Here is a 53,836-nt window from a genome sequence, read left to right on the forward strand (position 1 = left end):
TTCCAGCAACGGCGTGCACGCCTCGCTGCAAACGTTTAACTGCGATAATATACACCGTACTAATTTGTATGTGTTGTATACACTAAGCTTGCTATCATTTTCCATCTAGCTGACACAGCCAGCGGTCATCCGCTGGCCAGTAACGTCACACGGCCGCTCTCGCCCTTGTTAGTAAAGTAGATAGCGGGCGGGGAGCCGGGTGGGAGATGCGCAGGTGTAAGCGGGAGAGGCGGAGAATCCTTTCCGTAGCCCTTATCCTGCGGGATGCAAGCCGCTATCGGCGCGCATTCCGCAGGGTTAGGGATACGTGAAATAGTCGGAGCCTCGTACGCATCGGAGCATCTGCCACCCGGCTCCCCGCCCGCAGCCTAATTTACTAAACCCCCATTTAAACGCTCAGTGCCTGCAGGAAGTCGATTCCAAGTGCACCACCCACGGAGCTGAGCAGTATGAGAAGCAGGAAGATTGGTGCAACCCATTTTATCATGACGGTGAACAGCTTTTCTGCCTTGAACTTGCCGTCTGTTACCCGTACTTCGTCGGAAATGGACTTTGTCTTGATAAAGAAACCGACAAAGATACATGTGAAGAATGCTACAATCGGCATGAGTACGCTGTTGCTGAAAAAGTCCATAATGTCGAGCACGGACATGCCCATCCAGCTTATGAAGCTGAGCGGCCCGAAACCGAGTGATGACGGTGTGCCCAGGATGAGTGCCAGCACTGCCACAAAGATGCAGGCTCCCTTTCTGCTCCAGTTGAACTTATCCCGGAAGATGGACACGATAGTCTCCATGAGCGAGATTGCAGAAGTGAGAGCGGCAAAAAATACGAGCAGGAAGAAGATCGTCCCGATTGCTCCGCCGAGCTTCATGCTGGCGAACACTTTAGGAAGTGTGATGAACATGAGTCCGGGTCCCGCGCTTAGAGCGCTCTGGTCTCCTCCGGAGAAGGCAAAAACGGCAGGAATAATCATAAGGCCCGCCAGAAAAGCGATTCCGGTGTCAAATAATTCTATCTGTCGGACAGAGCTTTCCAGATGATTGTCTTTCTTCATATAAGAGCCATATGTTACCATGATACCCATAGCAAGCGACATGGAGTAGAAGAGCTGCCCCATGGCGGCAAGAATTGTTTTGGCCGATACGTCGGACATATGCGGCTTGATATAGTATACAAGACCTTCCATGGCACCTTCCCGTGTCAGCCCATATACAGATATGACCAGTGTCAGCACGACAAGTATAGGCATCATGATCTTGCTGACTTTTTCGATACCTTTCTCTACGCCGTATAAGACGATGAGCGCTGTGACGGCGAGGAAGAGGAAGAACCAGCCGAGCGGTTCGAAGGTACCGCCGATAAATGTGGAAAAGTAGTCGTCCGCAGCAGAAGCAGAAGCGCCCCCGCTTATAAACACGGTAAAGTATTTGACAACCCATCCACCAATGACGGAATAATAAGGGAAGATGATGATTGGTACGACAGATGCCAGCACGCCGAGGAATCCGAACCGCTTGTCCAGCATTTTAAACGCGCCGATGGCGCTTAAGCCGGTTTTCCTTCCGATGGCTATTTCGGCAATCATAAGAGAAAAGCCGAATGTGACCGCAAGTATCAGATAAATCAGTAAAAAAGTGCCTCCGCCATACTTTGCCGCGAGATACGGAAACCGCCATATGTTCCCAAGTCCTACGGCAGAACCAGAAGCAGCCAGCACAAATCCGAGTTTGCTGGAAAAATTACTTCTCTTTTGTTGCATAAAAACCTCCTCATGTCTCTCAACATTACATAATAAAATTCTATAGTAAAATAGATTATGCTCTATTATTACATGAATAGACACTGTTTTCAAGAAGAAATATGAAAAGAGTTGACATCCTCGTATAATTGTGTTAGATTATACCTTGCATGAAGCAAAAAACAAAGCAGAGTATCCACTCTCACCATAGCACAATAGGGTGACTATCGGTTTGATATTGAATATGAATGAGCCATATGGACATATATGGTCGTCGTATGCAGTTATAGTAGTGGATGGTCTGTGGACTGTTCACTTATTTTAATGTTTATTTTATGATGGAGGTGCACTACTATTAGCGATTTAATGATTAACGGGCAAATCAGAGACAAGGAAGTACGCGTGATTGGCGAAGACGGAGAGCAGCTGGGCGTCATGTCATCCAGGGATGCGATGAAGCTGGCAGCGGAGGCAGAACTTGACCTCGTAAAGATTGCGCCAAAAGCTCAGCCGCCGGTTTGTAAGATTATCGACTACGGCAAATACAAATATGAACTGGCAAGGAAAGAAAAAGAAGCGAAGAAGAAGCAGAAGACCGTTGAATTGAAGGAAGTGCGACTTTCTCCAAACATTGATACGAACGACCTCAATACCAAAGTCAACAATGCCAAGAAATTTATCGGCAAGGGCAACAAGGTTAAGGTTACCCTGCGTTTCAGAGGAAGGGAAATGGCACATGTCCAGCAGAGCAGACATATACTCGATGATTTTGCGAAGCTGCTTGAAGATGTGGCAACGATAGAAAAACCGGCCAAGATGGAAGGCAGGAGTATGAGCATGGTTTTAACTGAAAGACGTTAAAAATACAAATTTAAACTTTAAGGAGGAATATTATCATGCCAAAAATTAAAACAAATAGAGCAGCTGCAAAGCGCTTCAAAAAAACAGGTACAGGAAAGTTAGTAAGAAACAAAGCTTATAAGAGCCATATCTTAACTAAGAAATCTGCAAAGAGAAAGAGAAATCTTAGAAAACCGACTGTTACAGATGCAACCAACGTTAAGAATATGAAGAAAATATTACCATATCTGTAAGATAGGGAACGTAGTGAAGGAGGAAATAAGAGATGGCAAGAATTAAAGGCGGAATGAACGCTAAGAAGAAACACAATAGAGTATTGAAACTGGCAAAGGGATACAGAGGAGCACGTTCAAAGCAGTACAGGGTTGCAAAGCAGTCTGTCATGAGAGCCCTTACATCTTCGTACGCGGGAAGAAAACAGCGCAAGCGCCAGATGCGTCAGCTCTGGATTGCACGTATCAATGCGGCAGCCAGAATGAACGGATTATCCTACAGCAAATTTATGCACGGCCTGAAGCTGGCTGATGTAGACATGAACAGGAAGATGCTGGCAGAAATGGCAGTGAATGATGCGGCTGGCTTTGCAACGCTCGCAGAGCTTGCTAAGAGCAAGGTGGCATAATAGATAACCATACAGGAGATGCCGGTGCAGGAATGCTGTTTTTCAGCTTACCACCTGGCAGGGACGACATACAAGACGGCATAGCCCACATAGGACATGCCGTCTTTTCTTATCATATAGGACCTCCGTCCTGATATTTTACACGGAAGGGGATTAAATGTTCAGAATCGGTGAATTTTCCAAACTTACACAGGTGTCGGTCAGGATGCTGCGGTATTATGATGAAACAGGACTGCTAAAGCCGGAGAGGACGGATCCCTCTACCGGGTACCGCATGTATTCGGCCGCCCAGATACCAGTACTTAACAGAATCGTATATCTGCGGGACAGCGGGTTTGGCGTTGCAGAAATTCTGACAGCCATAGAAAGCGGAAGCGACGCGTTCATTATGGAACAGCTCGATAAAAAGTACGGTGAGATTACGGGCAGAATCGCAGAGGAGCATGTGAAGCTCGAGAAGATTGCCCTGGCGAGAAAGGAACTTATGCTTGGCGGCGATATGCACTACAACGTGTCAATCAAATCCATCCCCTCGTGCGAGGTGCTCTCCCTACGAAAGATTATACCGACCTACTATGCGGAAGGCGGGCTATGGGAAGAGCTGGCTTCCTTTGCCGCGCGGAACAAAGCTGCCGTTTCGGGGCAGACGTTTTCCATCTATCACGATAAAGAATATAAGGAAAATAATGTGGATGTGGAAATCTGTGCATATGTAGACAAGCCCGTGGAAAGCAGCGGCGCATATGTATACAGGACAGTGGAAGCGGTACCTTTCATGGCCTGCACGATGGTGTACGGGCCATTTTCCAACATCGCGGGTGCTTATCTTAACCTGGCGCGATGGCTGCAGGAGAACAGCAGATTCAAGATGACGGGGCAAAGCCGCCAGATTGTGCACCGTGGCCCGTGGAATGAAGAATTGGAAGAGAATTATCTCACAGAGATACAGATTCCGACAGAAATTTCCAGCTAATATAGTGCTTGACTCTCACACAGTGTCAGGGTACAGAATAATCGTACAGCAAATAAATATATATGGAGGGAACGATTATGACAGTATTTGAAGTGCACCCTGTCGGGATGATCAGAAACAATGAAGAAGGAACGTTTATTGAGATTCAAAAGGAGTACGTCCAGGCGCTTACATCGCTGGAGGGATTCAGCCATGTGAATGTCATCTGGTGGTTCAGCGACTTTGACGATGATGAGGCGAGATCTGTACTTGCTGCGGAACAGCCGTATAAAAATGCTCCTGATAAGATGGGGGTCTTTGCGACAAGGTCGCCGATACGTCCCAATCCTGTGGCTCTGACCGCATCTGAGGTCATAGATATTGACTATGAAAACGGTATGGTCCAGATTGCGTACACAGATGCGAATGACGGCAGTCCGGTGCTTGACATAAAGCCATACACGCCGAGCCTTGACAGGGTGGAAAACCCGGGCGTTCCGGGCTGGTGCGGCCATTGGCCGAGAAGCATAGAAGCATCGGCCGATTTTGCATGGGAAGAGGAGTTTAATTTTTAAGATTTGCTGATGTGGGAATCAGCCCGAGGACAGGAAGCAGAGGGAGGCCATGTGGTACCTCCTCCTGCTTCCTTTTTTATTCGTGCCATCTGGAAGTTGAAGGAAGGATATGATATCATAGAAAAGACGATGGATACAGGTTGTGAAAAGGAGGGGCTGTTATGAGGATACTTGTTGTTGTGGATATGCAGAACGATTTTGTAGACGGTGCACTTGGCACGAAGGAGGCCGTGGGTATCGTCCCGGCGGTGGCGGATAGAATCGAGAGATTTGAAGGCCGGGTACTCTATACGCAGGATACGCATGAGAACGATTACATGAAGACGCAGGAAGGAATGAAGCTGCCGGTGCCCCACTGCATCAGAGGGACGCAAGGATGGGAACTCTGCCCGCAGATAAAGGCGCTTTGCAATGTTGTCCCGATTGACAAGCCTGCTTTTGGAAGTGTGGAACTGGGCCGGATGCTCAAGGATATTGACAGCAGGGAGAAGGTAGAGTCCGTCACTTTTGTCGGATTGTGTACAGACATCTGTGTCATTTCAAATGCAATGATAGCCAAAGCATTTCTACCGGAGACGGAGGTCATCGTAGATGCGGCGTGCTGTGCGGGCGTTACGCCGGAGAGCCATCGCCAGGCACTGGAGGCGATGAAGGTATGCCAGATTAAGGTGATGAATGAATAAGGGGGATAGGGGGAGCAGATTATGAAAAGGGTTATCAGCGTTTTGCTGGATATCGTTCTGGTGCTGGCGTCCGTATCCATACTGGCCGGATTGTCTTTGAAGGATATCTGTGCAGAGGCAGCGACAGATGCGCTTGTCAAGAAAGCCGTCACTTCTACGATAGGGGATGGCGTCCGTGTCATGTTTCCAGATGCCACGGAAGGACAGATAGAAGACGCTGCCGATAAGATAAGCCAGGATGAGAACCTCCGGGCGCTGGTCGGGGATTATATGGATGCTATGGCATATGCGGCGGCGAACGGTACGTCGTTTTCGTCTCCGGACGTGTCATCGTATATGGAGAAAGCGGTAGACGACAATGTAGAGGCAGTGGCAGAATCATTTGGCATAGAACTTGACGGCCTGCAAAGGGCCGTCCTGAAAAGCGCCGCCGGGTCGGCCGGCAGCCGGCTGGAGACAGAGCTTGGCGTGGCTGCGGATGAAGCGCTGTCCCATATGACAGGACAGCAGAAGCAGGCGGCTAAGCTATACGAGGTTATGACATCTGAGGCGGCCAGGACGGCGGCGGCAGCTATCATCTGCCTCTCTGCATTAGGAATCGTACTGCTCCGGTTCTCGAAGGGCCGCTTTCTTTTCCATCTGGGGCTTTGCGGCATCGTGGTGGGAGGAGCGGCCGGCTATGTCTTGCCGGCGGTGCTTTCGGCTGCAGCAGGAGAACTGGGCAGGGCGATGGCAGGGAGCGGGATAACCGTGTCTGCGGACATGCTGACAGGTCATGGGAAATGGATACTGGCGGCTGGTGCGGCACTATCGGTCCTATACGGAATCCTCAGGCTGTCTCGCATTGGAGAAAAGAAGAGGTACTAAAAATGATCATAAGGATGGCAGAAGAAAAAGATGCACTTTTGCTGCTTCAGATATATTTAGGAACGGTCATACGTACAGAAGATATAGACAGAGAAATTCTGGAAGTGATATGGAGGAGGCAGAGATGGACAGACTGATAGCCGTCGGGCTTGGAGGGGCTCTTGGAGCCATGTGCCGGTATGCACTCAGCCTTATACCGTGGAAAGGAGGGTTCCCTCTCCTTACGCTTGCCACGAACCTTGCAGGAGCTCTGCTTATCGGAGTGGTGACAGGAATTGCAGAGGGCAGGGGTGGGATAAAGCCGAATGCCCTGCTGTTCCTGAAGACAGGTGTGTGTGGAGGATTTACTACATTTTCCACATTTTCGCTGGAAGCCCTTGCCCTTATGGAACGGGGAAACCGCCTGTATGCAGCACTGTATGTGATGCTCAGCGTCGCCGGCTGTGTGCTTGGGGTGTGGCTTGGGCGCAGGGCCGGCAGCAGGATATGATTCCCGATTATGACAATATGAGCCGGGAGGATAGATAGAATAAGTACAGGAGGAAATCAGATGGAAGAGACGAACGTAACCTTCCGGGTTGCCGGAAGAGAAGATGCAGGACTTATACTGGAATTTATAAAGAAGCTGGCAGATTATGAACATATGACGGAGGAGGTAGTGGCTACAGAAGAGCTGCTCACGGAATGGATATTTGACAAGGGGAAGGCGGAAGTCCTCTTTGCAGTGGCAGAGGGGCAGGAAGTCGGCTTCGCCTTGTTTTTCCACAACTTCTCTACGTTTCTCGGAAGGGCAGGCATATATCTGGAAGACTTGTATGTACTGGAAGAAAAGCGAGGCAGGGGGTACGGCAGGGCGCTGCTTGCACAGCTGGCTAGAATTGCTACAGAGCGGGGATGCGGAAGGCTGGAATGGTCCTGCCTGGACTGGAATGAGCCTAGCATAGAATTCTATCTGTCGATTGGAGCGGAACAGCTGGACGGGTGGAGCGGCTACAGGCTAACCGGAGATACGCTCCGGCGGGCAGCAGAGCTTTAATCTGCGTTATCTGGTTATTATTTACCCCCGCCTTTCCAGGTGTTCAGCGTATCGAGCATGCTTTCGTGGCGTACCGCGGTCACATCAAAGTGCAGGAGCTGGAACGTATACTGGAGGATGAAGCCGATTCCGAACACGGCGATGACGGTGCCGATTCCTATCTTTGCACCGAGCAGCCATCCGGCCAGAAGCACGGAGCCTTCTATGATACCGCGGATCAGGCCGATCGGCTTTTTCGGAAAGCGTTTACCGAGGGCGACCATCAGAGCGTCCCTTGGGCCGCAGCCGAGGCCGGTTCCGACGTACAGGAAGGTGGCAAGACACAGGACGATTTCACCGGCCAGCAGCATTGCGATGCCGCTGGCATAGTGTTCCATTTTGGGAACAAGGCGCGCCCATTGAATCAGGTCGATAAATTTGCCGATGAGAAGGGCATTCAATATGGTCCCGAAGCCAAGCTGTTCGTGCATTGCATAATCGACGATGAGGATGAGGATTCCGGTGACGATTACGATATCGCCGAAGGACAGGCCTGTGGCAAGGGAAAGTCCCATGCTGAAAGCATCCCATGGCGCCAGGCCGATGTCTGCCTGGACGATGAAGCAGGTACCAAGTGCAAAGAGAAATAATCCCGCCAGCAGGCGGATGAAACGTTTGACATATGAAAGGGCCATAGCATTCTCCTTTGTATGATATATATTCATTATAGAAAGAAATGTGCTGTGGTGCAACTGAAGAAATAGAAAGAGGAGACATATGGAGTATAGGAAGGCGACGGCAGAGGACATCGATCTGATAAGCGAGATCAGACGCGTCCAGCTCATCCATGAGCAGGCGCACGAAGAGATAGAAATCAAAAAAAACTTGAAAACATTTTTTGAAAAGGTATTTGAGGAAAACAGGATGATTCAGATATTGGCAGAAGAGGACGGCGTAACGGCCGCGACCGGAGCAGTCCTCTTCTATGACTATCCGCCCGGTTTTTCCAATCCCTCCGGTAAAGTGGCCTATATTGCTAATATGTTTACGGACCCGGATTACCGCAGGCGTGGACTGGCATTTGAGATTATGGATATGCTCGTGGAGGAGGCAAGGAAGGGCGGAGCAGAAGAAGTGCGGCTTCTGGCCTCGGAGCCCGGCAGGCCGGTATATGAAAAGTACGGTTTTATTAAGGAAGAAGGATGGTATATACTTAAGGAAAGGACAGCCGGCAGCCGCGCTATGCGGGATAGATGAGCTGCCGGTCCGTTATGTCCTCCAGTACCTCATCCACATATCTGGCGGCGAGATATTTTGCCATCGGAAGATTCATATCCAGGTAGTTTCCGCAGTCTTCTGCAGAGGCGCCCGGGACAGCGCCTTCAAAACCGGCGATGAAAGAGAACAGCTCCTTCATGAGCGGTACAATGTCACGGGATTCATAGTCTCCCGATAGAAGGAGATAGAAGCCGGTGCGGCAGCCCATCGGTCCAAAGTAGATTGTACGGCTTCCGAATTCTGCGTGGTTGCGCAGGAAGGTGGCCGCGAGGTGCTCAATCGTATGCATTTCGGCCGTGTTCATGACGGGTTCATAGTTGGGCCTTGTCATGCGCAGGTCAAAGGTCGTAATCGTCTGTCCGCCCGGGCGGTCCTTTCTCGATACATATACTCCGGGAACCAGTCTCGTATGGTCTATTGTAAAGCTTGTAATCTTATCCATATCAATTCTCCTTTTTGGGTTCACTTGCACCGGTCTGCAGAGGCGCTTGGCTCAGAATCCGGCACTATGCGTATTATAGCACTTTTCTTCGTTTTTTTCTATGAAAAACGGCAGGAGATGTGCTATACTATCAAAGTAGCCCCGGCAGGCCGTATACGCGTATTCCTGCGGTCCGGGGAAGGCAGGAGGCAGCTAAGATGAAGATATATTTTGTAAGACATGGGGAAACAGACTGGAATAAGGCCAGACGTATCCAGGGACAGGTAGACATACCCCTGAATGAATTTGGCAGGCATCTGGCAGAGGAGACTTCAAAAGGTCTCGCGGATGTCCCCTTTGACATATGTTACACAAGTCCGCTTAAAAGGGCGGTAGAGACAGCACGGATCATACTTGGTGACAGGAAGGCTCCGGTCATTGAAGATGAACGTATCGAAGAGATGGCATTTGGTGAGTTTGAAGGCAAGTGCTGTTCTAAGAAGGGATGGGAACTGCCGGAAGAGTTCCAGCGCTTTTTCGATGACCCGGAGCATTATGTGGTACCGTCAGGGGGAGAAGGGTTTGCTGATGTGAAGAGGCGGACCGGACAGTTCCTGACAGAGCTGTTCCAAAACGACGGGCTTAAGGACAGTGTCGTTCTGGTGACGACACACGGCGCGGCGCTTGCGGGAATCTTGAACAATATAAAGGACAGACCGGTAGGCGATTACTGGGGCGTGGGCGTTCATAAGAACTGTGCGGTCACGGAAGTGGATGTGTACTGCGGCAGGGCACAAATCATATCTGAGAATGTGGTGTATTATGATGATGAAGTGGCACCATGGGAAGAATAGACAGGGAGGAATAGAGAGATGATCAATGACAAGAAAGTGTTATTCAGCGGCATGCAGGCAACGGGGAACCTGACGCTCGGCAATTACCTCGGGGCGCTGAAGAATTGGGTGACTCTGAGCGATGAATATGAGTGCTTCTACAGCGTGGTAGACATGCATTCCATTACCGTACGCCAGGATCCGGCCACGCTCAGGAAGCGTGCAAGGGCGCTGCTTACGCTTTACATCGCGGCAGGGCTTGACCCGGAAAAGAACTGTATCTATTACCAGTCTCATGTATCGGGACATGCGGAGCTTACGTGGATTTTGAACTGCTTTACGTATATGGGAGAGCTGAACCGTATGACGCAGTTTAAAGACAAGTCGGCGAAGCATGCAGACAATATCAATGCAGGTCTATTTACCTATCCGGTACTGATGGCCGCGGATATCCTGCTTTATCAGGCGGATGTCGTGCCGGTAGGCATCGACCAGATGCAGCATCTGGAACTCACAAGGGATATCGCGGAACGGTTCAACAATATATATGGCGATGTATTTACCGTGCCGGAACCGTATATCGGAAAGGTGGGCGCGAAAATCATGAGTCTGCAGGACCCGGCTAAAAAGATGTCCAAATCCGATGAGAATCCTAACGCCAGCATCTATCTGATGGATGACCCGGATACGGTGATGAGAAAATGCAAGCGGGCGGTGACGGATTCAGAAGCCCAGATATTGTATCGGGAGGAACAGCCTGGAGTGAAGAACCTTATCGATATATACAGCGCATGTACCGGAAAATCGCCGGAAGAGGTGGTCGCCGAATTCGACGGCAAGGGGTACGGAGACTTCAAAATGGCAGTCGGGGAGGCAGCGGTGTCTGTCCTGAAACCGCTGCAGGATGAAGTGGCCAGGCTGGAAAAAGACAAATCTTATATCGATGGCGTGATAAAAGCGAATGCAGAAAAAGCACAGTACTATGCCGGCAAGACATTGAGGAAAGTACAGAAAAAAGTTGGATTTCCAGAAAAAATACGATAATTTTGAAAGGGGTCAGACCCCTGCCGCGGCAGGGGTCTGACCCCTTTGCAAATTCAAAGACTATTCAGATAATTTACAAGTGGCTGTAAGTATTCTTTCGAGGTATTGTCATAAGAATGTGATATCCTTTTGTACATCTCGCTGTCTTCTCCGTTTGCTTTTTTAATAATCTTACGGAAGGCAGCCATCATTATCTTGTCACCGATTCCCATTTTTTCATAACTTAGGCCTCCGGGCAGATAGAAGACTTTGTATTTTTCGTCGTCATTTTTAAAATTATTCTGGATGGCTGTATCAGTCTCAGCGGCACCGGGAGGTGCGGTTCCAGTTACCATGACAATCCGGTTCCTGCCATCCAGCTTCATTTTTTTAAATGCATTCAGTTTTTGAATCGTTCCTGCATGAAACCAGGAGGCAAAGATGATGGTGTCATATGTAGCAAGGTCCGTGGTTCTGCCCTTATCAAATGGCATCACGGTACAGCCGGCCATATCACCAAGCCATTCGGCGTATCTTTTCGTAAATCCTGTCTTTGAATTATAAAGTACGAGTGTTTTCATTCTGCTTCCTCCTGTTTGATATCAGCTATTATGGAATGGGTAAATATCTCCTTTGCCTGGGTCAGCAGCCTTTGTACGTCTCCGATATCCGTTTCGCTGCCAAGAACGGTGAGGATAAAAGATATCCCGGTATTGTAAATGAGCATATTCAGGTGAAGCTGACGGGCACTTTCTATAGATATACCTAGCTGCCGCGCGATAAATTCCGCTATGTGCGGATTGGTTTCTTTTCTGTATATATCTTCAAAAGAGTGGATGTCTTCTCTTTTGCGCAAAAAATACAGCCGGTACAGATGAGGTTCCGCCTTGGCAAACTGTGCATGGGCCATGCCCATGCTCTGGAACATGTCATTTTCCTCCAGCCTTTCGCTGATGTAGCGCTGGATATAGCCGCCTGTGTAATCGATGACATCCTGCTTCAGGCCGTTCATATTGCGGCAATAGCAATAGACAGGCTGCACGGAACAGTCAAGGTGTTGGGAAATCCCCTTAACCGTCACGTTCTCAAGACCGCCTTCTCTGGCCAGGTCAAAAGCAGCTTTGACAACCATGTCTTTCGTAAGTCTCTGTCTGGGCATATGTATACCACCTTTCGATTGTAAACGAGTTATATAAATAATTTATATAAAGTGATTATATAACATGTATATGTACTTTGCAAGCATATTCTTGAGGATAGGGTATAAATGAATTAAGAAAAAATTAAAGAAATATGTCAGACAATTTGAGGAATTTGCAAAGGGGTCAGACCCCTGCCGCGGCAGGGGTCTGACCCCTTTCGAAATTTAGTCGTCTTCTTCACTCTGTATGGAGTAGGTCTGTCTCTTTCTTGCCATCTCATCGCTTTCGAGGTATTCGTCGTACGTTGTTATCTTATCGATGAGCTTTCCGCCTGGTACGATTTCCATGATACGGTTTGCCGTTGTCTGGACTATCTGATGGTCACGTGAGCTGAACAGCAGGACGCCAGGGAATTTGACAAGCCCGTTGTTGAGCGCCGTGATGGACTCCATGTCCAGATGGTTGGTCGGCTCGTCCAGAAGGAGGACATTGGCACCGGATATCATCATCTTAGACAGCAGGCAGCGGACCTTTTCTCCTCCCGACAGGACCCTTACCCTTTTGACGCCGTCCTCTCCGGAGAAAAGCATACGCCCGAGAAAACCGCGTACGTAAGTGACGTCTTTTTCTTCGGAATACTGGGTCAGCCATTCGACGATAGTATAATCGTTGTCAAACTCGCTTCCGCTGTCCAGGGGAAAATAGGCCTGGGATGTCGTGACGCCCCATTTGTAAGTCCCTTCGTCCGGCTCCATCTCGCCGGTGAGGATTTGGAACAGTGTCGTCTTAGCCAGCTCGTTGCCGCCGACAAAAGCTACCTTGTCATCGTGGTTCAGGGTAAAGGACAGGTGATCCAGTATCTTTTCCCCGCCAATCGTCTTGCTCAGGCCTTCCACAGTCAGCACTTCATTGCCGATGTCACGGTTCGGACGGAAGTCGATGTACGGATACTTGCGGCTGGACGGCTGGATATCATCCAGCTCGATCTTCTCCAGTGCGCGTTTTCTTGAGGTGGCCTGCTTGGATTTGGAGGCATTGGCGCTGAACCGGGAAATAAATTCCTGCAGCTCTTTGATTTTCTCTTCCTTCTTCTTATTCGCTTCTTTCATCTGCCGGATGAGCAGCTGGCTGGACTCGTACCAGAAGTCGTAGTTGCCGGCGTAGAGCTTGATCTTGCCATAATCTATGTCCGCAATCTGTGTACATACTTTATTCAGGAAGTAACGGTCATGAGATACGACGATAACCGTATTGTCAAAATTGATTAGAAATTCCTCCAGCCATGCGATGGCATCCAGATCCAGATGGTTGGTCGGCTCGTCGAGCAGAAGGATGTCCGGGTTGCCGAATAATGCCTGGGCCAGGAGCACTTTTACCTTCTCAGGTCCGTTCAGGTCCTTCATCGCCTTATCATGCATCTCTGCGCCGATGCCGAGTCCGTTCAGCAAGGTTGCGGCGTCGGATTCCGCCTCCCAGCCGTTCATGGCTGCAAACTCTCCTTCCAGCTCGCTTGCCTTGATTCCATCTTCGTCCGTAAAGTCTTCCTTGGCATAGATGACTTCTTTTTCCTTCATGATTTCATACAGCCTGGCGTTCCCCATCATGACGGTATCCAGGACCATGTATTCATCGTATTGGAAATGGTCCTGCTGCAGAAAAGAAAGGCGCTCTCCGGGAGTGATGACGACCTCTCCTTTAGACGGTTCCAGCTGCCCGGACAGTATTCGCAGGAAAGTGGATTTTCCGGCTCCGTTGGCTCCGATGAGGCCATAGCAGTTGCCCTCTGTAAACTTAATGTTGACGTCTTCAAACAATGCCTTTTTGCCAACCCGGAGTGTTATGTTGCTCGTGCTTATCATACTATCTATCTCCTTATATTTTATCTGATTTCAATGTGCACCTTCTGCACCCCCAGGAAATCACATACATGAACGTGTCCACATGATTTCTGCCGGGGAAGGGCAGGTGCTGTTGAATAAGCTGCACAACGTCAGTATACACGGACGTTCCATTGCTTATATTATCAAATATGGAAGGAAATAGCAAGGCTTAAGCTATGGGTTGACATTTTAGGCAAAAACCTTGAAAATACAGATAGGAGGTGGAAGCCATCATGGACAAAACAAAAGCGGCGGGGCATGGCAAGGCGGAGAATGTCGGATTGAGCAGCGACGGGAAAAGAGTCATCATCATTGACCAGACCAGACTTCCGTCAAAGAAGGTCCTGCTGGAGCTTGGAACACCCGGGGAGATGTATGATGCCATACTCGGCCTGAAAGTGCGCGGCGCACCGGCCATAGGCATCTTTGCGGCCTGCAGCATGTACTGCCTGGCGCAGCAGATAGGGACAGAGAAGATGGAATCCTTTATTGAAGAGCTGGAAACTTATGGAGACTACCTCAATTCTTCCAGGCCGACAGCGGTAAATTTAAGCTGGGCCATTAGTAGGATGCTCCGTACTGCCAGATTACACGAACAGAAGGGACGCGGCAAAGTTCTGGCCGCGCTTGGCAGGGAGTGCCGGATCATACAGGAAGAAGACGTGGCAATGTGCAGGGCCATATCAGAATACGGCTTAACCCTTATCCAGGAAGGAGACGGCATCCTCACCCACTGCAATGCGGGGCCGCTTGCCACATCACGCTATGGGACGGCGCTCGGTCCGCTCATGCTGGGGGCAGAACGCGGCATGAAGTTCAAAGTATATGCAGATGAGACGAGGCCTCTGCTCCAGGGTGCAAGGCTTACGTCATATGAGCTGCTGCAGGCTGGTATCGACGTGACGCTGATCTGCGACAATATGGCTGCGGCCGTTATGAAAAACGGATGGGTACAGGCATGCTTTGTGGGGTGTGACCGCGTGGCCGCAAACGGAGATACGGCGAACAAGATAGGAACGAGCGGGGTCGCGGTCCTGGCGAACTATTACGGCATCCCCTTCTATGTGCTCGGCCCGTCATCCACAATAGATTTAGACTGCCATGCAGGCGATGAGATAGAAATCGAACTAAGAGAGGAAGATGAGATAAAAAAGAAATATTATAAGCAGCCAATGGCGCCGGACGGTGTGAAATGCTATAACCCGGCATTTGACGTGACGGATCACAGCCTCATAACCGGAATCGTAACAGAAAAAGGTATACTAAAAGCACCGTACGAGGAACAGATAAGAAAAATATTTAATCAGAAGGAGATAAGAAGATGAAGGAAAGACCGGACTATGAATTCTACAGGAAAAGCGCGGATTATATTAGGGAACGGATTGGAACGCCGCCGGCCGTCGGTGTCGTGCTCGGTACCTGTCTTGGTGAAATTGAAAATGAGATTAAGGACAAGACAGAGATCTTCTATAAAGATATCCCGGATTTCCTTGTCTCCACAGCACCGGGACATGCCGGAAAGCTCGTGTGCGGCAGGCTCGGAAACAGGCGGGTGCTGTGCATGGCGGGAAGGTTCCACCACTATGAAGGGTACAGCTTTGAAGAACTCAGGATACCTGTCTATGTATTCAAGCTTCTTGGCATCCGCACCCTGATTCTCACGAATGCGGCAGGCGCCGTCAACCTCAACTTTGAGACCGGTGATATCTGTGTCATCAAGGATCACATCAACCTGTGCGGAGTATCGCCGCAGCGAGGGGAAAATATCCCGGAATTCGGCGAACGGTTCTTCAGCATGAATGACGTATATACGCCTTCGCTGCGTCAGCTGGCGAAGGAGACGGCGGTCGAGCTTGGCTTCTCTCTCCAGGAGGGGACCTACTTTTTCGCACCCGGGCCACAGTTTGAGACGCCGGCGGAAATCCGTGCCATGCGGCTCCTTGGAGCGGATATGGTAGGCATGTCTACCGTTCCGGAGGCTATTACGGCAGCCCACTGCAGGATGGATATCCTATGTCTGTCCCTGGCGACAAATCTGAGTGCTGACAGGGTGCTTGACCACGATGTGACGGAAGATGTCAACCAGGTAGAAGACGTTGTGAGCGGACGGTTCCGTGCCCTGCTGACGGCCATAGTCAACAGGCTGGACGAGGGGGACATATCATGAATATAAGGCTTTACAATGCCAGAATCCTTTCCATGCAGGAAGGAACTGGCATAGAAGAAGGGGAAGTATGGGTAGTGGGAAGCCATATTGCCTATACAGGTCCCCGGAAAGATACGGGGACCGTGTGGGACAGAGAGATAGATGTGAAAGGCAATGTAGTGATGCCGGGCTTCAAGAATGCCCATACACATTCGGCCATGACGTTCCTGCGGTCGTACGCGGATGACCTGCCTCTTCTGGACTGGCTGGACAAACAGGTATTTCCTATGGAGGCAAAGCTCACCCCGGATGATATGTACCATCTGTCCAGGCTGGCGGTCATGGAATACTTGACGAGTGGTATCACGGCCAATTTTGACATGTATATGAATCCTGCCTGTATCGCCAGAGCGTCTGCCGACTGCGGATTCAGGACCGTGATCTGCGGTGCCATGAACAATTTCAGCCAGTCGCTCGTGGAGGAAGAACAGTGGTATAAGGAGCTGAATTCCTACCACGAGCTTATCAGCTTCTGCTTTGGCGCCCATGCGGAATATACGACGTCGATGGAACTGCTCCAGGGGCTTGCGGAACTGGCCCGCAAGTATAAGGCGCCGGTGTATCTGCACAATTCAGAGACTGAGGAGGAAGTGGGACAGTGTATCGGCAGATACGGCAAGACGCCGACTTCGCTGCTTGACAGCCTTGGTATCTATGATTACGGCGGAGGCGGCTACCACTGCGTGCACATGACAGAGGAAGATCTGGATATTTTCAGGAAAAGGGGTCTGTATGTGGTCACAAATCCTGGCTCCAACACAAAGCTTGCCAGCGGCATCGCCCCGATAGGCAGGATGATGGATAAGGGGATTCCGATCGCAATAGGGACAGACGGGCCGGCAAGCAATAACTGTCTCGACATGTTCCGGGAGATGTTCCTCGTAACAGGCCTTGCCAAACTCAGAGAACACGATGCGTCTGCAGTTGACGCGGCGGATGTGCTCAGGATGGCGACGGTAAACGGGGCGCATGCCATGGGGCTTAAAGACTGTGACGTGCTGGCAGAAGGAAAATGCGCGGACCTGATTATAATGGATCTGCACCAGCCTAACATGCAGCCCGTGAACAACATAGAGAAAAATATCGTATACAGCGGCAGCAAGCAGAATATAGTGCTTACGATGGTAAACGGGAATGTGCTGTATGAGAACGGAACTTTCCATATCGGGGTGGAACCGGAGGAGGTATATGCGAAGGCAAATGAAATCATCGGGCGTATGCGGTAACAGAAAGCGAGGAGTATAGATGAAGAAAGCGACAATCGTGCTGGAAGGCGGTGCCACAAGGGGCGTATTTACGTCAGGGGCACTGGATTATCTCATGGAGATGGATGTGTATCTGTCACATGTCATAGGCGTCTCCGCGGGAGCGTGCAACGGCGTGGATTACGTATCGAGGCAGCCCGGCAGGACGAGAGACTGTATGATTCACAAAGAAAAGGAATATGACTATTACTACGGATTTACAAAGTTCATAAAAGAAAAAAGCCTGCTTGATATGGACATGGTGTTTGACAAATATCCAAATGAAATATTCCCATTCGATTTTGACACGTACTTTGCCTCGGATATGGAGTGCGAAATCGTGACGACGAACTGTGTCACCGGGAAGGCAGAGTATATGAAAGAAGACAAAGACAGGGAGAGGCTCATGAAGCTGTGCAGGGCATCCAGCAGCATGCCCCTCGTCTCGCCGATTGTGAATATAGACGGCATACCGTATCTGGACGGCGGGCTGGCCGATTCCATACCGGTGAAGAGGGCCGTGGAACTTGGCAATGAGAAGATTGTACTCATGCTGACAAGGAATCCGGGCTACCGCAAGAAGATGACTTCAAAGGCGCTGGCCAATGTATACCGCCGTGCTTACCGGAAGTATCCGAATCTCGTCAGGACGACAATACGGCGGAACTTTGAATACAACAAGGCGATGCGCCTAGTCGAAGAGATGGAAGAGGAAGGGAAAATCTTCGTACTTCGCCCGCTCATACCAACAGTATCGAGGCTGGAAAAAACTACGACACGCTTATGGAATTCTATCAGCACGGCTATCAACTCATGAAAAAGGAAATTGGTAACCTGAAGGAATATCTCGACAGATGACAAGGAGGGAAAAAGATGTATTTATATGAACACAGCATTTCTACAAAAGGAGCACAGCAGATGTCCAAGGTAACGGACATGGTACGTGAAGATATCAGAAAAAGCGGGCTGAAACAGGGGATTGTGGTCGTGTATTCCCCTCATACGACTGCAGGATTCACTATCAATGAAAATGCCGACCCGGACGTCGTCCACGACATGCTCTGCGGCATGGAACGCGCGGTTCCGGCGGATGCTGACTATTATAAGCATGTGGAAGGCAATTCCCATGCACATATCAAGACGAGCTTCGTGGGTCCTTCCCAGACGCTGATTCTCCATGAAGGAGATCTCCTGCTTGGCATCTGGCAGGACTTGTACTTCTGTGAATTTGACGGACCGCGGAACCGGAGATTCTATGTAAAGATTATAGAGGGCTGATAGGATGGATAAAGATACGCTATTGCATTTTATGTCGGTTGCTGAAAAGCTTAAATGTACGGTCAGGCATTCCTGGACGTCCGGCGGGCGGCGGGAGAGCGTCGCGGAACACGTGTTCCGCCTCTGTGTCTTTGCGTGGCTTGTGCAGGATGAGTTTCCAGAGCTGGATATGGACAAGGTGATGGAAATGTGTCTTTTCCACGACCTGGGAGAAGCGGTTACCGGAGATATACCTTGTTTTGAGAAGAAGGAAGAGGACCGCACGGCGGAGGAAGGTGCCATACGACGTATGACAGAGATGCTGCCGGCTGACAGACGAAAGAGGCTGGACGGTCTCTTTGAGGAGCTGGAGGCGGGCAGAACGGGTGAGGCTAAGCTAGTCCATGCGCTTGACAAGATGGAAGCCCTCATACAGCATAACGAAGCCCCGATCAGCACGTGGCTGCCTCTTGAATATGACCTCCAGCTTACATATGGGCAGAAGGAGGCAGAAGCATTCCCCTATACGGAGCAGCTCAGGAAGACAGTGGAACAGGACAGCATCCATAAGATAGCACGAGAGGGGATGAAAAAGCACGTCGGGACAGAAGCATTTCATGTGAGCAGCGACAAGGAGAAGCTGGACTTTAGACGGGTCGTACAATTGATGCGCCAGTCGTACTGGGCCAGGACGCGTTCTGAGGAGATGATCAGGAAGGCTATGGAAGGTTCCGTCTGTTATGGCGTGTATGACAGAGAAGGATATATGGTCGGATATGCCCGTATTATTACCGATTTTGCCACTACATTCTATCTGATGGATGTAATTATCGACGAGGACTACCGGGGGAAAGGGCTCGGCACGCTCCTGATGGATGCTGTCATGGACGATGTAGGCAGCCTGCACGGGGTGCTGCACACAGATGACGCCGGGGGATTCTATGAGAGATACGGATTCAGACACGACGAAAGAAGGCAGGAAGTCTTGATGGAAAAAGAGAGGCAGAACGTGTAGAGCGAAAGCAGCCCGTGTCAAAGGGCAAGAAAACGTGCAGGAACGCATCTTCAAACTATCCTGCACGTGAAAAGCTAGCTGCAAAAAAAGGAGATGACATGTTTCAGCGTGTCAACCTCGCCTACATTGCCCGGGAAGATGATATAAGGGATGCCGGGATATCGGCTGTCGGGACCGGTCTCCCAGGCGGGGATGCCGGGAGCCACCTGGCCGAGCACCACGGCACGCCTGATATGCAGGGCTTTCGTGGCAATATCGCTGGAAGTGATACCGCCCTTGGCAATGAGGAAGGAGGGGGCCGTCCCTATCTGCACGGCAAATGACTGCAGTGCGTCTGAGATGGACACGGAACGCTTTAGGACGGTTTCCTTTGTGTCATTGTCAAATATAAGCTTTTTCCTCTTCGTATAGATGACCGCATGCCTGCCTTTCTGTATGCAGGCGGAAGCCAGGGCCAATATACGCTGCCGTTCCGTTTCAAGAGCCTCCAGGTCGGTAATAAGATCAGAGTCAAATTCCAGCAGTTCGATTCCGTCCAGCCCTTTCAGCATACTGAGCTGAGCTGTCGTCTTGTCGGTGTAGGATCCGATGAGGATGAGCCCTCCATAGCGGGAGTGGGAGCGGGAAAGCTCGCCGCGTCCGAGAAGCGGCCTGTCGGGTATGCCGGCTATGACTTTCACAAAAGAGGCGGCACTTCGGAACATAAACCGCTTTCCTTTCTTCATCGCGCGGTAGAGCGCGGTACAGAACACTTTCAGATCGCAGTAGTCCGATGCGTTCACGATGATTTTCTGAAAATCGGATGCTGAGAGCAGAAGAGATTCCACACCGTTCGTGTCCGCACTGCGGAGGAGGTTCATCGGAATGCATATGACACTGCCGGCAGGATACCGGCCCTCTGTCTTTTCCTCCACATACTGCCTCAAATCAGAAGAAGCATATCCAAAGGTAGAATCCCTGGCAAATTCTGTCTTGGCAGCAGGGATAAGCTCTTTCCCGGACAGGACATAATGGATATTGCCTACAGTAAAGCGCCCACCTTCTTTGAAGAACGGGCACAGTACCTCGCCATCAATGGCGTGGCCGGTGCATTCCTCGTATGTATTCTTCAGCACTTCCGTCTCAAGCGGATAGTGTCCGCGCAGCGTAGAGTCGCTCCGGCTTATGATGAGATAAGAAGTGCCCGTCTCCTTTGAGACGCGGTGGATCGTCCGGGCAGCCTCCTCGTGCAATGCGGCACTTTCTGCAGCGGACAGTGCTCTGGAGTTCGTCAGTATATAGAAGAGCGCCCCGGGTTCTTCAAAACCTTCTCTTATGCTGCTGTAATCCCATCGTGTGTAGACAGAGACGCCGTGGACCGTCTGCGTACCGGTCGGATCATCATCCAGCACGATAATCTTCCCCATAAAGGAATGTATCTCCTCTGCAAGGAGCCTGTCGACCGATGCTTCGTCGGGCCGTGGATACTCGTTCAGTAAATCTCTATTCATGGCGTTCATTCCTCTCTTTTCTTTTCCGTTCAGCTCACATATCCCGCTTCTGTACTTTGCAGTCGGCCAGATGTTCAAAATATTGTACAATCCCGCCGTGATCCTCCCCCATATGCCCTTTTACCTTCATGACCTGCATGATTTCAAAGAGCTGGGAAGTAAACGGTATCGGGGTACCGATCAGATGCGCTTCTTCAACTACGTTTTTAATATCCTTGTGATTGATGTAGATGGGGCCGCCCGGTTCAAAATTACGCTCCAGAATCATGGGCAGCTTGGCATCAAGCACTGCGCTTCCGGCAAGTCCGCCCCGGATGGCCTTATATACTTTCTCAGGATCGGCCCCCGCTTTTGCAGCAAAGACAAATGCTTCCGATACGGAAGCTATCGTCATATTTACGATAATCTGATTGGCAAGCTTGGCGATACTGCCCGTTCCTGTACCACCGACAAGAAGGGCATTGGAGCCCATCATCTCGAGATAAGGCAGGACTTTCTGAAATGTCACATCATCTCCTCCAGCCATAAATGACAAGGTACCGTCAATCGCTTTCGGCTCTCCCCCGCTTACAGGTGAATCCAGAAAAAAGCAGCCCCTTTCCTGAAGGAGGCGAAAGCAGTAGTGGGAATCCTCCGGCGCTACAGAACTCATGTCACAGACGACGGTTCCGGATGGGATGGCTGTGCAGACGCCCTCTTCAGCAAATAAGACTTCTTTTACTATTCCGCCGTTCGGAAGCATGAGAAATATGACATTACATGTACGCCCAATCCGCTCGGGGGTAGATTTGACAGCACCCTTTGAGACGAGATGGTCTGAGAGCGATTCCCTTACATCATATACGTGAAGTTCTACATGGTGCTTAAGCAAATTCAACGCCATTGGAGTCCCCATGATTCCTAGACCGATAAAACCGATTTTATCCATAATTTAATATTCCTTTCCGCTGCATCTGCAGCCTGCATCATAATATCATGATAACAAATACCGGTATACCGGTCAATGAAAAAATGTTAATTTCATAATTTTTACTATATATCATCCTCTATTATTGTGCATGTTTTAGGGAGAAGAAACTTGACCGGCCGACAGAAATTATTATATGCTTTATCTATAGAATGAATATTGAGGGGGAAACTACGATGAAGCTACTGAAGCCACTACAGATGCAGGCATATGAATACATGAAAGAGAAGATTCTGAACAATGAATTTACACCTGGGGAAATCTATTCCGAGACAAAGATTGCGGCCGAGATAGGTATCAGCAGGACACCGTTCAGGGATGCCGTACAGAGACTTGTGCAGGAAGGATATATCGATATCATACCAAGCAAAGGATTCATGCTGCATGAGATGGAAGTGAGAGATATCGTAGAGACGTTTCAAGTCCGTACTGCAATTGAAGGGTACTGTGCGATGCTTGCGGCGAGAGAGGCAGGTTCAGAAAAAGCCACGGAGCTGTTTGCAGAATTGGAAAGGCTCATGGGGAAGCTGGTCGAATCTGCAGAGGGCAATAATATGACCCGTTTTGTCGAATGTGATAACCAGTTCCACCTGATGCTCGTGGCCTATGCCGGTAACTCTGCATTCGATGAGATGTTCGGCATGTATATCCACCGTATCCGGAACATGGCAATCTCATCTCTTATGCATCCCGGCCGTGTAGCAGAGACGCTGAGAGAGCACGAAGATATCATAAGTTCTATGAGATCAGGCGACATCGAAGCTGTCAACAACGCAATCGCTGCACATATGGAGAGGCCGAAAGAGATTATGCTTGGAGAACGGGACTGAGTTGAAATGGGCAATATGCACAAAAGAAGTCGAAGAAGATATAAATAATACACAAAATAGACAAAAACGGTTGACAGAATGAAGAGGATTTAATATGATTATCTCATGAAATAACCGGTATACCGGAATACAGAATACAGGAGGAACAGATTATGGAATATTTTAAAACAGCCGTCGACGGGTTGGAAATTACTAGAGTAGGGCTCGGAACATGGGCGATGGGCGGTTCCGGATGGGGCGGCATCGTCGATGAGCCGGCGATAGAATGCGTAAGGGCGGCGATTGACATGGGGATAACACTTGTAGATACCGCCCCTGCCTATGGTGCCGGACATTCAGAAGAGCTGGTCGGAGAAGCACTTTCAAAGCCGGGCTACAGAGAGAAATGCGTGCTTGCCACAAAATGTGGTCTGAGCTGGGATGAGAATGGCAGCGTTTACAGAGATTCACGCCCTGAGACGCTCAGGAAAGAACTGGAGGCAAGCCTTAGGAGACTGAAGACAGACCATATCGATATCTATCAGGTACACTGGCCGGATGAAAAGACACCGATAGCAGAGACGGCACAGGTAATGGGCGAGTTCCTGAAAGAAGGTAAAATCCGTGCCATCGGCGTATCCAACTACACGAACGAGATGATCGATGAATGGAGAAGAACAGCACCGATACATACGATCCAGCCTTCCTTCAATATCCTGGAAGATAAACTGTTCGAAAACCAGCTTCCATACGCCAAGGAGAACAATATCACTGTGTTGGGGTACAGCGCACTCTGCCGCGGAATGCTTCACGGCAAATATACCGTTGACACGAAATTCAATGATGGAGATATGAGAGCGGAGGAAGATCCGAAATACCAGGGTCAGAACTTTGTGAACCATCTTGCAGCAATAGACGAGCTCAAGGAATATGCAGCCAGATTGGGCAAGACGGTAGCTCAGATCAGCGTGAGATGGGTACTGGAAAAAGGAGTCAGCTGCGCTCTGCTCGGAGCAAGGCGTCCTGGCCAGTTAGATTTTATTTCGGGCTGCGTAGGATGGAGCCTGACAAAAGAACAGTGCGATGAGATGGAAGCGATTGTCGCAAAACATGTTCCGGTACAAGTCGGAAAGGATTTCTTGGCACCGCCTTTGAGAGAAGATTAATGGAGAAGGGTAATGTGTATGAGAATCATTCCTGCACATTACCCTTTTCGTGGAGACGTCATAAAGACTGGAGGAGAGAGATGCTGAAGGCGATAGACCATATTACGGTAAACATGACAGATAAGGAGAAGAGCTTTTGGTTCTACGGCGGGCTGCTCGGCCTTACCAAGCTGAATGATATAGATATGGGAGACCATTTCCTGTACTATTTTGAGCTGCCGGGCGGCTGCCGCCTGGAACTCATAGAATACGAGTCTGAGAATCCTGTCAGACCGGGGAGCCACACCGACCGAGGCGTATACCGGCATTTTGCGCTGGAGACGGATGATATTGACGGCTTGAGAAGTATATTTGCCCGGCATGGCGTGAAGATTCTGGAAGGCCCAGAGCCGAGCGGCAGACTTGGAGTAAAATTCATGCTTGTAGAGGAACCGAACGGGGTAGAGATAGAATTCGTTGAAAAGTTATAGGATATATCGTGTGGAGGGAGACAGATGAAGAAGTTTATTAATAAAGCGGATAATGTAGTTGACGAAGCGATGGAAGGCTTTACGTCGTGCTACAGCAATCATTATGAGAAACATCCGGAAGTCAACGCGGTCGTCTCAAAGAGACCAAGGAAGGGTAAGGTGGCTCTTGTCATCGGAGGCGGCAGTGGACATGAGCCGATGTTCAGCGGATTTGTCGGGGAGGGGCTTGGCGACGCGGCGGCGTGCGGCAATGTGTTTGCATCCCCTGATCCGGGGACGATATATGAGACTGCCCTTGCGGTGGAAAGCGGACGTGGCGTCCTGTTCGTGTACGGGAACTATGCGGGAGACAATCTGAACTTTGATATGGCGGAAGAACTTCTGGCAGACGAGGAGATAGAAGCTGCCCATGTAAGGGTATGGGATGACTGTGCCTCGGCGCCGAAAGAGCGCATGACTGACAGGCGCGGCATTGCCGGAGACCTCTTCGTAATCAAAATTGCCGGGGCTGCGTGCGATAAAGGCATGGGGCTTGCGGAAGCCGTCAAGGTGACGGAGGCCGCCAGGGATAACCTGCGCAGTATAGGAGTAGCGACATCGCCGGGACAGATACCTGGGCTTGACAAGCCTACATTTGAAATCGGTGACGATGAGATGGAGTACGGCATGGGAATACATGGCGAACGTGGAATCGAACGCACGACGATGAAAGGGGCAGATGAGATCGTAGAATATCTGTACAAGAACATAAAAGAGGAGTTGGAACTTGCCGGCGGGGAGGAGGTATGTGTCCTCGTAAATGGCCTCGGCAGCACGACCGTGCTCGAGATGAGCATCGCATACAGGAGGCTGAAAGAGCTTTTGGATGAGGACGGCATCACAGTGCATGATGCAGATATCAACAGCTACTGCACCTGCCAGGAGATGGGAGGGTTCTCCATATCGCTCCTGAAGCTGGACGATACGTTGAAGGAACTGTATGACATGCCATGCTATTGTCCGTACTATGCAAAGAAAGGAAAGGAAATGTCATGGAAAGATTGAATGCACGACAGGCGAGAGAGATGCTTCTCCATGTTGCAGACAGCGTGATAGAGGCAAAACCGATGCTTACGGAAGTAGACAGTGCCATCGGGGACGGCGACCATGGAATCGGCATGGCGGGAGGTCTTAAAAAAGCGAAAGATAAACTCCTGAAAATGGAAGAGCCGTCCGATGTGTACGCAGTATTTGCGGCTTCAGGCAAGGCCATGCTCATGAGCATGGGCGGAGCGTCGGGGGTGATATTCGGGAGCATGTTCCTGGGCGGCGCGAAAGGTATGGAACCGGCTGCAGAGATTGATACAGGGCAGTTTGCCGACATGATGAAGAGAAGCCTCGCGGCGATAAAGGAGCGCGGGAAAGCAGAGGTGGGAGACAAGACGATGGTAGACGCATTGTCACCTGCCGTCGAGTCCCTGCTTGCACATACGGAAGAGGGATTTGCCCCCATGCTGGAAAAAGCGCAGGAAGCTGCACATAAAGGTATGGAAAGCACAAAGAAATTGGAAGCGAAGTTCGGGAGGGCTAAGACGCAGGGAACGACAATCGGCTTCCAGGACGCAGGGGCCACAAGCGTGTGGATCATCATGAAATCCATGTATGAATATGCTGCACGGCAAAAATAGGAAAAAGAAACTGCAGAATGCCTGTTCTAAGGACATTCTGCAGCAGCTGAATCAGTCGACCTCGATTTTATCGGAATCCTGGTAAGGTGCAAGCGTTGAAATCATCTTCACCGGTCCGCCGGAATTGTTGACGACGTAGTGAACTTCTTCCGGTTCGATATGTATCAGGTCACCGGCTTTAAGCGTATGGGTGGTGCCGTCCACGATGATGTCGACCTCGCCTTCCAGGATGAAGAAGTTCTCCTCCATAATATTGTGGTAATGTGCTTTGAAATCTTGTCCGGACTGGAACTGTACTACAGCAAAGTTGCTGCGCGGGCCTTTCATGAGATATTTCGGGCCGCTGTCGCCGAAACGGTATTCCTTTTCGTTTTCATTGATGATAAACATGATATAAATCTCCTTTCTTTGTTATATATTATAAACCTGGCGCTATCCACATATTTTTGGTCAGCTTCCTGTCGGCCAGCTCAAGCTGTGCACGGTATACTTCTTTCCAGGTTTTGTAAAGCTTGTCATATGTATCATGGTTTTTGGCGTCCGGGTAATACGTGCGCTCAATATGGCACAGCTCTTTTGCTGTCTCCCGGATGTCTTTGTAGATGCCGGCGCCTATGCCGGCCAGGATAGCCGCTCCAAGCGCGGTAGCCTCACGCACCTTTGGTACGTGTACCGGTATACCAATTACATCGGACAAAATCTGGCACCAGAGAGGACTCTTTGAAGCGCCGGAAGCAAACGTAATCTCCTCAGGCAGTCGACCGGTCACAGAAGCGACAAGTTCCATATTGCCCCGTGTAACCATGGCAGAGTTCTCCATAATAGCCCGGTAGAAGGTGTAGCGGTTGAATTTGTCGGCATCAAGAGCAAAGTTCGTAAATGTGGGGGCCGCGTGCTTCCAGTTGATGAAATTCATCACATCGGAGAAAGCGCAGAGCATCCCGTTGCTGCCGGCCGGTATTTTTTCGGCCTGGATATTCATGTAATAATATGGATCCTTCCCTGTCTCTTCCGCCTTCTGCTTTTCAGGCTGACAGAAGGCGTCCCGGTACCAGCGCATTACGAGTCCGGGATAGAAGGCGAGCGCCTCGTACTGCCAGATGCCTGGGACAGCGTGGCAGTTCATCCTCACGCGGCAGCCCGGATCGGTCTTGACCGTATCGGTGTTGTACTCGAACTGCCAGAAACTTCCCCCGAACACGGCAGCCTGCCCGGGTGCCACGACTCCGACACCGATACAGCCAAGCTGGGCGTCACCACCTCCGGCAACCACGGCAGAGGACTCGGACAGCCCGGTCTGCATGGCGGCGGAAGAGGAGACATATCCGACTACCGTACCGCTTTCCTGTACCGGCGGATAGATGTCATCCCTGATACGGCACTTTCTTGCGATATCTGTATCCCAGGCCCTCGTGGAGAGGTTGAAGATGCCGGTAGTACATCCGTTGCTTGGCTCGCATGCCAGTATACCGGTTAACTTATAGATAAGCCAATCGTTGAACATGCTCACATAAGCTGCCTTTTCATATAACTCAGGCATCTTGTTTTTTACCCAGAGTATACGGGGGATGGCGTCAAGCGCGAATGTCTGTCCGGATACGGAATAGCTGTCCCTTTCCAGCGTTTTGGACTGAGAGCGCAGTTCAGACACCTCGTCACCTGACCGTGCATCGACATTGGCGCATGCCCATATTTCGCGAAAATCAGCGTCGTAGAGCACGATTCCCTCGCGCATGCACGTAGTTGAGACTGCGGCGATATCCGAAGGGGATATGCCTGTGTCCCGCAGTACATTTTTGATACATTGTACCGTAAGGTTCCAGTTGTTGTTCCAGTCGAAATCCATAGACCCAGGATATCGTGGATCTTCGAGATGTTCCCATTCATGCTGGGACACACCGAGCTGATTGCCGGCCGTATCAAAAAGGACAGCGCGGACGCTCCCGGTACCGGCATCAAGTGCCATTAAATAGCTTGCCATAATAAAGGCCTCCTTCATATATTAGTAATTGTTTAACAGTTGCTTTGCAGTAATATCATCCGTGATGAGTATATCGAGGTAACTGCCGTTGAGAGCCGCGGCGATTGCAGGCAGCTTCTCCACACCGGTGGCGGCGCCTATCACATTGTTGAGCGTCTTCAGCTTTTCAAGAGGGGTACTTATGATACGCGCGTCAAAGTCTGAATTGACGAGCCGGCCCTGAGCGTCTATAAAATGAGTGATCAGGTCGCCTACCGCACCCTGCATCTTTAAAAGGAGATAGTCGTTGTTGGTCAGCCGGGAAGATTTTAGTATCGTTGCATCCGTGTTCATGCCTCCGATGCCTATCAGGGTGAGATTCGCAAGTTCTGTCATCTTGGATATCTCGGACAGGGAAGCTTCCTCCATCATAGATGCGGCAAGCTCCCGGGAGGACATAATAAGAGGAGCGGGATACAGGTACAGCTTGGCACCGTATATCCTGGAATGGGCATCGGGCAGATAGTTGGTGATGCCGCCGGTCAGCGATACGAGAGAGATCGTCGCGGAGACGCAGCGGGAAAGATGGCTGAGCGCGCGCATTACAGTCTCGCCGTAACCGAAGTTGATATAGCAGCTGTCCGTAATATGGTTCTGGATATACATTGCAGCAGCTTTCGCTACAGTCTCGGTCTGGTTATCCTTGTCAGACCCGGCGGGAACGATATAGCAGTCCTTCAGGCTGTACTTGCGGATCAGCTCCTGTTCCATAGAGAGGAACTCGTCGGTATCGGGCTTGATATGAATCTGTATGATTCCTTCCTGGCGCGCACGGTCTAGCAGCCGGAGCACCTTGATGCGGGAAATGTTGAGCTTTTCGGCGATAGACTGCTGTGTAAGCCCTTCCATATAGTAGTACCAGGATGCTTTATAGAGCAGGTTTTTTTCAAACTGCGTGTTGTTTTCTGAACTTATATCAGCCATAGTATCCTCCTTTTGTATGACGTGATGTACAAAAGTAAAATTATAGTGCAAATGTTTTGTAAACAAATTATAACAGCATATGGGCGCACTGTCAAATAAATTTCTGCACAGATTTTCGCCTCTTGATGGAGCGGTAGGGCAAAGTGCATAAAAAATAAGACAAAATTATAACTAAAATGTATAAAACAACAAATGCAGACAACAAAGATGTTGACAAACTGTGAACAGATATGTATGATGAAACTAAATCAGAACATCGGTATACCGGTGTGGAAACTGAGAAACAAGCATAAACAAAAGTTTATCCATTGAACAAAAGTATTACAACATAAATAACTGGAATGGAGGTGCATAAAATGCAGGCTGTTAAGAACAAACCTGACGGCGAAGCGCTGCTGAAGGTAAAAGATATACGCAAATCCTTTGGTTCTAACGAAGTGCTCAAAGGTATCAACTTGGAACTGCGCGAAGGGGAAGTGATAGCCCTGATTGGAGGCAACGGCGCCGGAAAAAGTACGCTTATGAAAATCATCATGGGCATATACCGGCAGGATGAGGGGGAGATATACATCGACGGAGAGATGATAGACATCTCAAAGTCTTCTACGGCACTTGCCAATGGAATTTATCTCGTGCCACAGGAGCCGATGCTCTTTCCGAACATGACCGTGGAAGAAAATGTCGCCATGGGATTTGACGAGAAGAAGAATGAGATACATAAACGTATGGTGGAGATGATTGAACATCTCGGCTGGGACCTGAAGCTGGAAAGGAAGGCCAATACGCTGTCCATAGCAGAGCAGCAGCTTGTGGAAATATTGAAGGGGCTGCTCAGGAATGCGAGGATACTGATACTGGATGAGCCGACGTCGTCACTCAGCTTCAACGAGGCAGAATCCCTGTTTAAACTGGTGGAGGAGCTGAAGCAGAAGAACATCGGCATCTTCTATATCACCCACAGGCTGACGGAGGTGTTTCAGATTGCGACCCATGTGGCTATCATGAGGGATGGCGTCGTGAGCCTGAGCGGTGAGGTGTCTGAATTTGAAAAGAGCCATCTTGTCAAAGCTCTGCTTCCGCCGGATTCGGAACTTAAGACGGCAGGAGAAAGGGTGGAGATAGATTATACGTCGGCGGAACCGGTGCTGCAGCTTAAGGACTTCAGCGGATACGGGTTCAGCAACCTGAATCTGGAAGTATATGCAGGGGAAATCCTTGGAGTAGCCGGGGTCGTCGGTGCGGGCAGGACGGAATTCGCAACAACGGTATTCGGTATGGATAAGGTGAAATCGGGCAAGGTGCTTCTGGACGGCGAGGATATAACCGGCTTCAGCACACGCAGAGTGCTGGACAAAGGTGTCAACTATGTGCCGGAAGACAGGTTCCTGAACGGAATCTTCAAGATAAGAGAAGTGGGGTGGAATATCTCGTCCGCCCAGATACGGAATATGAGCAGGCTGTTCCTCAACAGAAAAAAGGAGGCAGAGCTGGCCGATCAATATATCAGTGACTTCCGTATCAAGGTAACGGGACAGGACCAGATTATGGGCTCCCTCTCCGGCGGCAACCAGCAAAAAGGCGTTATCGCCAGAGCACTGTCGACGAGACCGAAAGTCGTCATACTGGATGAACCGACACGGGGGATTGACGCAGGTGCACGTGGGGATGTGTATTCCATCATAGGCAAGCTGAAAAAGCAGGGAGTGGCAATATTGCTCATATCCTCTGATCTGGAAGAAATTGTAGAACTGAGTGACAGGGCTGTTTCTATGTACCAAGGACATATCAATCATACATTTACGAGAGAAAAGATCGACCTTGATAATCTGACGGCCGCGTCATTCGGAGTGTACGAGGAAGGAGAGTAATTATGGAGAAGATAAAAAAAGCGCTGAAGGCCAGGGAACTGTCTTCGCTGCTCTGCCTCGTAGTGATGTTTCTGCTTGTCGGAGTCGTGAACCCAAGTTTCCTGAAACCACAGAATATACTGCTGTGCTTTAACGGTTCTATCGTATACGTGCTCATAGCCATAGGAATGGCATTTGTAATCCTGACGGGTGAGATTGACTGTTCCATCGGAGCACAGCTCGGACTGTCGGCCGCGGTGTGCGCGACCTATCTGCGGGAAGGAGCATCCTGGGGGATGGCGATAGCCCTCTGCGTCCTGGTCGGTCTCGTATGCGGAACGATCAACGGCATCGGAGTGACGGTCCTGAAGATTCCGTCCATCATCATGACCCTTGGCACGAACGGAATATACAGGGGACTGATATATCTGTATACAGGCGGCAAATGGGTGGAGAACCTCCCGTCTGGCTTCAAGCAGCTCGCCCAAAAGAATGTGGCGGGGAACTTGAGCTGGTTCTTCGTTATGGATCTGGTGATCATGGTGCTTATCTTCCTGTTTCTCGTCAAGACGAAGAGAGGGAAGCGGTTCGCTGCTGTAGGTGACAACGAGGCAGGAGCGAACCTGATAGGAATCCCTGTACTGGCAACAAAGATGAAAGCGTTTATGATATGCGGGCTGTTCGCCGCGTTCGGGGCAATCCTCTATGTAAGCCGCGTAGGTTTCGTAACCGCCATTTCCGGAAATGGATATGAGATGAAAGCAATCGCGGCATGCGTCATAGGAGGCATCAGCCTGACCGGAGGAGTAGGCACGGTTATCGGCGCGTCAATCGGCGGTATCATAATGGCGTCCATCAGCCGTCTGCTCGTATTTTTGAAAATTTCATCTGATTATGATAATACGATTACCGGTATCCTCTTGATCGTAATCGTAGTAGTGGATGCACTCGTACAGAGAAGGTCGGTGGAAAAGGCTAGAAGAGAAAGGCTGTCGGCAAGGGTAACTGCAGCTGAGGGAGGTGCTTTTAATGAATAAGATGAAAGGGTTAAAGAGCAAAGTCTTCAGCTGGGAGATGTTCCTGATTGTGATACTGCTCCTTGAGATTCTCGTATTCGGACAGCTCAATCCAAGATTTCTGCGTCTGAATGTACTGATGGGAAGTATCAATGACTTCATCTCTATATGCATCATTTCACTGTTTGTCACTTTTGTAATGGTGACGGGCGGTATAGATATACAGGCAGGATCCATCGTGGGTCTTACATCGATTACGATAGGGCTGCTCTGGCAGGACAAAGGTTTCAATGTATGGGCAGCGGTGCTTGTCAGCATACTGGTGGGGACGCTGTGCGGACTCTTAAGTGGATTTTTCGTGGCCTACACGGGGGTTCAGCCGATGGTAGTCACGCTGGGAGGGTCGTTCCTGTACTCGGGGCTTGCGCTCGCGGTCGTCAATATGTCATCGTCCGAGGCATACGAAGGCATCAGTGGCTTTCCGGAATCCTTCATGAAACTGTCATCGGGAAATATCGCAGGCATGCCCAACCAGCTGATCATATTTATCGCACTTGTCGTTATCGCGTATATATTGCTGCATAAGACGAAGTATGGGAGATATATCTTCCTCTGCGGTGTCAATTCAAGTGCATGCCGGTATTCAGGTATCCGGGTCAGACCTATCATCATGAGTACATACGGACTGTCCGGAATGAGCGCCGCACTGGCGGGCGTAGTGCTAACAAGTTATCTCGGTTCGGCCAAATCGGACCTGGGAAGCTCGCTGACGCTGCCAATCATCACGGCAGTCGTTCTCGGAGGAACGTCCAATCTCGGAGGAAAGGGAGGCGTCATTGGAACAGCTCTGGCAGCATGCGTCATCGGCATCTTAAAATTCGGGCTGAACATGTCAGGCATGGCGTCGCAGTATCTCGATATTCCGGTAGGGATCCTTCTTATCATAGTCCTTGCATTCCGCATGACGGGCAGCGGCAATACAAAGCTGCTGGCAAGGCTGAAAAAGAACAGGGGGAAATAAAGGCTGCCGGTTATAAAGTGATTATTATAAGTGTTTATAATAATAAAAAATTAAAGGAGGACTAAAGAATGAAAAAGAAACTCATCAGCGCATTATTATGCGCAGCCATGATTGCTACTATGGTAGTTGGTTGTGGAAAATCCGGTTCTGACTCAGACAGCGGGGATTCAGGCGACAAGAAGAAATCAGGGGATGATCTCCAGATTGTATTCGTTCCTAAGGTGACAGGAAACTCGTTCTTTGAATCAGCAAACGACGGAGCACAGGAATTTGCCAAAAAAGTCGGCGGATTTGAAATCAAGTATGACGGCAGCGCTACAGCTGCAGTCGCAGACCAGGTTACTATCATCAACAATGCAATCAACCAGGGCGCTGACGGTATCGCGGTATCATCTGTAGACGCCACCGGCCTTGATGAAGTTATGAAGAAGGCGATGGATGCAGGACTGGCCGTAGTAACATGGGATTCCGACGTTTCTGCCGATGCGAGGCAGATTATGGTATCCCAGGGCTCGCCGGATATCCTTGGAGAGTTCTTGCTGCAGCTTTCCGAGAATGCTCTGAAGGCATCCGGACTTGATCCTGCAAAAGACGCGGTCAAATACTGCTGGCATTACTCGCAGGCAACCGTAACAGACCAGAACTCATGGCATGATGCGGCGGAGCGGATGATTGCTGAAAAGTATCCGAACTGGGAAAACGTAGCTCCTGACAATTATTACAGCGAACAGGATGCAGAAAAAGCAATCTCTGTCGGTGAATCCGTACTGACAGCACATGAAGACATCAACCTCGTCATCTGCTGTGACTCTACGGCACTTCCGGGACAGGCGCAGGCAGCACAGAACCTTGGAAAGACGACGAAAGATGTCGCGATTACAGGCTTTGCCACACCGAACGCCATGAAAGACTTCTGCACGGCGGGCGTAGTAAACAACTGGGGACTGTGGGATACAGGATTACAGGGATCCATCGCAAACTACATGGCTTACTATCTTGCATCAGGCAACAAAGTAACAATCGGCGACAAAGTAGATATCCCGGAAATCGGCGAAGTCGAAATCGTGAACAACAGCGAGATCACGGGAGACGAAGCTGACAACGTGGACGGTTCAGGAGTCGTATTCCTTCCAGAACGTGCTGAATTCAATGCAGACAATATGGATGATTATGATTTCTAGCCGATCCCATACATATCAGTGACATTTCATAGACATGCAAGTCCTTTTGCCATGCGCAGGGGGGCTTGCGTGTATTACGTAAAATCAGAAGGAGACGAAATATTATGGCAGATGTTGATGGATTAAAGGTAGCAAAAAATTATCATGTGGATGAACCGTTCGCTAAGAACGGCGGCTTTCACGTAAAAGGCATGCAGGACGTGGACTGGGGGATGAAGAAGCGCTTGTCAAAGATCTTCCAGCCAGAGAGCGGACATACGGTGATGCTTGCATTCGACCATGGATATTTTATGGGTTCTACGGCAGGGCTGGAGAGGCTCGACCTCGTGATACCTCCGCTCATGCCGTACGTAGATGTACTGATGGGCACAAGAGGCGCTATGCGCACATGTATCCCCGCAGATAATAGCAAAGGCATCGCGCTCAGGGTGAGCTGCGGCTCTTCCATGGTGGATGATGACTTGAGCCATGAAGTGATCGGCGTGAGCATCGAGGACGCTGTCAGGATGGACGCGAGCTGTATGGCAGTGCAGACATTCATAGGCGCGGACGGAGAAAAGGAAAGCCTTGACAATCTGTGCAGGACAGTAGACGCAGGACTTAAATATAATATACCTACCATGGGTGTCGTGGCGGTAGGCAAGCAGATGGAACGTACGAGCAGATTCTTCAAGCTTGCCACGAGAATTCTGCCCGAGCTTGGCGCTCATATCGTAAAGACGTATTACTGTGAAGATTTTGAAGAGATCGTATCAGCGTGTCCGGTGCCGATTGTCGTCGCGGGAGGCAAGAAGCTGCCGGAGGTTGAGGCGCTGACACTCTGCTATAAGGCGATAGCGGAAGGAGCTTCAGGAATGGATATGGGAAGGAATATCTTCCAGAGCAGCCATCCTGCAGTGATGGCCCAGGCTGTGAACATGATTGTCCACAAAGGGGCCACCGACAAAGAGGCATATGAATTCTATCTTGACATGAGCAGCCAGGAAAAGCAGGGAGACAGCTTATGATCAAGTTCAATCATTTTAACTTCAACGTACTCAATCTGGAGAAAAGCCTTGCTTTTTACAAAGAAGCACTGGACCTGGTCCCTGTGAAAGAGAAAAGGGATCCGGACGGTACGTTTGTACTCGTATATCTTGGAGACGGAAGCAGCGGCTTCACGCTGGAACTTACATGGCTTGCCGGGCGTGAAGAACCGTATAACCTGGGAGAAGGAGAATTTCATCTGGCATTTACGGTCGGCGACTTTGATAAAATGTATGAAAAGCATAAAGCTATGGGAGCCGTCTGCTATGAGAATAAGGAGATGGGTGTCTACTTTATCGCAGACCCGGACGGATACTGGATAGAGATTGTACCGGAAGAGGAGATGTAGAGCCTTATGTTAAAAGGAATACCTAAAATAATATCCCCTGAACTTCTGAAAGTATTAAGTGAGATGGGGCACGGGGACAGGCTCGTGATTGCAGATGGCAACTTTCCTGCACGGTCTGTCGGAAAGGAAAGCATCGTAGTACGGTGCGACGGACATACGGTCCCAGAGATTCTGGATGCCATATTGAAGCTGTTCCCGCTTGATAATTCTACGGACAAGCCGGTCACGCTCATGGAGGTGCCGGACGGAGAAGATGTTAAGACGCCAATCTGGGATATCTATAAAGTCATCATAGGAAAACATGATGAGCGCGGAGATGCCGTGGTTAATACGATAGAAAAGCCTGCGTTTATTAAGATGGCAAAGGAATCATATGCCATCGTCGCAACCGGCGAAGGGGCACTGTTTGCCAACATTATGCTGCAGAAGGGCGTCGTCTGACAAATCTGGGCATGAATGGCATGGGACGGGGATCACAGGGGACAGATACAAGGCTTAAGCCTTGTATCTGATAACCGGGTGTTCCACGTCCCTTTTGGCTTATTTAATAGGAAACCTCCTGCAGATACAGCCCCTTTGGGTCGCAGGGGACGCTGGCCGGCTTGGCGCCTGCAAAGATTTCTTCAATATCTTCTTTCTTGCGTGTCCCAAAGCCGATTTCCAGAAGCGTGCCGACGACGAGTCGTGCCATGTTGTGGAGGAAATCATCAGCATGTATGAGAATCTGCATTTCTTCCGTATCGCCGTACACTTCTATTTCAAATATTTCCTTTACGGTAGTCTTGTTTTTCTTTGCCGTGGAAAAGTTCTTGAAGTCATGCTTGCCGATGAACAGAAGGGCAGCCTGCTGCATGAGCTTCTTGTCCGGAATCTTAAAACAGTGGTATGTATATTTGCGGTCGAATACGCTCGGCACATCGTCAATCGTCATACGGTACACATAAGTCTTGGATGTGGCGTTAAGCTGCGCGTGGAAACGGTCCGGCACATCCTCTACGTTGGTGATGGCAATATCCATGGGAAGATACCGGTTCAGATAGTGCTTGATATCTAATATATCCATATCCGAATCAGTCTTAAAGTTGGCTACCTGCGCATATGCATGTACGCCTACCTCTGTCCGGCAGCCGCAGTTCAGCTCGATGATATACTCGCCTGTCATCTTGCGCAGCACTTCTATGATCTTATTCGATACCGTGTTGTTGGACTCCTCCTTGCCTAGGCGGCTCCAGCCCTGGTACCGGCTCCCGTCATATTCTATCGTCAGTCTGATGTTCCTCATATTCCTTCCGCTCCTTTATCATCTCTATATATGTAGTCTTGTAACCTATGCTGTTCATTCATATGTGTTGTATGTAATTCAGTACATGAAAAATCAGTTTAAGTATACCAGATCTTATGATATAATGAAAGGGCTTGGCAAGAAATTGTAGAAAGTTGCAGAAGAAAGGGGAATGCACATGGTACGCTCCATGGCAAAAGAAGAGCTCATACGTCATGGCTGCCTCTGGGCAGGCAATGTACGGGAGGCATTTGAAACATTTGAATCTGTGGTCATATGTGCGGACGACAGAGAGAAGATGACAGCATTTTTCAACAGGGTTCTTTCGGCAAATGAAGATGTCATTTATGCAGACTTTTATTATCCGGTGCTTGAAGAGGAGCAGAGACAGAAGTTCCTTTCAGGGCTTGACGGCCGGCAAATGGCTGTTCTGCGGAGGATGGAGACCGAGAGCGGACAGATATACTATCGTGCGGACAGAGAGATTATGGAGTTTCTTCTGGAGATTACAGTCGCAGGCTGGCTGTTCTCCACTTTTTATCTTGTTCATAAAAAAGCCTTGATCTGGGGAAACTATAATATGGAATTTCCGGTATTCTGTGAAAGCAGGGAGGTACTTTCCTGGTATACAGAACTTGCCGAGGAATGCGGATTGGAGTGTCATGAATGAAAGCTGAGAGCAGAAAAGTATCAGAATCAGTGGTCGAGACCGTCCATATGGTCAGGCCGAACCATCTGAATGCGGCGGGCCGTCTGTTCGGCGGCATGCTCATGCAGTGGATAGATGAAGTGGCGGGGCTGGTAGGCAAACGCCATACAAGAATGAATGTTATCACCGCATCGGTGGATAACCTGCGCTTCCTCCGGGGGGCATATCAGAGGGACGTGATCATCATTATCGGCAAGGTGACTTACGTAGGCAAGACTTCCATGGAAGTAAAGGTAGACAGCTATGTGGAATCGCTGAGCGGAGAACGCACGCCGATCAACCATGCGTTCTTCACCATGGTCGCGCTGGACGGCGAAGACCATCCGACGCCGGTTCCAAGGCTCATCCTGGAAAGCGACGAGGAAAGGGAAGAGTGGGAGAAAGCCAAGAAAAGAAGAGAAATCAGGATGATGCGGAAAGAAGAGGGCTTCTGATGAAGACAGGAGCCTGGCAATATACGCCCGGAGGGAGGCGGCGGATTTCCGCCATCTATCCCCTCCGGGCGTCAGCTTTGCAGCAGCCTTATTTCTTGATATATCCCATGACCATCTTCAGCATCTGGTCAATCTGATCTCTTTCCTGTTTTGATTTTCCTTCTTTGAGTATTTCTAGTATCAGTGTAATCTCATCTGGGGAGAACTGGATTCCCTTCTTGTTCGCATTCGTGATGAGCGCCATAAGTACCGGGGCCAGGTTCTTGCCTGATTTTCCTTCCGTCTGCTTAGCCGCCGTCTTGATCAGTTCAAGCTTCAGCGGGTCAAGGTCCTTCATGGCCGGATTGTTCATCCATTCATTCATATCTTTCTTCTCCTTCTTTTTTGGGGTTTTCGTTACTGTTATTATATGCCTGTGCCATGTCCGATTCGAACATATTGCTGTATGTCTGGAACATTTCCTGCTGTTCGGGGTCCATCATGCCCATCATCATGTCCATGGGATTGAAGCCGCCGGACGCACCGGCGCCGCTGTCCGCCGCCTGGGTGCTTTGGACCATTTCCATCATATTCATCATCATTTCCATCTGATCCATCATTTCTTTTTCTTCCGGGGCCATGTAAGGCTTGAGATCCTCGAACATCCCGAGAGGGGCGAAGCCATTCCCGGAGTTCCTTTGTGTGCCCCGCTCCGGAAAGCCGTGGAAATAATCCATCGTATAGCGGAATTCCAGAAATTTGATATATATGGCGAGAAACCTCTGGTTAGAAGAAGGAGTGTATGGAAGCATCAGCTTTAGTGTATATAGATAAGGAGGAGTCACCATATTGTCAAACGGAGTCATGGGTTTTGGAGGTCTACGTTCCATAAGCACTCCTTTTTATAACGTTGTAAATATATATGTGACTAAGAGTAGAAATATGAAAACGGGGAAAACTAATCTATATATTTTCCATATAATAACAATGAGCAGATGAACAGGAGGGATATGGCAGATGAACAGGAAATTGATTATTGACGGAAATGCAATCTATGAGATAGACGAGGACTGCATGTTGAAAAACAGGGTAAACGATGAGAAAGATAAAAAAGATGAGGAACGCGCGGAAAACCGGGATGACAGCGGCAGCAGAAAGTAATCTGGCCTGCTGCATTTGCACCTTCCGGCGATACGTGCTATATTTAGCCATGTAACACGTAACAAAAGCAGATACCGGGAGAAGCATCCATGACACTCACACAATTGAAATATGCCATTACCGTGGCAAATGCACGTTCCATAAACGAGGCGGCCAGAAAGCTGTTCATAACGCAGCCGAGCCTGTCTTCGGCAGTCAGGGAACTGGAGGAGGAAATCGGCGTCGACATCTTCCGCCGGACGAACCGGGGGATATCTGTCACGCCGGAAGGGGAAGAATTTATAGGCTATGCAAGGCAGGTCGTGGAACAATACGAACTTGTAGAATCCAAATATATCGCGAAAGAAAAGACGAAGAAAAAATTCAGCGTTTCCATGCAGCATTATACGTTCGCGGTGCATGCATTCGTAGAGATGGTTAAGCAGTTCGGGATGGACGAGTATGAGTTTGCCGTCCATGAGACGAAGACGTACGATGTCATTGAAGACGTGAAGAATTTCAGAAGCGAGATAGGCATCCTCTATGTCAATGACTTCAACCGCAATGTGCTGACGAAGCTGTTCCATGAATATAACCTGGAATTCCACGAGATACTCGTATGCGGCATCTATGTATTCATGTGGAAAGGGCATCCCCTCGCCGGCCGGAAGGAGATTGCGCTGGAGGAGCTGGAAGCGTATCCGTGCCTTTCGTTTGAACAGGGGAATTATAATTCGTTTTACTTCGCGGAAGAAGTGTTGAGCACATATGAATATAAGCGGCTCATCAAAGCAAATGACAGGGCCACGCTCCTGAACCTGATGGTGGGGCTGAACGGGTATACGCTCTGCTCCGGCATCATATGTGAAGAACTGTATGGTTCCGATTACTGCACTGTAAAGCTTCGGTCGGATGAGAAGATGTCCATAGGCTACCTGTCCAGGAAAGGCGTGAACATCAGCCCTCTCGGGCAGAAATATCTGGAAGAAATCGCGAAGTTCAGAGATAAATCACTTGGATAACAATAGAGTAGAACTTATAAGGACGGCTGGTTATAGAATTTGACTATAACCAGCTGTATTTTTTATGAATTAACACTTTTTCCGGCACGGTGATATAGTATCCATATCAACAAATCCAGCAAAAAAAGGGTGATGAGATGTCAGAGATAATGATAGAAAACGTGTGTAAAACATACCGTTCCAAAGACGGCAGGGTGGATGCGCTTAAGGAGGTAAGCCTGACGATTGAAGACGGTGATATATACGGCATCATCGGAATGTCCGGTGCAGGAAAGAGTACGCTTGTAAGGTGCATGAACTTCCTTGAGCGCCCGACAGAAGGAAGGGTTCTCATAAGAGGGCGGTCTCTCGCAAGCCTGTCCGAAAAAGAGCTTCGCAGGCAGAGGGAACGCGTTGGAATGATATTCCAGCACTATAACCTGCTCATGCAGAAGACCGTCCTGGAAAATGTATGTTTTCCGCTTTACATACAGGGAAAGAAAAAGAAAGAGGCCAGGTTACGGGCGGCTGAACTGCTCGAGCTGGTAGGGCTCGAAGAGCGGCAGAAAGCGTATCCTTCCCAGCTGTCGGGCGGGCAGAAGCAGAGGGTGGCCATCGCAAGGGCGCTTGCATCTGACCCTGAAATCCTGCTGTGCGATGAGGCGACTAGCGCACTGGATCCGCAGACGACCTCCTCTATACTGGAACTTTTGAAGGACATCAACGAAAGGTTTGGGATTACTATCGTAGTCATTACGCATCAGATGGCCGTCGTGAGAGAGATATGCACCCATGTCGCTGTCATGCAAGGAGGACAGATAGAAGAAGAGGGGAAGGTGGAAGACATCTTCGCGCATCCCAGGTCAGCGGCTGCCAGAGAGCTTATCCGCAGTGACAGAGGCGGGGGCACGATGGAAAGACAGAGATGGCAGGAAAAAGAAATCTGCAACGGCAGGCGGATAAGGATCGTCTTTTCAGATCATTCAGCCTTTGAACCGGTCATTGCCAATATGATTCTGACCTTCCAGGAGCCGGTCAACATATTGAGGGCGGATACGAGGAACATAGGCGGTGCCGCAAAGGGCGAGATGATTCTGGAATTCGCTCCTGGCAGCAGTAATATAGAAGCAATGAAAACATATATGTCCCACCGGGGACTTGAGACTGAGGAGGTGACGGAAGATGTGGAGCAGTGACATTTTGCTTATGATAGCAAAAGGAGTAAGAGAGACCCTGTATATGACTGTGCTGTCAGCCGGTGCAGGCTATCTGTTCGGCCTTCCTATGGGAGTGCTGATGGCAGTGACAGACAGGGAAGGCTTGAGGCCGAACCGGATACTGTACAAGGTGCTGGATGTGGCTGCCAATGTCGTGAGAAGCATCCCCTTCCTGATCCTGTTGATTCTGCTCATCCCATTTACCCGCGTAGTCGTGGGACAGAGCTACGGCTCAGCCGCGACCGTAGTGCCGCTTGTCGTCGCGGCGGTTCCGTTCATCGCCAGGATGGTGGAATCTTCCCTGAAGGAAGTGGATGCGGGGGTAATTGAGGCTGCCAGGGCCATGGGGGCAGGGAATATGCAGATTGTCAGAAAAGTTATGCTCGTGGAGGCGAGGACTTCCCTTATTACAGGCGCGACCATCGCCGCAGGTACGATTCTGGGATATTCTGCAATGGCGGGGACGATCGGAGGGGGAGGACTGGGCGATATAGCCATACGGTACGGATACTACCGCTATCAGACGGATATCATGTTCGTAACCGTTGTCCTGCTCGTCCTATTAGTTCAATTGTTTCAAACGGCAGGCATGTCATTTGCTTCCCGTTTTGATAAAAGAAAGTAGAAATGGAGGAAATAATCATGAAAAAGATAGTATCAGTTCTATTGACAGGAGTATTGGCGGCAGGGGTGCTTGCGGGCTGCGGCAAATCAAGCGACACCAATGCAGAGGCAAAGGGTCCGCAAGACAGGGCAATCAAAGTGGCAGCCTCCGCGACACCCCATGCCGAGATTCTGGAAGAGGCGAAAGGGATTCTCAAGGAGAAGGGTTATGACCTCGAAGTGACCGTGTTTGACGATTATGTACAGCCGAACGAAGTCGTTGAGAGTGGTGAATTTGACGCCAATTACTTCCAGCACGCGCCGTATCTTGAAAGCTTTAATAAAGAGAAGGGGACGCATCTGACCGCGGCGGGAGAGATACACTATGAGCCGTTCGGCATCTATCCGGGTACGAAGCAAAGCCTGGATGATATTAAAGATGGTGACAGCATAGCGGTGCCGAATGATACGACGAATGAAGCAAGAGCGCTGCTGCTTCTGCAGGATAATGGAATTATTAAGCTCAAAGATGGCGCGGGGCTCGAAGCTACGGTAAACGACATCACCGATAACCCATATCACGTGAAGATCGTCGAACTGGAAGCGGCACAGATCGCCAGGGTCGTGGAAGAGACTGCTTACGTCGTGCTTAACGGAAATTATGCACTGGAGGCCGGGTATTCAGTGGCAAAAGACGCGCTGGCTTATGAGACGCCGGATTCGGAAGCCGCCAGAACGTATGTCAATATCATCGCTGTCAAGAAGGGGGATGAAGGGAAAGAAGGGATTAAAACGCTGGTAGAAGTGCTCAAGTCCGATGACATCACGAAATATATAGAAGAGACATATGACGGGGCGGTCATCCCGTATGAATAGAGACAAGCACCTGCTCAAAAAAGAGGGCTGCCACCAAGTGTGACAGCCCTTTCCATATTCAATTAAACGTCAGATTAGCATCCACATCCGCAGTCGTTTCCGCAGCCGTTGCCACAGCCATTGCCGCCGAAGCCGCCACAGCAGCAGAGTAACAGGATGATCCAGATACAGCTGTCATTGCCGCATCCGCCGCCACAGCCATTGCCATTGCCGCCGAAGCCGCCGCAGCAGCACAGTAACAGGATGATCCAGATACAGCTATTGCCGCCAAATCCGCAGCCACAGTCTCCACCACATCTTGATTCACAACCACATCCGCAGTTTGTTGCACTTAAATCGCTCATAATTGAAAGCCTCCATATATGTTATTTACACTACATAATATGCGAGGGGTGCAGATGTGTGAAACAAAAGGATATTTAATATTTGATGAGCTTTCTGACCGAATGCTGGAATCTGTGCGACCTGCCCTGAAGCTTCAGCTTCTCGACGGGCGTCGCACTCCTCTTCACATATTCGTCGTACAACGTAAGCAGGTAGGCAATCGTGATGTTCCGGTTCTTATACCATGTAAACAGAAGCCAGTTCATGATGTCAGGATGCCAGTATTTTTCCGGTATAGCCGCGTCCTTGAGGATAAGGATATGCTTGAGCGCCTGCATGGAAAGCTGAGCCAGCCGGCTCGTCTCTTCCTTCTGACGGAACAGTTCATTGCTCTCCATGATAATTTCGTACAAGGCCCCGGCAGCCTTCCAATATGTAACGAAAGAATCTTCTTGCGTCTGTTCCTGTCCCGAATCATCTGCTTTCAGGTCAAATGTCTGCATGTCCTGCCTGCGGCCGCTGATGTCCCTGTCATATTCCGCGCGTCTGCCCGCATCGGACAACACCCCATATGCTTCCAGTATTTCCTGCATCTTGTCTGTCGTATCAATCCCGTTCTTGATGTTGGCGTCCGGATGATACTGCTTGGCCAGCATATTCTTGGCAGCAGTGATCTCTTCTTGTGTCGCCTTCGTTGAAACCCCTAATATATCATAGTAATTCTGATTTTCCACAATATCCTCCCCTTAAGCCATATATGGATATAGAATCTATTATATCTTACGACAAAATATGGAAGAAATCAATTTTAATTTATATTTGAATGTCTACTAAATTAGTTCCATAAGCCCATCAGGATAAATTGAATATCTTAATAGAAAAGGGTTAAAACAATCATGAAACATGTAAAGGATATGACAGATTATTGGTGTAAAGACACCATTACAGGAAAGTATACAGGAAAGAATGTTGGAATAGCGGTTCTGGATACCGGTATTGTACCACATCCGGACCTTAAAGATAGAATCAAAGGATTTAAAGACTGCGTGGGCGGCCGTGGACGGATGTATGATGATAATGGGCACGGGACCCATGTGACAGGTATACTTGGAGGAGATGGGAGGATGTCGCGGGGCGTCCATGCAGGGATGGCGCCGGGGGCGGACCTTTACAGCATCAAGGTGCTGGATGCCAGGGGGCAGGGGACGGTGGACGGTATACTGAGGGGCATGCAGTGGCTCCTAAAAAATTGGAATGCATACGGTATCCGGATTGTGAACATGTCCGTCGGCGCCAATCTGGAACTGGAAGATGAGAAGGGGAAGGAGCTGGAGCAGGCGGCTGAGGCTCTGTGGGATGCAGGGCTGATTGTGATTGCGTCGGCGGGGAACTATGGTCCCGGGGAAGGCACCGTGTCCGTGCCTGGAACGAGCAAGAAGATCATTACCGTAGGCTCTTCGGATATCATAGTATCGACAGGAGGAACACATACCAGCTACTATTCCGGCTGTGGCCCGACACATGAATGCGTCGTAAAGCCAGATGTAGTCGCTCCGGGCGACCAGATTATATCGTGTAACAGCAGGTTCGGCATAAAAAGACAGGGGCCTTATACGATCAAGAGCGGCAGTTCGATGGCCACACCGGTCGTATCGGGGGCAATCGCGCTTCTGCTGTCAAAGTACGGCGATATGTCCAATGTTGAGGTGAAGCTTAAGCTGCGCGAGAGCTGTGAGAGAATGGAAAAGAATCAGGGATGGGGAAGGATCAGAGTTCCGGAACTGTTGGACAGCATGCGCCTGTCATAAATTATTGTACCGTATATGCTGTTTCTGCCAGGAGCCATATGCTATAATAAGCGTATCACTGGTGGAAACCATACAGGGAAGGCGTGTGACAACATGTATGAATATGTACAGAAAGAGAAAAAGACAGGCAGGACTCGCATCCAGAATATCTCTAATCCGGTCATCCAGCGTTTTTTGATAGACAAAAAGGAATATAAAGATGAAAACAGTCTCTTTGCTGCGGCAATCGCCTGGCTGAAGTCTGTCGGCGTGCAAAAGTCTGATACGAAAAAGCTCAGAGTGGTAGTCCATAATATTTTCAATGGAGAGGATCTGACTGATGAGACAGAGTTTCATAATCTGATTGCCAGGGGTATGGGGCGGGAAGACCTGATTCACGTTACAGAGGATACGGAAGAAGAGCCGACAGATGGAAGGATGACAGCAGAGGAAGAGGAGGAGACGGAAGAGGAGATTGAAGAAGAGACAGAAGGAGAGTCCGGTGAAGACATGCTGCAGTACGGGACTATACAGATTGGAAAAAAGAGATACCCTTCTAATATGGTATTCAAGAGATATTCCGGTCCGGTCGTGACGCTGTACCGTTCCATGAGTGCGGAAGAATACAAGGAATTGTGCGGCGGATGTGTGGAGACAGGGCAGCCTCTCTTTTCGTTCGCGCCAGGAAGAAAGGGAGGGGAAAAGTATTTTGCGCCGAATCTCGCCTATCTGCTCGGCGGCTCCAGAAAGGGGAACAGAAGCATGCACGGAAAAGGGAAACGAGAGATTCTGGTCAAAGTGCTGCTTCTGCCGTCTGTTTCCGGGGAGCTGGTCTACAATCCGCAATACAGCGGATACGCTCAGGGCTCAGAAGAGCCTTTTATGAAAAAGCTTGGTATAAAACAGGTAAGAAGCAAGAGCGGACATCATATCGTCCTCAAACTGGAATCTCCGGAAGGAGGCGGCGGTATCTCGTTCAGCTCTCTGAATGTGGGTTTTAAATCCCCCCAATCGCTGGATCAGCTCGCTCGTTATATCGTAAGCATCCATGTTGTTGATATGGAACAACGTATTTCGGCGAAACGGCGTCTGCTGTCAGAAACGGTCAGTAGGCTTCCAATACTGACTGAGAAGGTCGTTGATGAGAGGATGGATATGCAGAATGAGAAAAAACAGCCTTTGGAGGACATGGATGAGACGGAGGATGCGCAGGAAGAGGAAGAAGAGCTGCCTCTGATGGAGATGCATGGCAACATATTTACGATAGACGGCAGAAGCTATGATATAGGCAGCAACCAGGTTGAAAGCGGACAGTGCCTCTGGAGGCTATTGTCAGATGAGGCCGGGATATCTGAGGAGATACTTGAGGCAGCGGCAGAAGCGTGTGATATCGGGTATATGGACTATGTCGATACAGAGGAGCTGGGAGCACTTGTCATGGAAATCAATAGGCGGATTCCCGCAGGGATGCGTATTCAGATAGCGCTGGACGTCTTTTACTATGACGGTCGTTACGATATGAAAAAAAAGCAGAACATATGGCAGCGGCGTAAGAACGCTTCATATCGGAGGCGTCTTTGCACCGGACGGGCAGGGACATTACGTGATGAAATTATAGATGCCGAAGGTGTCAAGAAAAAACACTTGACACCTTCGGCATTTTGTTATATGATATCACAGGTGAACAACATGAATGAAATATTAGAACAGGCTTTGCTTTATGATTTTTACGGAGAACTTCTGACAGAACATCAGAAAGAGATATATGAACAATTCGTGCTGGAAGATCTGTCGCTCGGAGAGATTGCCGCGGAGGCGGGCATCAGCAGACAAGGAGTGCACGACCTCGTCAAGCGGTGCGGCAGAACGCTGAAAGGGTATGAGGACAAGCTGCACCTTGTCGGGAAGTTCGTCAGCATCAAAGAGAAAGTAAAGCGGATAGATGAATTGCTGGACGGATATGAGGAGCGAAAGCCGCGGGAACTTGTGGCCGACATCCGGAAGATATCCGATGAGATTATAGAGGAGCTGTAGCATGGCATTTGATAGTTTGACGGAAAAACTGCAGAACATATTCAAGAACTTAAGAAGCAAAGGGCGATTGACAGAAGACGATGTAAAAGAGGCGCTGAAAGAGATCAAACGGGCACTGCTGGCAGCAGACGTCAATTTCAAGGTAGTCAAAGGATTCATTAGGAATGTTCAGGAAAGGGCCGTGGGCCAGGATGTCATGAATGGCCTGAATCCGGGACAGATGGTGATTAAAATCGTCAACGAAGAGCTGGTAAAGCTGATGGGTTCAGAGACGACGGAGATCAGGCTCCAGCCGGGAAGTGCCGTCACGGTCATCATGATGGCCGGCCTTCAGGGCGCTGGTAAGACGACGACGACTGCAAAGCTGGCAGGAAAGTATAAGCTTAAAGGAAAGAAGCCGCTGCTCGCCGCCTGTGACGTGTACCGTCCCGCTGCTATCAAGCAGCTGCAGGTGAACGGGGAAAAGCAGGGGGTGGATGTATTCTCCATGGGAGACAGCCACAAGCCGGCGGACATCGCGAAAGCCGCCGTTCTGCATGCGCAGAAGAATGGCAATAATATCGTGATTCTCGATACTGCGGGCCGTCTGCATATTGATGAGGACATGATGGCGGAGCTTCAGGAAATCAAGGCAGCAGTTGACGTGCATCAGACGATTCTTGTCATTGATGCTATGACCGGTCAGGACGCGGTCAATGTGGCTGCTGATTTCAATGATAAGATAGGAATTGACGGCGTCATCGTCACCAAACTTGACGGTGACACACGCGGCGGTGCCGCTCTGTCTGTAAAGGCAGTTACCGGCAAGCCGATACTATATGCAGGCATGGGGGAGAAACTGTCCGATCTGGAACAGTTCTATCCCGACAGGATGGCGTCACGTATCCTTGGTATGGGAGACGTGCTCACCCTGATTGAGAAGGCGGAAGCCGAGATAGATGAAGCAAAAGCGATAGAGATGAGCAGAAAGCTCAAGAAAGCCCAGTTTGATTTTGAGGATTATCTGGAGAGTACGAAGCAGATGAAGAACATGGGCGGCCTGGGAAATATCATGAACATGATGCCGGGGCTCGGCGGCATGGGAAAGATGAAGGGGCTTGACGATGAACAGGCAGCCCAGGCAGAGAAGAATATGGCGCGTATGGAGGCCATGATATATTCCATGACCCTGGAAGAGCGCCGTAATCCGGATCTTCTGAATCCTTCAAGAAAGCATCGAATTGCAAGAGGCGCTGGTGTGGACATCAGCGAAGTAAACCGTATGGTGAAGCAGTTTAATGAGATGAAGAAGATGATGAAGATGATGGGAAAAGGTGGTAAGAAAGGTAAGTTCCGGCTTCCTTTTTAACCTATAAATCATATGAAAGAGAAATAAGTGGAGGTGAAACAGATGGCAGTAAAAATCAGATTAAAAAGAATGGGACAGAAGAAGGCTCCTTTCTATAGAATCGTTGTAGCAGATGCAAGATCTCCGAGAGATGGCAAGTTCATCGAGGAAATCGGCACCTACGATCCGAACCAGGACCCAAGCGTATTCAAAGTTGATGAAGAAGCGGCCAAGAAGTGGTTAGGCACTGGCGCACAGCCGACAGAAGCTGTAAACAAGATCTTCAAAGCAGCCGGAATCGAAAAATAGGCTGAAGTCTGGAGGCGTATAGCATGAAAGAATTAGTGGAAGTAATTGCGAAGGCACTGGTCGACGATCCTGACAGCGTAGTGGTTACGGAGCGGGAGGATAAGAAGACAACGATTCTGGAAGTACATGTCGCAGATTCCGATATGGGAAAAGTGATTGGAAAGCAGGGGCGTATCGCCAAAGCAATCCGTTCTGTCGTTAAGGCAGCCGCGGCAAAGGAAGATAAAAAAGTAATCGTAGATATCATGGATTAATTTTTTGGGGGCCGGCCTCCTGTTCACGCAGGGTACCGGCCCTTTTTGGCATTCGTGCGGACAGGGGAATGCCCTGATAAGGAGAACTCAGATGGAAAAGATGCTTAAGGTGGGAGTCATTACAACGACCCACGGAATCCGGGGAGAGGTAAAAGTATTTCCGACAACCGATGACCCGGGACGTTTTAAAATGTTGAAGCACGTGATACTGGATACGGGAAAGGGTACGATGCAGCTTGAGATTGAGCAGGTCAAATTCTTTAAACGGCTGGTCATCCTCAAATTCAAGGGTATTGATAATATAAATGACGTGGAACGATACAAAAGATGTGAACTCTTTGTAGAGAGAGAGAATGCAGTACCTCTTGAAGAAGGAGAATACTTCGTGGCAGATATGATCGGCATGGACGTCCAGACGGACGACGGCGTGCTGTTCGGCACGCTTAAGGATGTCATAGAGACCGGGGCCAACGATGTATACGCTATCGCCAGCCCGGTACATGGCGAGGTGCTTGTACCGGCCATACGCGAATGTGTCCTGGATATTGATATCGAACAGGGCATGATGACGATACATTTGATGGAGGGGCTCATATAATGCGGTTTTATATCATGACATTATTTCCCGACATGGTGATGAACGGGCTTGGCACAAGTATTACCGGGCGGGCGATGGAGAAGAACCTGCTCGGAGTAGAGGCTGTCAATATCAGAGACTATGCGTTCAACAAGCATAACAGCGTAGACGATTATCCGTACGGCGGAGGAGCCGGCATGCTGATGCAGGCGGAACCGGTATATCAGGCTTACAGCGCCGTTAGGGAAAAGGCAGGCAGAAGCCCAAGGGTCATATATCTCTCCCCCCAGGGTCGTACGTTTGATCAGGAGATGGCAGAAGAACTGGCCCGGGAAGAGGAACTTGTACTGCTCTGCGGGCATTACGAAGGGATTGATGAAAGGGTGCTGGAAGAAATTGTGACAGATTACGTGTCCATCGGAGATTATGTGCTGACAGGAGGAGAACTTCCGGCCATGGTCATCGTTGACGCCGTCTCACGTCTCGTGCCGGGGGTGCTTCATAACGACGTGTCCGCGGAGTTCGACAGCTTTCAGGACAATCTGCTTGAGTATCCGCAGTATTCACGTCCTGAAGTATGGCACGGGAAACAGGTTCCTCCGGTGCTGCTGTCGGGGCACCATGCCAATGTTGAAAAATGGAGAAGGGAACAGTCTGTCATTCGCACGGCCAGGAACAGGCCAGATCTGCTTGAAAAAGCGGTGCTGGATGAAAAAGAAAAGGACCTTGTCCGAGATTTGCTCGGGAGAGAGGCATATTAGCCGGAGTGGCGGGAACTTTTGGATTGACGCCTGACCCACAGGCGTATAGTATGGAAGAAGAGACAAATTCAAACAATAAAGGAGAAGGTTAGGATGGGAATATTTGATGGAAAGGTAGCAATCATAACAGGTGGGGGAAAAGCAAAGTCCATCGGCTACGGCATAGCTGTCGCTTATGCGAAAGAAGGCGCGAACCTGGCAATAACGGGAAGGAACGAAAAGAAGCTGCTGGACGCAAAAGAGGAGCTGGAACGCCTCTATGGTATCAAGGTACTGCCACTGCAGGCGGACGTGACACCGGATGAAGAATCCGAGGAAGTAGTAAAAGAAACGGTGAAGAAGGTTGCAGATACCTTCGGACGGATAGACGTGCTCATCAACAATGCACAGGCATCCGCATCAGGAATACCGCTGTCCATGCATATGAAAGACCATTTCGACCTTGGTATCTATTCCGGCCTTTATGCTGTCTTCTATTATATGAGGGCGTGCTATCCGTATCTCAAGGAGACGCAGGGGTCTGTCATCAACTTTGCTTCCGGTGCAGGGCTGTTCGGCAATGCGGGACAGAGTTCCTATGCGGCGGCGAAGGAAGGAATCCGCGGGATTTCCCGAGTCGCGGCGACGGAATGGGGCAAGGACAATATCAATGTCAATGTCGTGTGCCCATTGGCTATGACCGCTCAGCTTGAGAACTTCAAGGAAGCATATCCGGAGGCGTATGAAAAGAATCTGAAAGCTGTCCCGATGGGACGCTTCGGGGATCCGGAAAAGGATATCGGACGCGTGTGCGTACATCTTGGATCACCTGATTTCAAATATATGTCCGGCGAAACGCTTACGCTCGAAGGTGGTATGGGACAGCGCCCATAATATAAATAAATACTTGCAAAACGTTGCATAATATGATAAACTATAGCATGTTGTGAAGAAAAGAGATGGTCCTCTGATACTGATGTATTAAGAACGTCCAAGCAAACGAGGAGGTCACACATAATGAACGATATTATCAAAAACATTGAAGCGGAACAGCTGAAAGAAAACGCGCCGGTATTTAACGTAGGTGATACGGTAAAGGTTTACGGCAAGATCAAAGAGGGTAACCGCGAGAGAATCCAGGTATACGAAGGAACTGTCCTTAAGAAACAGGGCGGTGGAGCAAGGGCTACCTTTACTGTAAGAAAGAATTCTAACGGAATCGGCGTGGAGAAGACATGGCCGCTGCATTCACCGAATGTAGAGCGGGTAGAAGTCATAAGAAGAGGTAAAGTAAGAAGAGCTAAGCTGAACTACCTGAGAAACCGTGTCGGCAAGAAGGCAAAAGTAAAAGAGTTAGTAAAATAAGAACGTATACTTTTAGAACTTTAAATGTTCAATAAAGTGCGAAGAGAGGACAAGTACATAATGTATATTGTCCTCTTTCTGTTATAAGGGACAGGAGGTGGATGAGAGGCTCCGGCCTTTTATGCTGTATGAGAAGAAGAAGGAAAAGCCTCGGCTTTGCCAGGAAAAGAAGGAGAATTCGTATCAATTGGGAATATCTCCCTGTAATCGGGAAGTGGGTTTTTAAAATTGCGGTCGTCTGCCTTCTGGCCTTCGTGTACGTGTGGTATTTCGGACAGCGGGTCAGCACGATAGGCGACTCGATGAATCCGGTGCTTGAAAACGGCGATGTGGTGCTGATAAACCGGATTGTCTACAATGCCACAAGCCCGAAGCGGGGAGACATCATTGCATTCAAGCCAAAAGGCAATGATAACGCGCATTATTATATCAAGCGTATCGTAGGCCTTCCTGGCGAAACGATAGAGATAATCGAAAACAGTATCTATATTAACGGCAAGAAGATAGAGGAGGATTACGAGACGACAGACATTGATGACGTCGGGATAGCTTCCGAGAAGATTACGCTTGGCGGGGACGAGTATTTTGTGCTCGGGGACAACCGTGAAAACAGTGAAGACAGCCGTAACGCGGACGTCGGGAATGTGAAGAGGAATTATATATACGGGGAAGTCTGGTTCACGGTATCCCCGAGAAAGAATATCGGATTTGTAAGATAAGGAGAACAATTATGCATTTTCAATGGTATCCGGGTCATATGACGAAGGCGAAACGTATGATGCAGGAAAATATAAAGCTGATAGACCTGGTGATTGAACTGGTAGATGCCAGGATTCCGCTCAGCAGCAGGAATCCTGACATAGATGAGCTTGGAAAGCACAAAGCGAGGCTTATTCTGCTGAATAAGGCGGACCTGGCGGAAGAGAAATGGAATGACGCATGGGCGGAATATTTCAGGGGAGAAGGATTCTCCGTCGTGAAAGTCAATTCAAAAAAAGGCGGCGGAATGAAATCCATCCACGGCGTGATTCAGGAAGCCTGTAGAGAAAAGATAGAGCGGGACCGAAAGCGCGGCATATTGAACCGGCCCGTGCGTGCCATGGTAGTCGGAATCCCGAATGTAGGAAAATCTACATTCATCAACAGCCTGGCAGGGAAATCATGTACCAAGACGGGGAATAAGCCCGGGGTCACGAAGGGAAAGCAGTGGATACGCCTGAACAAACAGGTGGAACTGCTTGACACGCCGGGCATCCTCTGGCCGAAATTCGAGGATCAGCAGGTGGGGCTGAAACTGGCCTTTATCGGCTCTATGAAAGACGACATACTGCAGACGGAGGAACTGGGCGCTGAACTGATTCGCTTTATGCTGGACAACTATCCGGGAGTGCTGGAAAGCAAGTATACGATAGAGGAAGACGGCGACGTCTATGCCACTTTAAGCCGAATCGCGGAAAGCAGGCATTGCCTTGTACGTGGCAATGAACTGGATACGGAGAAGGCGGCGCTGCTCCTTATGGACGACTTCCGCAATGGCAAGCTGGGACGCCTGACACTGGAATATCCGCCGGAAGTATGATAGAATGCAGAGGTAAGCATGGAGAAAGGGGCACACGATATATGTCGAGACGCAGAAAAAGAGATATGGGGGGAAGTGTACTGAGGGAGCTGGGAGGCTGGCTTCTCTACATACTGATTATTGTAGGTCTCACGTACCTGATCATTACCTTCGTGGGACAGCGTACCCGGGTAAGCGGTTATTCTATGGAACCGACCCTGAGCGACGGCGACAGTCTCATTGTAGATAAGATAAGCTACCGCTTCAGGGAGCCTAAGAGGTTTGACATCATAGTATTTCCATATAAACATGAAAAGAACACATACTATATCAAGAGGATTATCGGCCTGCCGGGCGAAACGGTACAGGTAACAGACGGTTATGTATATATTGACGGGCAGAAGCTGGAAAGCGACACATATGGAGCGGAACTTATACAATCTCCGCAGACGGCGGCAAGTCCAATCACGCTTGGAGATGATGAGTATTTCGTGATGGGAGATAACAGAAACCACAGTTCTGACAGCAGGGATCCGAGCGTAGGCGTTATCCAACGGAAGGATCTGATGGGAAGGGCTTTTCTGCGTGTCTATCCGTTTGACCATATAGGAGTAATCAAACATGAATAAGCGGGAAGAAGAGAAGCTGCGCAAGCGGGAAGAGAGGCTGCAGAAAGAGCGGGAACGCACTGCAATCATGAGCATATTTGAAAAGGAATATGATTGGTGCCGCTATATCTGCGGCATAGACGA

At 49.6% G+C, this 53,836-nt stretch carries 66 protein-coding genes and 1 pseudogene (1 of these 67 only partly in view); 51 read left to right on the plus strand and 16 right to left on the minus strand.

Annotated elements, in window-relative coordinates:
• Positions 1–388: 388 nt before the first annotated feature.
• Entirely contained in the window at positions 389–1,762 is a 1,374-nt protein-coding gene (locus HMPREF0980_RS03640; RefSeq protein WP_049727761.1) for a sodium-dependent transporter, read from the minus strand.
• A gap of 345 nt (positions 1,763–2,107) precedes the next feature.
• Between HMPREF0980_RS03640 and infC the strand changes: the two genes are divergently transcribed.
• The 10 genes from infC to HMPREF0980_RS03685 all read left to right on the plus strand — a co-directional run bounded on the left by infC (position 2,108) and on the right by HMPREF0980_RS03685 (position 7,337).
• A complete protein-coding gene (gene infC, locus HMPREF0980_RS03645) occupies positions 2,108–2,602 on the plus strand; it encodes a translation initiation factor IF-3 (protein ID WP_049727762.1) in 495 nt (164 codons plus the stop codon).
• Between the two features lie 35 nt (positions 2,603–2,637).
• Positions 2,638–2,835 carry a 50S ribosomal protein L35 gene (gene rpmI, locus HMPREF0980_RS03650; RefSeq protein WP_049727763.1) on the plus strand — a complete coding sequence of 66 codons (198 nt, stop codon included), beginning with the start codon at positions 2,638–2,640 and terminating at the stop codon, positions 2,833–2,835.
• 32 nt (positions 2,836–2,867) lie between these two features.
• Complete coding sequence (rplT, locus tag HMPREF0980_RS03655) at positions 2,868–3,224, plus strand: 50S ribosomal protein L20 (RefSeq protein ID WP_049727764.1); 357 nt, start codon at positions 2,868–2,870, stop codon at positions 3,222–3,224.
• A 157-nt stretch (positions 3,225–3,381) separates the two neighbouring features.
• Positions 3,382–4,197, plus strand: a complete 816-nt coding sequence (locus HMPREF0980_RS03660) for a MerR family transcriptional regulator (RefSeq protein WP_049727765.1) — start codon at positions 3,382–3,384, stop codon at positions 4,195–4,197.
• Between the two features lie 77 nt (positions 4,198–4,274).
• Complete coding sequence (locus HMPREF0980_RS03665) at positions 4,275–4,751, plus strand: SAM-dependent methyltransferase (RefSeq protein WP_049727766.1); 477 nt, start codon at positions 4,275–4,277, stop codon at positions 4,749–4,751.
• 161 nt (positions 4,752–4,912) lie between these two features.
• Positions 4,913–5,434: a cysteine hydrolase family protein gene (locus HMPREF0980_RS03670; protein WP_049727767.1), complete on the plus strand. Its 522-nt coding sequence runs from the start codon at positions 4,913–4,915 to the stop codon at positions 5,432–5,434.
• A gap of 21 nt (positions 5,435–5,455) precedes the next feature.
• Positions 5,456–6,301, plus strand: a complete 846-nt coding sequence (locus tag HMPREF0980_RS03675; RefSeq protein ID WP_049727768.1) for a hypothetical protein — start codon at positions 5,456–5,458, stop codon at positions 6,299–6,301.
• Positions 6,302–6,303: 2 nt separating this feature from the next.
• The gene (locus tag HMPREF0980_RS19570) at positions 6,304–6,438 is read left to right on the plus strand and encodes a hypothetical protein (protein WP_255351344.1); all 135 of its coding nucleotides are present in this window, start codon (positions 6,304–6,306) and stop codon (positions 6,436–6,438) included.
• Positions 6,426–6,791, plus strand: coding sequence for a fluoride efflux transporter CrcB (gene crcB, locus HMPREF0980_RS03680; protein ID WP_049727769.1), 366 nt, complete (start codon positions 6,426–6,428; stop codon positions 6,789–6,791). Before HMPREF0980_RS19570 ends, crcB begins: the two co-directional genes overlap by 13 nt.
• Positions 6,792–6,851: 60 nt before the next feature.
• Positions 6,852–7,337, plus strand: a complete 486-nt coding sequence (locus tag HMPREF0980_RS03685) for a GNAT family N-acetyltransferase (protein ID WP_049727770.1) — start codon at positions 6,852–6,854, stop codon at positions 7,335–7,337.
• Positions 7,338–7,354: 17 nt separating this feature from the next.
• Here the strand turns inward: HMPREF0980_RS03685 and HMPREF0980_RS03690 are convergent, their stop codons facing one another.
• Entirely contained in the window at positions 7,355–8,011 is a 657-nt protein-coding gene (locus HMPREF0980_RS03690; protein WP_049727771.1) for a YczE/YyaS/YitT family protein, read from the minus strand.
• A gap of 82 nt (positions 8,012–8,093) precedes the next feature.
• Between HMPREF0980_RS03690 and HMPREF0980_RS03695 the strand changes: the two genes are divergently transcribed.
• On the plus strand, positions 8,094–8,573 hold the full coding sequence (locus tag HMPREF0980_RS03695) for a GNAT family N-acetyltransferase (protein ID WP_049727772.1): 480 nt from the start codon (positions 8,094–8,096) through the stop codon (positions 8,571–8,573).
• Here the strand turns inward: HMPREF0980_RS03695 and HMPREF0980_RS03700 are convergent.
• A complete protein-coding gene (locus HMPREF0980_RS03700; RefSeq protein WP_049727773.1) occupies positions 8,557–9,036 on the minus strand; it encodes an S-ribosylhomocysteine lyase in 480 nt (159 codons plus the stop codon). The genes HMPREF0980_RS03695 and HMPREF0980_RS03700 overlap by 17 nt on opposite strands.
• A gap of 197 nt (positions 9,037–9,233) precedes the next feature.
• On the opposite strand from HMPREF0980_RS03700, the gene HMPREF0980_RS03705 reads away from it, so the two are divergent.
• Together HMPREF0980_RS03705 and trpS are read left to right on the plus strand one after the other, a co-directional pair.
• Complete coding sequence (locus HMPREF0980_RS03705) at positions 9,234–9,869, plus strand: histidine phosphatase family protein (protein ID WP_049727774.1); 636 nt, start codon at positions 9,234–9,236, stop codon at positions 9,867–9,869.
• A gap of 18 nt (positions 9,870–9,887) precedes the next feature.
• The gene (gene trpS, locus HMPREF0980_RS03710; protein WP_049727775.1) at positions 9,888–10,892 is read left to right on the plus strand and encodes a tryptophan--tRNA ligase; all 1,005 of its coding nucleotides are present in this window, start codon (positions 9,888–9,890) and stop codon (positions 10,890–10,892) included.
• 53 nt (positions 10,893–10,945) lie between these two features.
• Here the strand turns inward: trpS and HMPREF0980_RS03715 are convergent, their stop codons facing one another.
• The 3 genes from HMPREF0980_RS03715 to HMPREF0980_RS03725 all read right to left on the minus strand — a co-directional run bounded on the left by HMPREF0980_RS03715 (position 10,946) and on the right by HMPREF0980_RS03725 (position 13,872).
• Positions 10,946–11,452 carry a flavodoxin domain-containing protein gene (locus tag HMPREF0980_RS03715; protein ID WP_049727776.1) on the minus strand — a complete coding sequence of 169 codons (507 nt, stop codon included), beginning with the start codon at positions 11,450–11,452 and terminating at the stop codon, positions 10,946–10,948.
• Positions 11,449–12,030 carry a TetR/AcrR family transcriptional regulator gene (locus HMPREF0980_RS03720; protein ID WP_049727777.1) on the minus strand — a complete coding sequence of 194 codons (582 nt, stop codon included), beginning with the start codon at positions 12,028–12,030 and terminating at the stop codon, positions 11,449–11,451. The genes HMPREF0980_RS03715 and HMPREF0980_RS03720 overlap by 4 nt, the downstream gene beginning before the upstream one ends.
• Before the next feature lie 207 nt (positions 12,031–12,237).
• A complete protein-coding gene (locus HMPREF0980_RS03725; protein WP_049727778.1) occupies positions 12,238–13,872 on the minus strand; it encodes an ABC-F family ATP-binding cassette domain-containing protein in 1,635 nt (544 codons plus the stop codon).
• A 254-nt stretch (positions 13,873–14,126) separates the two neighbouring features.
• Between HMPREF0980_RS03725 and mtnA the strand changes: the two genes are divergently transcribed.
• The 6 genes and pseudogenes from mtnA (at position 14,127) to HMPREF0980_RS03755 (ending at position 19,615) form a co-directional block, all read left to right on the plus strand.
• Positions 14,127–15,218: an S-methyl-5-thioribose-1-phosphate isomerase gene (gene mtnA / locus HMPREF0980_RS03730; protein ID WP_049727779.1), complete on the plus strand. Its 1,092-nt coding sequence runs from the start codon at positions 14,127–14,129 to the stop codon at positions 15,216–15,218.
• The gene (locus HMPREF0980_RS03735; protein ID WP_049727780.1) at positions 15,215–16,060 is read left to right on the plus strand and encodes a purine-nucleoside phosphorylase; all 846 of its coding nucleotides are present in this window, start codon (positions 15,215–15,217) and stop codon (positions 16,058–16,060) included. The genes mtnA and HMPREF0980_RS03735 overlap by 4 nt, the downstream gene beginning before the upstream one ends.
• Complete coding sequence (locus tag HMPREF0980_RS03740; protein ID WP_049727781.1) at positions 16,057–17,325, plus strand: amidohydrolase; 1,269 nt, start codon at positions 16,057–16,059, stop codon at positions 17,323–17,325. Before HMPREF0980_RS03735 ends, HMPREF0980_RS03740 begins: the two co-directional genes overlap by 4 nt.
• A 19-nt stretch (positions 17,326–17,344) precedes the next feature.
• A pseudogene (locus HMPREF0980_RS03745) lies at positions 17,345–18,201 on the plus strand (patatin-like phospholipase family protein).
• A 15-nt stretch (positions 18,202–18,216) separates the two neighbouring features.
• Complete coding sequence (locus tag HMPREF0980_RS03750) at positions 18,217–18,621, plus strand: secondary thiamine-phosphate synthase enzyme YjbQ (RefSeq protein ID WP_049727782.1); 405 nt, start codon at positions 18,217–18,219, stop codon at positions 18,619–18,621.
• A 4-nt stretch (positions 18,622–18,625) separates the two neighbouring features.
• Positions 18,626–19,615, plus strand: coding sequence for a bifunctional HD family hydrolase/N-acetyltransferase (locus tag HMPREF0980_RS03755; protein WP_049727783.1), 990 nt, complete (start codon positions 18,626–18,628; stop codon positions 19,613–19,615).
• A 74-nt stretch (positions 19,616–19,689) separates the two neighbouring features.
• Here the strand turns inward: HMPREF0980_RS03755 and HMPREF0980_RS03760 are convergent, their stop codons facing one another.
• Both HMPREF0980_RS03760 and HMPREF0980_RS03765 read right to left on the minus strand, forming a co-directional pair.
• Positions 19,690–21,105: a four-carbon acid sugar kinase family protein gene (locus HMPREF0980_RS03760; protein ID WP_084002671.1), complete on the minus strand. Its 1,416-nt coding sequence runs from the start codon at positions 21,103–21,105 to the stop codon at positions 19,690–19,692.
• Positions 21,106–21,139: 34 nt separating this feature from the next.
• A complete protein-coding gene (locus HMPREF0980_RS03765) occupies positions 21,140–22,033 on the minus strand; it encodes an NAD(P)-binding domain-containing protein (RefSeq protein ID WP_049727784.1) in 894 nt (297 codons plus the stop codon).
• Between the two features lie 215 nt (positions 22,034–22,248).
• Here HMPREF0980_RS03765 and HMPREF0980_RS03770 point away from each other — a divergent pair, with 215 nt between their 5' ends.
• From HMPREF0980_RS03770 to dhaL, 5 genes are all read left to right on the plus strand, one after another.
• Positions 22,249–22,902, plus strand: coding sequence for a GntR family transcriptional regulator (locus HMPREF0980_RS03770; protein ID WP_049727785.1), 654 nt, complete (start codon positions 22,249–22,251; stop codon positions 22,900–22,902).
• Positions 22,903–23,054: 152 nt separating this feature from the next.
• Positions 23,055–24,047, plus strand: a complete 993-nt coding sequence (locus HMPREF0980_RS03775; RefSeq protein ID WP_049727786.1) for an aldo/keto reductase — start codon at positions 23,055–23,057, stop codon at positions 24,045–24,047.
• 80 nt (positions 24,048–24,127) lie between these two features.
• A complete protein-coding gene (locus tag HMPREF0980_RS03780) occupies positions 24,128–24,517 on the plus strand; it encodes a VOC family protein (RefSeq protein ID WP_049727787.1) in 390 nt (129 codons plus the stop codon).
• 24 nt (positions 24,518–24,541) lie between these two features.
• Positions 24,542–25,561, plus strand: coding sequence for a dihydroxyacetone kinase subunit DhaK (locus HMPREF0980_RS19380; RefSeq protein WP_049727788.1), 1,020 nt, complete (start codon positions 24,542–24,544; stop codon positions 25,559–25,561).
• Positions 25,549–26,184 carry a dihydroxyacetone kinase subunit DhaL gene (dhaL, locus tag HMPREF0980_RS19385; RefSeq protein ID WP_049727789.1) on the plus strand — a complete coding sequence of 212 codons (636 nt, stop codon included), beginning with the start codon at positions 25,549–25,551 and terminating at the stop codon, positions 26,182–26,184. Before HMPREF0980_RS19380 ends, dhaL begins: the two co-directional genes overlap by 13 nt.
• A gap of 51 nt (positions 26,185–26,235) precedes the next feature.
• On the opposite strand, the gene HMPREF0980_RS03795 is transcribed toward dhaL, so the two are convergent.
• From HMPREF0980_RS03795 to HMPREF0980_RS03805, 3 genes are read right to left on the minus strand one after another with little or no spacing between them, the layout of a single operon-like run.
• Positions 26,236–26,574: a cupin domain-containing protein gene (locus HMPREF0980_RS03795; RefSeq protein WP_049727790.1), complete on the minus strand. Its 339-nt coding sequence runs from the start codon at positions 26,572–26,574 to the stop codon at positions 26,236–26,238.
• 28 nt (positions 26,575–26,602) lie between these two features.
• Positions 26,603–28,165, minus strand: coding sequence for an autoinducer-2 kinase (lsrK, locus tag HMPREF0980_RS03800; RefSeq protein WP_049727791.1), 1,563 nt, complete (start codon positions 28,163–28,165; stop codon positions 26,603–26,605).
• Between the two features lie 21 nt (positions 28,166–28,186).
• Positions 28,187–29,128 (minus strand): sugar-binding transcriptional regulator, encoded by a 942-nt coding sequence (locus tag HMPREF0980_RS03805; RefSeq protein ID WP_049727792.1) that lies wholly within the window; start codon positions 29,126–29,128, stop codon positions 28,187–28,189.
• A 356-nt stretch (positions 29,129–29,484) separates the two neighbouring features.
• Here HMPREF0980_RS03805 and HMPREF0980_RS03810 point away from each other — a divergent pair, with 356 nt between their 5' ends.
• The 7 genes from HMPREF0980_RS03810 to HMPREF0980_RS03840 all read left to right on the plus strand — a co-directional run bounded on the left by HMPREF0980_RS03810 (position 29,485) and on the right by HMPREF0980_RS03840 (position 36,009).
• Positions 29,485–30,996, plus strand: coding sequence for a sugar ABC transporter ATP-binding protein (locus HMPREF0980_RS03810; RefSeq protein ID WP_049727793.1), 1,512 nt, complete (start codon positions 29,485–29,487; stop codon positions 30,994–30,996).
• Positions 30,997–30,998: 2 nt separating this feature from the next.
• The gene (locus HMPREF0980_RS03815; RefSeq protein WP_049727794.1) at positions 30,999–32,012 is read left to right on the plus strand and encodes an ABC transporter permease; all 1,014 of its coding nucleotides are present in this window, start codon (positions 30,999–31,001) and stop codon (positions 32,010–32,012) included.
• The gene (locus tag HMPREF0980_RS03820; RefSeq protein WP_049727795.1) at positions 32,005–33,012 is read left to right on the plus strand and encodes an ABC transporter permease; all 1,008 of its coding nucleotides are present in this window, start codon (positions 32,005–32,007) and stop codon (positions 33,010–33,012) included. Before HMPREF0980_RS03815 ends, HMPREF0980_RS03820 begins: the two co-directional genes overlap by 8 nt.
• Positions 33,013–33,080: 68 nt before the next feature.
• Entirely contained in the window at positions 33,081–34,193 is a 1,113-nt protein-coding gene (locus tag HMPREF0980_RS03825; RefSeq protein WP_049727796.1) for a substrate-binding domain-containing protein, read from the plus strand.
• 104 nt (positions 34,194–34,297) lie between these two features.
• Positions 34,298–35,200: a 3-hydroxy-5-phosphonooxypentane-2,4-dione thiolase gene (gene lsrF, locus HMPREF0980_RS03830; RefSeq protein ID WP_049727797.1), complete on the plus strand. Its 903-nt coding sequence runs from the start codon at positions 34,298–34,300 to the stop codon at positions 35,198–35,200.
• Positions 35,197–35,568 carry a VOC family protein gene (locus HMPREF0980_RS03835; RefSeq protein WP_049727798.1) on the plus strand — a complete coding sequence of 124 codons (372 nt, stop codon included), beginning with the start codon at positions 35,197–35,199 and terminating at the stop codon, positions 35,566–35,568. The genes lsrF and HMPREF0980_RS03835 overlap by 4 nt, the downstream gene beginning before the upstream one ends.
• A gap of 6 nt (positions 35,569–35,574) precedes the next feature.
• A complete protein-coding gene (locus HMPREF0980_RS03840; protein ID WP_049727799.1) occupies positions 35,575–36,009 on the plus strand; it encodes an RbsD/FucU family protein in 435 nt (144 codons plus the stop codon).
• Positions 36,010–36,112: 103 nt separating this feature from the next.
• Here HMPREF0980_RS03840 and truA read toward each other — a convergent pair whose 3' ends face one another.
• Positions 36,113–36,850, minus strand: coding sequence for a tRNA pseudouridine(38-40) synthase TruA (gene truA / locus HMPREF0980_RS03845; protein ID WP_049727800.1), 738 nt, complete (start codon positions 36,848–36,850; stop codon positions 36,113–36,115).
• A gap of 178 nt (positions 36,851–37,028) precedes the next feature.
• Between truA and HMPREF0980_RS03850 the strand changes: the two genes are divergently transcribed.
• Both HMPREF0980_RS03850 and HMPREF0980_RS03855 read left to right on the plus strand, forming a co-directional pair.
• A complete protein-coding gene (locus tag HMPREF0980_RS03850; protein WP_049727801.1) occupies positions 37,029–37,520 on the plus strand; it encodes a hypothetical protein in 492 nt (163 codons plus the stop codon).
• Positions 37,517–37,993 (plus strand): acyl-CoA thioesterase, encoded by a 477-nt coding sequence (locus HMPREF0980_RS03855; RefSeq protein WP_049727802.1) that lies wholly within the window; start codon positions 37,517–37,519, stop codon positions 37,991–37,993. The genes HMPREF0980_RS03850 and HMPREF0980_RS03855 overlap by 4 nt, the downstream gene beginning before the upstream one ends.
• 88 nt (positions 37,994–38,081) lie before the next feature.
• Here HMPREF0980_RS03855 and HMPREF0980_RS03860 read toward each other — a convergent pair whose 3' ends face one another.
• Together HMPREF0980_RS03860 and HMPREF0980_RS03865 are read right to left on the minus strand one after the other, a co-directional pair.
• Positions 38,082–38,357 carry a hypothetical protein gene (locus HMPREF0980_RS03860; RefSeq protein ID WP_049727803.1) on the minus strand — a complete coding sequence of 92 codons (276 nt, stop codon included), beginning with the start codon at positions 38,355–38,357 and terminating at the stop codon, positions 38,082–38,084.
• Positions 38,350–38,862 carry a hypothetical protein gene (locus tag HMPREF0980_RS03865; RefSeq protein WP_049727804.1) on the minus strand — a complete coding sequence of 171 codons (513 nt, stop codon included), beginning with the start codon at positions 38,860–38,862 and terminating at the stop codon, positions 38,350–38,352. The genes HMPREF0980_RS03860 and HMPREF0980_RS03865 overlap by 8 nt, the downstream gene beginning before the upstream one ends.
• Positions 38,863–38,989: 127 nt before the next feature.
• Here HMPREF0980_RS03865 and HMPREF0980_RS19090 point away from each other — a divergent pair, with 127 nt between their 5' ends.
• From HMPREF0980_RS19090 to HMPREF0980_RS03885, 5 genes are all read left to right on the plus strand, one after another.
• The gene (locus HMPREF0980_RS19090; protein WP_198146159.1) at positions 38,990–39,133 is read left to right on the plus strand and encodes a hypothetical protein; all 144 of its coding nucleotides are present in this window, start codon (positions 38,990–38,992) and stop codon (positions 39,131–39,133) included.
• A gap of 89 nt (positions 39,134–39,222) precedes the next feature.
• The gene (locus HMPREF0980_RS03870; RefSeq protein WP_049727805.1) at positions 39,223–40,134 is read left to right on the plus strand and encodes a LysR family transcriptional regulator; all 912 of its coding nucleotides are present in this window, start codon (positions 39,223–39,225) and stop codon (positions 40,132–40,134) included.
• 137 nt (positions 40,135–40,271) lie between these two features.
• Entirely contained in the window at positions 40,272–41,309 is a 1,038-nt protein-coding gene (locus tag HMPREF0980_RS03875; protein WP_049727806.1) for a methionine ABC transporter ATP-binding protein, read from the plus strand.
• Positions 41,296–41,955 carry a methionine ABC transporter permease gene (locus tag HMPREF0980_RS03880; RefSeq protein ID WP_049727807.1) on the plus strand — a complete coding sequence of 220 codons (660 nt, stop codon included), beginning with the start codon at positions 41,296–41,298 and terminating at the stop codon, positions 41,953–41,955. Before HMPREF0980_RS03875 ends, HMPREF0980_RS03880 begins: the two co-directional genes overlap by 14 nt.
• Positions 41,956–41,972: 17 nt before the next feature.
• A complete protein-coding gene (locus tag HMPREF0980_RS03885) occupies positions 41,973–42,809 on the plus strand; it encodes a MetQ/NlpA family ABC transporter substrate-binding protein (RefSeq protein ID WP_049727808.1) in 837 nt (278 codons plus the stop codon).
• Positions 42,810–42,883: 74 nt separating this feature from the next.
• Here HMPREF0980_RS03885 and HMPREF0980_RS03890 read toward each other — a convergent pair whose 3' ends face one another.
• Both HMPREF0980_RS03890 and HMPREF0980_RS03895 read right to left on the minus strand, forming a co-directional pair.
• A complete protein-coding gene (locus HMPREF0980_RS03890; protein ID WP_049727809.1) occupies positions 42,884–43,153 on the minus strand; it encodes a hypothetical protein in 270 nt (89 codons plus the stop codon).
• A gap of 75 nt (positions 43,154–43,228) precedes the next feature.
• The gene (locus HMPREF0980_RS03895) at positions 43,229–43,867 is read right to left on the minus strand and encodes a DnaJ domain-containing protein (protein ID WP_049727810.1); all 639 of its coding nucleotides are present in this window, start codon (positions 43,865–43,867) and stop codon (positions 43,229–43,231) included.
• Positions 43,868–44,029: 162 nt separating this feature from the next.
• Here HMPREF0980_RS03895 and HMPREF0980_RS03900 point away from each other — a divergent pair, with 162 nt between their 5' ends.
• The 13 genes from HMPREF0980_RS03900 to HMPREF0980_RS03960 all read left to right on the plus strand — a co-directional run.
• Entirely contained in the window at positions 44,030–44,941 is a 912-nt protein-coding gene (locus HMPREF0980_RS03900; protein ID WP_049727811.1) for a S8 family peptidase, read from the plus strand.
• A 1,668-nt stretch (positions 44,942–46,609) separates the two neighbouring features.
• Positions 46,610–46,954: a YlxM family DNA-binding protein gene (gene ylxM / locus HMPREF0980_RS19885; protein ID WP_198146197.1), complete on the plus strand. Its 345-nt coding sequence runs from the start codon at positions 46,610–46,612 to the stop codon at positions 46,952–46,954.
• A gap of 1 nt (position 46,955) precedes the next feature.
• Positions 46,956–48,302, plus strand: a complete 1,347-nt coding sequence (ffh, locus tag HMPREF0980_RS03910; protein WP_049727812.1) for a signal recognition particle protein — start codon at positions 46,956–46,958, stop codon at positions 48,300–48,302.
• Positions 48,303–48,344: 42 nt separating this feature from the next.
• On the plus strand, positions 48,345–48,590 hold the full coding sequence (rpsP, locus tag HMPREF0980_RS03915) for a 30S ribosomal protein S16 (RefSeq protein ID WP_040434602.1): 246 nt from the start codon (positions 48,345–48,347) through the stop codon (positions 48,588–48,590).
• A 23-nt stretch (positions 48,591–48,613) separates the two neighbouring features.
• Complete coding sequence (locus HMPREF0980_RS03920; RefSeq protein ID WP_049727813.1) at positions 48,614–48,844, plus strand: KH domain-containing protein; 231 nt, start codon at positions 48,614–48,616, stop codon at positions 48,842–48,844.
• Positions 48,845–48,935: 91 nt separating this feature from the next.
• Positions 48,936–49,442: a ribosome maturation factor RimM gene (gene rimM, locus HMPREF0980_RS03925; RefSeq protein ID WP_049727814.1), complete on the plus strand. Its 507-nt coding sequence runs from the start codon at positions 48,936–48,938 to the stop codon at positions 49,440–49,442.
• Positions 49,442–50,182, plus strand: a complete 741-nt coding sequence (gene trmD, locus HMPREF0980_RS03930) for a tRNA (guanosine(37)-N1)-methyltransferase TrmD (protein WP_049727815.1) — start codon at positions 49,442–49,444, stop codon at positions 50,180–50,182. The genes rimM and trmD overlap by 1 nt, the downstream gene beginning before the upstream one ends.
• Positions 50,183–50,275: 93 nt before the next feature.
• Positions 50,276–51,055, plus strand: coding sequence for an SDR family NAD(P)-dependent oxidoreductase (locus HMPREF0980_RS03935; protein ID WP_049727816.1), 780 nt, complete (start codon positions 50,276–50,278; stop codon positions 51,053–51,055).
• A 123-nt stretch (positions 51,056–51,178) separates the two neighbouring features.
• Complete coding sequence (gene rplS, locus HMPREF0980_RS03940; protein ID WP_049727817.1) at positions 51,179–51,526, plus strand: 50S ribosomal protein L19; 348 nt, start codon at positions 51,179–51,181, stop codon at positions 51,524–51,526.
• 128 nt (positions 51,527–51,654) lie between these two features.
• The gene (gene lepB / locus HMPREF0980_RS03945; protein ID WP_049728317.1) at positions 51,655–52,245 is read left to right on the plus strand and encodes a signal peptidase I; all 591 of its coding nucleotides are present in this window, start codon (positions 51,655–51,657) and stop codon (positions 52,243–52,245) included.
• Between the two features lie 11 nt (positions 52,246–52,256).
• Positions 52,257–53,105, plus strand: a complete 849-nt coding sequence (gene ylqF / locus HMPREF0980_RS03950; RefSeq protein ID WP_049727818.1) for a ribosome biogenesis GTPase YlqF — start codon at positions 52,257–52,259, stop codon at positions 53,103–53,105.
• Between the two features lie 41 nt (positions 53,106–53,146).
• Complete coding sequence (lepB, locus tag HMPREF0980_RS03955) at positions 53,147–53,713, plus strand: signal peptidase I (RefSeq protein WP_049728318.1); 567 nt, start codon at positions 53,147–53,149, stop codon at positions 53,711–53,713.
• Positions 53,706–53,836 carry the 5' portion of a ribonuclease HII gene (locus HMPREF0980_RS03960; protein WP_049727819.1) on the plus strand. It continues 529 nt past the right edge of the window, so 131 of the gene's 660 nt are visible here — the first part of the coding sequence; its start codon is at positions 53,706–53,708; its stop codon lies off the right edge, out of view. The genes lepB (HMPREF0980_RS03955) and HMPREF0980_RS03960 overlap by 8 nt, the downstream gene beginning before the upstream one ends.

The sequence above is a fragment of the Dorea sp. D27 genome (genome assembly GCF_001185345.1).
Taxonomy (GTDB): Bacteria; Bacillota; Clostridia; order Lachnospirales; family Lachnospiraceae; genus Extibacter.

Excerpts from the sequence above, each read along its gene's own strand:
- HMPREF0980_RS03640 (WP_049727761.1), bottom strand. The coding sequence starts at position 1,762 with ATGCAACAAAAGAGAAGTAATTTTTCCAGCAAACTCGGATTTGTGCTG.
- infC (WP_049727762.1), top strand. The coding sequence starts at position 2,108 with ATGATTAACGGGCAAATCAGAGACAAGGAAGTACGCGTGATTGGCGAA.
- rpmI (WP_049727763.1), top strand. The coding sequence starts at position 2,638 with ATGCCAAAAATTAAAACAAATAGAGCAGCTGCAAAGCGCTTCAAAAAA.
- rplT (WP_049727764.1), top strand. The coding sequence starts at position 2,868 with ATGGCAAGAATTAAAGGCGGAATGAACGCTAAGAAGAAACACAATAGA.
- HMPREF0980_RS03660 (WP_049727765.1), top strand. The coding sequence starts at position 3,382 with ATGTTCAGAATCGGTGAATTTTCCAAACTTACACAGGTGTCGGTCAGG.
- HMPREF0980_RS03665 (WP_049727766.1), top strand. The coding sequence starts at position 4,275 with ATGACAGTATTTGAAGTGCACCCTGTCGGGATGATCAGAAACAATGAA.
- HMPREF0980_RS03670 (WP_049727767.1), top strand. The coding sequence starts at position 4,913 with ATGAGGATACTTGTTGTTGTGGATATGCAGAACGATTTTGTAGACGGT.
- HMPREF0980_RS03675 (WP_049727768.1), top strand. The coding sequence starts at position 5,456 with ATGAAAAGGGTTATCAGCGTTTTGCTGGATATCGTTCTGGTGCTGGCG.
- HMPREF0980_RS19570 (WP_255351344.1), top strand. The coding sequence starts at position 6,304 with ATGATCATAAGGATGGCAGAAGAAAAAGATGCACTTTTGCTGCTTCAG.
- crcB (WP_049727769.1), top strand. The coding sequence starts at position 6,426 with ATGGACAGACTGATAGCCGTCGGGCTTGGAGGGGCTCTTGGAGCCATG.
- HMPREF0980_RS03685 (WP_049727770.1), top strand. The coding sequence starts at position 6,852 with ATGGAAGAGACGAACGTAACCTTCCGGGTTGCCGGAAGAGAAGATGCA.
- HMPREF0980_RS03690 (WP_049727771.1), bottom strand. The coding sequence starts at position 8,011 with ATGGCCCTTTCATATGTCAAACGTTTCATCCGCCTGCTGGCGGGATTA.
- HMPREF0980_RS03695 (WP_049727772.1), top strand. The coding sequence starts at position 8,094 with ATGGAGTATAGGAAGGCGACGGCAGAGGACATCGATCTGATAAGCGAG.
- HMPREF0980_RS03700 (WP_049727773.1), bottom strand. The coding sequence starts at position 9,036 with ATGGATAAGATTACAAGCTTTACAATAGACCATACGAGACTGGTTCCC.
- HMPREF0980_RS03705 (WP_049727774.1), top strand. The coding sequence starts at position 9,234 with ATGAAGATATATTTTGTAAGACATGGGGAAACAGACTGGAATAAGGCC.
- trpS (WP_049727775.1), top strand. The coding sequence starts at position 9,888 with ATGATCAATGACAAGAAAGTGTTATTCAGCGGCATGCAGGCAACGGGG.
- HMPREF0980_RS03715 (WP_049727776.1), bottom strand. The coding sequence starts at position 11,452 with ATGAAAACACTCGTACTTTATAATTCAAAGACAGGATTTACGAAAAGA.
- HMPREF0980_RS03720 (WP_049727777.1), bottom strand. The coding sequence starts at position 12,030 with ATGCCCAGACAGAGACTTACGAAAGACATGGTTGTCAAAGCTGCTTTT.
- HMPREF0980_RS03725 (WP_049727778.1), bottom strand. The coding sequence starts at position 13,872 with ATGATAAGCACGAGCAACATAACACTCCGGGTTGGCAAAAAGGCATTG.
- mtnA (WP_049727779.1), top strand. The coding sequence starts at position 14,127 with ATGGACAAAACAAAAGCGGCGGGGCATGGCAAGGCGGAGAATGTCGGA.
- HMPREF0980_RS03735 (WP_049727780.1), top strand. The coding sequence starts at position 15,215 with ATGAAGGAAAGACCGGACTATGAATTCTACAGGAAAAGCGCGGATTAT.
- HMPREF0980_RS03740 (WP_049727781.1), top strand. The coding sequence starts at position 16,057 with ATGAATATAAGGCTTTACAATGCCAGAATCCTTTCCATGCAGGAAGGA.
- HMPREF0980_RS03750 (WP_049727782.1), top strand. The coding sequence starts at position 18,217 with ATGTATTTATATGAACACAGCATTTCTACAAAAGGAGCACAGCAGATG.
- HMPREF0980_RS03755 (WP_049727783.1), top strand. The coding sequence starts at position 18,626 with ATGGATAAAGATACGCTATTGCATTTTATGTCGGTTGCTGAAAAGCTT.
- HMPREF0980_RS03760 (WP_084002671.1), bottom strand. The coding sequence starts at position 21,105 with ATGAATAGAGATTTACTGAACGAGTATCCACGGCCCGACGAAGCATCG.
- HMPREF0980_RS03765 (WP_049727784.1), bottom strand. The coding sequence starts at position 22,033 with ATGGATAAAATCGGTTTTATCGGTCTAGGAATCATGGGGACTCCAATG.
- HMPREF0980_RS03770 (WP_049727785.1), top strand. The coding sequence starts at position 22,249 with ATGAAGCTACTGAAGCCACTACAGATGCAGGCATATGAATACATGAAA.
- HMPREF0980_RS03775 (WP_049727786.1), top strand. The coding sequence starts at position 23,055 with ATGGAATATTTTAAAACAGCCGTCGACGGGTTGGAAATTACTAGAGTA.
- HMPREF0980_RS03780 (WP_049727787.1), top strand. The coding sequence starts at position 24,128 with ATGCTGAAGGCGATAGACCATATTACGGTAAACATGACAGATAAGGAG.
- HMPREF0980_RS19380 (WP_049727788.1), top strand. The coding sequence starts at position 24,542 with ATGAAGAAGTTTATTAATAAAGCGGATAATGTAGTTGACGAAGCGATG.
- dhaL (WP_049727789.1), top strand. The coding sequence starts at position 25,549 with ATGGAAAGATTGAATGCACGACAGGCGAGAGAGATGCTTCTCCATGTT.
- HMPREF0980_RS03795 (WP_049727790.1), bottom strand. The coding sequence starts at position 26,574 with ATGTTTATCATCAATGAAAACGAAAAGGAATACCGTTTCGGCGACAGC.
- lsrK (WP_049727791.1), bottom strand. The coding sequence starts at position 28,165 with ATGGCAAGCTATTTAATGGCACTTGATGCCGGTACCGGGAGCGTCCGC.
- HMPREF0980_RS03805 (WP_049727792.1), bottom strand. The coding sequence starts at position 29,128 with ATGGCTGATATAAGTTCAGAAAACAACACGCAGTTTGAAAAAAACCTG.
- HMPREF0980_RS03810 (WP_049727793.1), top strand. The coding sequence starts at position 29,485 with ATGCAGGCTGTTAAGAACAAACCTGACGGCGAAGCGCTGCTGAAGGTA.
- HMPREF0980_RS03815 (WP_049727794.1), top strand. The coding sequence starts at position 30,999 with ATGGAGAAGATAAAAAAAGCGCTGAAGGCCAGGGAACTGTCTTCGCTG.
- HMPREF0980_RS03820 (WP_049727795.1), top strand. The coding sequence starts at position 32,005 with ATGAATAAGATGAAAGGGTTAAAGAGCAAAGTCTTCAGCTGGGAGATG.
- HMPREF0980_RS03825 (WP_049727796.1), top strand. The coding sequence starts at position 33,081 with ATGAAAAAGAAACTCATCAGCGCATTATTATGCGCAGCCATGATTGCT.
- lsrF (WP_049727797.1), top strand. The coding sequence starts at position 34,298 with ATGGCAGATGTTGATGGATTAAAGGTAGCAAAAAATTATCATGTGGAT.
- HMPREF0980_RS03835 (WP_049727798.1), top strand. The coding sequence starts at position 35,197 with ATGATCAAGTTCAATCATTTTAACTTCAACGTACTCAATCTGGAGAAA.
- HMPREF0980_RS03840 (WP_049727799.1), top strand. The coding sequence starts at position 35,575 with ATGTTAAAAGGAATACCTAAAATAATATCCCCTGAACTTCTGAAAGTA.
- truA (WP_049727800.1), bottom strand. The coding sequence starts at position 36,850 with ATGAGGAACATCAGACTGACGATAGAATATGACGGGAGCCGGTACCAG.
- HMPREF0980_RS03850 (WP_049727801.1), top strand. The coding sequence starts at position 37,029 with ATGGTACGCTCCATGGCAAAAGAAGAGCTCATACGTCATGGCTGCCTC.
- HMPREF0980_RS03855 (WP_049727802.1), top strand. The coding sequence starts at position 37,517 with ATGAAAGCTGAGAGCAGAAAAGTATCAGAATCAGTGGTCGAGACCGTC.
- HMPREF0980_RS03860 (WP_049727803.1), bottom strand. The coding sequence starts at position 38,357 with ATGAATGAATGGATGAACAATCCGGCCATGAAGGACCTTGACCCGCTG.
- HMPREF0980_RS03865 (WP_049727804.1), bottom strand. The coding sequence starts at position 38,862 with ATGGAACGTAGACCTCCAAAACCCATGACTCCGTTTGACAATATGGTG.
- HMPREF0980_RS19090 (WP_198146159.1), top strand. The coding sequence starts at position 38,990 with ATGAACAGGAAATTGATTATTGACGGAAATGCAATCTATGAGATAGAC.
- HMPREF0980_RS03870 (WP_049727805.1), top strand. The coding sequence starts at position 39,223 with ATGACACTCACACAATTGAAATATGCCATTACCGTGGCAAATGCACGT.
- HMPREF0980_RS03875 (WP_049727806.1), top strand. The coding sequence starts at position 40,272 with ATGTCAGAGATAATGATAGAAAACGTGTGTAAAACATACCGTTCCAAA.
- HMPREF0980_RS03880 (WP_049727807.1), top strand. The coding sequence starts at position 41,296 with ATGTGGAGCAGTGACATTTTGCTTATGATAGCAAAAGGAGTAAGAGAG.
- HMPREF0980_RS03885 (WP_049727808.1), top strand. The coding sequence starts at position 41,973 with ATGAAAAAGATAGTATCAGTTCTATTGACAGGAGTATTGGCGGCAGGG.
- HMPREF0980_RS03890 (WP_049727809.1), bottom strand. The coding sequence starts at position 43,153 with ATGAGCGATTTAAGTGCAACAAACTGCGGATGTGGTTGTGAATCAAGA.
- HMPREF0980_RS03900 (WP_049727811.1), top strand. The coding sequence starts at position 44,030 with ATGAAACATGTAAAGGATATGACAGATTATTGGTGTAAAGACACCATT.
- ylxM (WP_198146197.1), top strand. The coding sequence starts at position 46,610 with ATGAATGAAATATTAGAACAGGCTTTGCTTTATGATTTTTACGGAGAA.
- ffh (WP_049727812.1), top strand. The coding sequence starts at position 46,956 with ATGGCATTTGATAGTTTGACGGAAAAACTGCAGAACATATTCAAGAAC.
- rpsP (WP_040434602.1), top strand. The coding sequence starts at position 48,345 with ATGGCAGTAAAAATCAGATTAAAAAGAATGGGACAGAAGAAGGCTCCT.
- HMPREF0980_RS03920 (WP_049727813.1), top strand. The coding sequence starts at position 48,614 with ATGAAAGAATTAGTGGAAGTAATTGCGAAGGCACTGGTCGACGATCCT.
- rimM (WP_049727814.1), top strand. The coding sequence starts at position 48,936 with ATGGAAAAGATGCTTAAGGTGGGAGTCATTACAACGACCCACGGAATC.
- trmD (WP_049727815.1), top strand. The coding sequence starts at position 49,442 with ATGCGGTTTTATATCATGACATTATTTCCCGACATGGTGATGAACGGG.
- HMPREF0980_RS03935 (WP_049727816.1), top strand. The coding sequence starts at position 50,276 with ATGGGAATATTTGATGGAAAGGTAGCAATCATAACAGGTGGGGGAAAA.
- rplS (WP_049727817.1), top strand. The coding sequence starts at position 51,179 with ATGAACGATATTATCAAAAACATTGAAGCGGAACAGCTGAAAGAAAAC.
- lepB (WP_049728317.1), top strand. The coding sequence starts at position 51,655 with ATGAGAAGAAGAAGGAAAAGCCTCGGCTTTGCCAGGAAAAGAAGGAGA.
- ylqF (WP_049727818.1), top strand. The coding sequence starts at position 52,257 with ATGCATTTTCAATGGTATCCGGGTCATATGACGAAGGCGAAACGTATG.
- lepB (WP_049728318.1), top strand. The coding sequence starts at position 53,147 with ATGTCGAGACGCAGAAAAAGAGATATGGGGGGAAGTGTACTGAGGGAG.